The organism is Vreelandella neptunia (assembly GCF_022489065.1).
In the GTDB taxonomy this organism is placed as follows: domain Bacteria; phylum Pseudomonadota; class Gammaproteobacteria; order Pseudomonadales; family Halomonadaceae; genus Vreelandella; species Vreelandella neptunia_A.
Window position 1 is genome coordinate 115,343 of the sequence record NZ_JAKVTW010000008.1, and the last position, 57,671, is coordinate 173,013.

Sequence of the window (57,671 nt, forward strand, 5' to 3'; positions counted from 1 at the left end):
GCGTTGCTTTTCGCCGTGTGATTTTGCCGCACATTTGGCCTGCCTTAGTGACCGGTACGGGTCTGGCGTTCGTACGTTCGCTGGGTGAGTTCGGGGCGATTATTTTTATCGCTGGCAATATGCCTTACGAAACCGAGATCACCGCGCTGATGATTTTCGTCAAGCTGCAAGAGTATGACTATGCAGGTGCGTCGGCGATTGCGTCGGTCGTGCTGTTCGTATCGCTGGCGCTACTGTTGGCTATTAACATTTGGCAGGGACGGTTTGTGCGTCGTCTGCATGGAGGTAAGGGGTAATGCGTCGAATTGGTGATGCGCCGCTTATCCGGCGGCTGCTGATTGCTACCGCTCTGGTGCTGTCAGCGCTCTTTTTGTTACTGCCACTGGTCGCTATTTTTGCTCAGGCGTTCTCTCAAGGCGTGATGGTCTTTTGGACCAATGTCAGTAACACCTTCACGCTGCATGCCATTGGCTTAACGCTGATGATTGCGCTGTTAACTATCCCAGTATGCCTGGTATTTGGCGTTGCGCTGGCATGGCTGGTCACGCGTTTCAGCTTTCCAGGCCGACGCATTCTGCAGACACTGATCGATATCCCGTTTGCGGTCTCCCCCGTGGTGGCCGGCCTTATCTACCTGCTGCTGTATGGCCGCAATGGCTGGATAGGTAGTTGGCTGGATACATACGACATTCAACTGATGTTTGCCTGGCCGGGCATTCTGATGGTAACCATTTTTGTTACCTGCCCCTTTGTTGCCAGGGAGCTGATTCCGCTAATGCAGGCCCAAGGCTCGCGTGAAGAAGAAGCGGCCGTGACGCTAGGCGCATCAGGTTGGACGACCTTTCGTCGCGTCACGCTGCCCAACATTCGCTGGGCGCTGCTTTACGGCGTCATTCTCACTAACGCCCGCGCGGTGGGGGAATTCGGTGCCGTTTCAGTGGTGTCGGGCGCCATTCGTGGCCAAACTAATACGCTGCCACTGCACCTTGAGCAGTTGTATCAGGATTATAACGCCGTGGGGGCCTTTGCCTGCGCGGCCTTACTCGCATTGATTGCCCTACTGACACTTGCCGCCAAGGCGGGGCTGGAATGGCGCGCTTCACGCCGGGAGGCATTTGCATGAGCATTCGCTTGAACAACATCGCCAAACATTTCGGCAATACTCAGGCGTTAGAGCCAATTAACCTTGATATTCATGAAGGCGAGCTTGTGGGCCTACTCGGCCCTTCGGGCTCAGGCAAGACCACGCTGCTACGAATCATTGCTGGGCTGGAAAATGCCGACCGGACTGCCCAACCGGGCCAAATCCTGTTTGGCGATCGCGATGTCACCAACGTGCACGTGCGTGATCGCCGCATCGGCTTCGTGTTTCAGCACTATGCGCTGTTCCGCCATATGAGCGTTTACGACAACGTGGCGTTTGGGCTTACCGTGCTGTCACGCAAACGCCGACCCAGCAGCGGTGAGATTCGCGCACGAGTATTCCGACTGCTTGAAATGGTTAAATTAGAGCACTTGGCTGACCGCTACCCTGCCCAACTTTCAGGCGGCCAACAGCAGCGCGTATCGCTGGCCCGCGCCTTAGCGGTGGAGCCTGAAGTACTGCTCTTGGACGAACCGTTTGGCGCCTTGGATGCCAAAGTACGCCAGGAGCTGCGCCGCTGGCTGCGTCACCTGCACGACGAACTCAATTTCACCAGTGTCTTTGTAACCCACGACCAGGAAGAGGCGCTGGAGCTTTCCGACCGCGTCGTCGTCATGAGCAATGGCCGCATTGAGCAAATCGATACTCCCGATGAGCTCTACCGCACGCCAAAAAATCGCTTTGTGTTTGAGTTTTTAGGCGATGTAAATCATCTGGAAGGCAAAGTGAGCAATGGCGTGTTGACCTGTGGTGACGCCTACTGGCACGTTGATCTACCCGATGGCCATGAGGAGCTGTTGCTACGCCCTCATGAAGTACGCTTAACCGAGCAGCCGACCTCGGAAAGCCATCTGCCGGTCACTATCACGGCGATCTCGCCAGTAGGAGCCGAAGTGCGCGTGGAGCTGGAAGCGGACTGGCTCGCCCAGCCTTGGCTGGCCACCGTGCGCCACACTGACTTTGAACACTTGGCACTACGCCGGGGGCAACGCTTATTCGCTCACCCCCGCCACTGGCGCCGCTTTCCCAAAGTCACTGAGAAAACGACGGAGCAGACACGCGTCGCCTAACGTTTTAATAGCCGCCCCAACCCGGGGCGGCTTGCGTTAATAACTACTCGGACTATTTCAAAAGCGCATTTGCCTAAACGTTAGGCTCACCCGCGGCTCAATATTTTTCTTGGTTTTGGGCAGGCTGTGTAACCAGTTCTTTTGTGTGGCGCCTTTCATAATCAACAGACTACCGTGCTCTAACGTAAGCGAGACATTCTCGCCTGTTACCTTATGTTTAAATGAAAACTTCCTTTCGCCGCCAAGCGTAAGCGCGCCGATGGACCCATTTTCGACAAGATCCTTTTCGGCATCGCTGTGCCAACTCATACCCTCATCCCCTGAGCTATAAAAATTACACAGGCACGAGTTAAAGGCATCTCCACAGTGGCTTTCCACCAACTGATTCATATCACGCAAAAAATCCGGCCATACTAACGCCGTTTTGGTATATCCCGAGTAGGTATAGTTGACCGGATCATCTGCATACCATGCCATCTTTCGCTTTGTGACAATCTCTTTACCGTAAATAAGAGCGCGATCATGCTCCCAGCTCAATTCGTTAATGCACTTGTTTAAGTACATGTCAGCGGTAGAAGCATCCAGGATTTTGCCGTGGTAATAGGCTGCCCCGTCTTGTGGAAGCAGGTTAATTAACTTCATATCGTCATTTTCAAACAAGTCCACGCATATCATTGGCAATACCCTATATTTCATATTCGGGTGGAGTAACTTTCATTTCCTGCAAAATCAACATCCAAGACAAAGCCCCTTTTGTAAAACATTCATAATCAAACTTCTCATTAGCAGAATGAATATTATCATTCGAACGACTAAAACCTAGCAACATAGAGTCTAAACCTAGATATTTTTTGAAAGAACTAACAGCTGGTATTGATCCACCCATTCCAGCAAAAACGCATTTCCTACCCCATACTTCCCTAAGTTTTTCTTGAGCCAACACAAACTCAGAGCTCTGGCAATTCATTTTAACAGCTTTTACAGATCCATAAGATTCAAAAAAAACATTGCAATCACCCGGTATACTTTCTCGAATATGTTTTCGAAAAACAGCTCTTATATGATCAGGGTCTTGATCATCAACTAACCTAAAACTAATTTTGGCAGTGGCCGTAGAAGGAATAATTGTTTTAAATCCAGCCCCTTGATACCCTGAAAAGATAGAATTTATTTCAAAGCATGGGCGTGACCAAATTTTTTCAATTATATGCCTATCTTTTTCACCAGAAGCAGTAGAAAGGCCAACAGATTCTAAGTAAAAATTACCAAAAGCATCTAGTTTTAACCAATCTTTTAAAATTTCAAAGGGAATTTCATCAACTCCTTTATAAAAATCCTTAAGATTAATCGATCCATCATCTTCATATATTTTAGAAATAGCCCGAACTAATAATGCTGCTGGATTATGCGCAGCCCCACCATAATTTCCCGAATGAAGTTCATGAGACGGCCCTTTAATTGTGATGATTTCTCCCAAAAATCCCCGCAACTGGCATCCTATGGTAGGGGTGTTATCTTCAACCATTGAAGTATCACTAATGAACACGACATCTGCTTTTAATTCATTTTGATATTTATTAATTACATTTTCAATTGAGGGTGAGCCAATTTCCTCTTCACCTTCAATTAAAAAAGAAATATTAATTGGGATGCCTGTAGATTCATATAACGCTCTACAAGCTTCAATAAATGTGAGTAATTGCCCCTTGTCATCAGCAGCTCCTCTTCCATGAATAATTTTAACTTCATTTCTATAAACCACATCGGGCTGAAAGGGAGGAAGGATCCATGCATCTAAATCATTTGCAGGCTGAACATCGTAGTGACCATAAAATAAAACGTGAGGAGCTCCTTTGACAACGGGACCATGAGAAATAATAGCAGGTAAGCCACCTTCAACGACCTTTTTACTTCTAAACCCAATACTATTGAGTTCATTAAAAACCCAGTCTGCAGCAGCATGACAATCACTTAATTTGTTTATATCAGTTGAAATCGATTCAATCGACAAAAACTCTTTTAAGCGTAAAATCGCAGAATCAAAGTTAGATTCAAGTTTATTTATAGAACTTGTTTTCATCATCAACTCCCTAATCATAATTCATTTAAAGAAATCATTTTTTTGCATGCTTTTTTAAAAGCGAGGCAAGCAGCATCACTCATATATCTTGCCCTAATACTGCCATGCACTAAGCCTTTTTCAACTACAACCTCGGCTTTAATATTGACATTACATAGTTCATTAAAATAAATAAGAGAATCTTCTTTTAGGGAATCCATTTCAGCAGCCATGATATAAGCTGGCGGCAGTTTATTAAAATTTTTATTTATTAGAGGAGATATGTAATCGCTGTATACATCATTATCACTTACGTAGCATTTAGTATAAAACTCCATTTCTCCAGAGGTCAGCAATGGTGCATCATCACCACCGTTAACCCACCTTGAAAAATCTAATACTGGATTAAATAGAACTTGTGCCTTAAATTGTTTATAGTTACAGTCTCTTATCATCATACATAAAACCACTGCCATATTGGCTCCTGAACTATCGCCACTTATAATGTATTCATCACAGTTCAAGCCAAGAGTTTTATTATTAGCAATAACATATTTATATATATCTAAACAGTCGTTCAATGAAGCGGGATATGGATACTCAGGCGCCAAACGAAAATCAGGAGCGATAACAGTCATTCCTGTTTCAATACATATGTCTAACATTAAATAATCATGTGTATTTAGTGATCCAAGCACAAACCCTCCACCCCTAATGTAAAAAACTACACCATTATTTTTATGCTCAAAATTTTTATTTTTGTAAATGCGAAATTTTTTATTTTCATTATTTAACAAGCAATTAATATCAACAACTTCTACATCGTCTTTTTTATCTTTAGGTTCAAATCTCTTGGCTAAATTTTCATACATTTCTCTTTGTTTAGGTACAGAAAATTTGTGATACTCTCCAGGCATCAATTCATCGCAAATACTAATAAACTCTTGGATATGATCAGCATAATCAGACATTTCATTAACTCCTGGCAAAATTTTTATCAACGTATATTTCTTTTTCAAGCGATCTTACAATCAAATAGTCATTTTTAATAACTTCCGTATCGGTATGAGAAAGGACAACAAACCCAAGGTCTAAACTCGAAAACAAATCGCTAGTTGCATTCACTTCATCTCCTTCTTTAATATTTACACGCATATCAAAAAAACTATCTAACTTTTTCAATTTCTCCAATTTTTGCAATCCAAATATATAACAATCATTTTCACAAATAAAAAAAACAACTATCATCTGGCACTTTAAATCATATTTTTTATCTGATAATTCCCCATTAATATAAGATTGAACTATCCTCTCGATTTGGCTATCACCCACCGCTTTTTTTGAGTATTTTGGATGTCCTCCACCATGCGGTCTCGCACCAATTTCAATTAATTTAGGACCATCATCAGTCATCATTATTTCAATATGACTTACACCAAACATAATACCTAAAGCATCCAATACATTAGTTGCATAATTTATAATTATTTCACAATCTTTAAAATCAAGCGATAACCAACGCATTGATTCATATATACCGATCACACCATTTATTTGAACTTTATTATATAAACAAATACTACAAATTGAGTGTTTACCAGCATAAGTTATAACATCAACAGCATATTCTTTACCTGTTAAAAATTCTTGAATCATCAAACTAGTATTTTTTCTCCCCAGGCGATTATTAACACCAATCATTTTATTAAATATAGCTTCCCAGCCAACTCCATTTTTAACTAATGTAACACTATCGGTACTAGCACTTGCGGGCGGTTTTATTATTAAATCTTTACCTTGCAGTTTTTCGAAAACGATCCATTCATGTATTTCTGTTATTGAATTACTGCAAATCTGTTTCATATTAGGTAAATTTGCATTTGTTATAGCCTTATTCATTTCACCCTTGTGCCATCTCGACATTGCTAATTCAGCAGAATTAGAACGGTCTGGTAAAATTTTGGGTGCAATCAATTCAGCAATTTTAACCCCACTTTCGCAGCCAGTCAGAATCGCAATTGGGTCGAATTTCCTTAATAAATGTATTAATTCGATTTCACTGTAAGAATCAAAGTAATATGTAATGGCGTAATCATTTGGTATAAAAGATTTTGAATAAACATCAGGAGGTTTTTCAGAGCTCAAAACAGCTATAGGTTGTATATTATTTTTTTTTAGAATATCAGCATATAGCGCTCCGGAAGAGTAAGGGTCGACTATAATTATATATTTATCCTTCATGTTAAAAATCTCCAAATTTGCAGTAATTTAGGATAAAATTTTGACAGGCCAAGGCACATCAAAAACTTGGTTATTAACCATTTTTAATATGCCTGTACTTGAAATATATACCGCACAGATATAATCGATTTTTTTTCTATTTCTAATTTTATGATCATGCCATGGACACCGGTCAACATTTTGCTCATCTTTATAGCATAAGTGGATAGGCCCACCTCTGTGTTTGCATTTATCATTGAATATTTCTATGCCTATTAAACTAATATCAATAATAGCGCGTTTACTTTCCGACGGCATTGTGATCAAAATTTTTGCAGGTCTATTTAAATTTAAATATTTCACGTCCATTTTTTTATATCTCCAATACTGTATATTTCGTATTCGCAATTTTCAGAATTTATTAAAGCTCCATGAAGTCTATTGCGTTCAATAACAATACCATCACCTTCTTTAAGTATGGTTGATTGCTTAAATCCATTAAGGAACTCCATTTCCCCAGACACAATATGGCATAGTTCGTCACCATCATGGCTATGGGTAATAGATAATTCATTGATAGGCTCATCCAAAAATGCCATATCAATATTTCCTTTTTCAAACTGAGATTTTACTTTAGTAAAAATTTGATTATGTAATTCTTTATTATTATCAGATTTGTCTTTCCATTGAATTTGTTTAACAAAATCTTCTTCTGCAATATTTCCAATAAATTTAGCTTGCTCGAATCCCTTTACAATTTCGCAAGCAGCGAAATCTCCATACTTTCTTATTGCAGGTAAAACTAAGCTCTCTAAAACCATTCGACTATGGTCCACATCAATATGGCAATGTTCATTAAAATACTTAACATCTAAATTTGGAATGGCTTGTTTTAATACTTTTTTCCAAACCTCGCAGCTTTTTATAAAGCTTGTTTCTGCTAAAAATATTGCACCTAGGTACTTAAAAAAATTACATTTATTACGTGTGATACAATTATAGTAATTCGCTAACAATAGGCTACCATTTAAATAGTATTGCCAATATTTATGCGGCTCTGGATCTAGATTTGCCGATATCATTGTTTGCTGGTATAAACTTGAATGTTTTTTCTCGTGTTCTCCATAGCCCAACTCGTCTATAATAACTTTAAATAAAGAAGATGCTAACTCGCCATAATTACCAGAAGTGTATCGTGCCATTGGGCTTGATTCTATTAGAAAATCTGGAGCTAGTTGAACAAGCCAATCTTTAGCTGCAGCTTCAGGATTTTTAGAATTCCTTATCGCTTCCGCTGATGGTAAATCTTTAATTTCGCTTGCTTCTTGTATAAACGACATGAAATATTTATAAACCGAAACTTCTGACCAATTTTGGGAAATTAAAATCTCTTTATCTAAAAAATCAAATAAATATTTTTCTAAAAAGGGCATTGCTAAATAAGCTTGAGCAGATTTTTCGCCGCTATATCTTTCTTTAAAGTCTTCAGGGTTGAATTTTGTTGTTGGTAACATTAAAAAATCTACTTCATTCATCGCAAATAAAATTCTATTTGCAGCAAAAACCTTATATGTTTTAATTTCATCTAGATTCGCAGGAACTGAAAAATCTAAGAATTTAGCAATATGAGGCCTAATCCTTCTTCCATAAAAATCTTTTTCATATCTGAATTCATTATCTGCAAATAAATATGAGCTACAATAACTAAGTATTGCGTCACGGCAAAGGTCGGTATTTTGACATGAAAAATCTTCAGTAATTCTATTTTCTTTAATATTAAGTTTAGAGTTCATTTCGCTCTCCTTGTATAGTTAGATCAACATAACCTAGCTCATTAATTTCAATCTGATAATGATTACCGGCGACTAGTTCAATCGAGTGTAAAAATGGGTGAAATGCTTGATGCCAGTGACTATTATCTCTTACATCATTAGTTACAGAATGTTCACCAAATTTGGCATGGAAATAAGTAATTAATCCATGGCAAATTCCACTTCTATAGGCTTTTATTTTAATTTTTCTACTTTGCCTAAAATCATTTTTATAATCGTATGAACCTATTTCAACTATATCAGTTAAAGTTCTTGCTTTATAAGCATTATATTTAACCGGAAAATATGAAACAGTTGAGTATTGATTGATTAATTCTAAGTCTAAATTCGCACCCATTTTTTCGTTATTAGCTATATTTTGTTCTTTGATATCTTGTGAATCAATCAAAAATCCATACTGCTTTATTATATCGGGTAAAATAACAGTTTTCTCAGTCATGATTTTTTTGATATCTACTGATACTTGTTCGTAGCCTTCCCCTATTATTCCGCATTCTAAAGTTTCGGTAAAAATCACATCAGGTGTTATTTTTAAAATTTTGCTATCTATCAAATCAGTACTGCTCATATTGAAGACAGTTATTTTACTTTCTAAGTTATTTTTTTTTATATTTTGCTCAGCAATATCACATAATTGTTTATCCATTTCGCATGTATAAACATGTTCAGCTCCGCACTTAGCGAAATACATAGCAACTAAGCCCGCACCAGTACCAATTTCTAATACATTTTTGTTTTTTAAATTTAGTGATTTAATTGCGCTATAGATTGCTTCGTTCCTTGATTTATCATTCATCATAGCGTAATGCCATGCTGGGAATTTTCTTTTATTATTATAGAGTAATTTCTTTTCATTTAAGTTTGAAGAATACCAGTCACTGCAGTTTGCTAATTTCATAACAGACCTCACATTTAGCTTGCATCATGGAATATAATACCCAATGTGTACCTTTCTCCATCTTTAACTTCGCTTACGCCATGCCTCATTTTAACTTTGTAGCTTCCTTTCTTGCCATTAACAGGTCTTTCATTAACAGCGAAAACAATTGCATCCCCCTTTTGCATACTTATTACGTTTGCTTTGCTTTGCATTCTTGGTCTTTGTTCTGTTAATACAAGTTCTCCACCCTCATAGTCGTTGATGCTGTCTGCAAGCTGAATTACTACTTGAAAAGGAAAATAAATATCTCCATATAGATCTTGATGCAAACAATTAAAATCTCCTTTTTTATATTTCAAAATTAGGGGAGTCGGCCTCTTTTGTCCGTTTTTATGGCATATTTCTAAAAATTGAGGATATGCTTCTGGAAAAAGCTCCTCTTTCCTCATTTTAACTTGCCATACATTAGCTATATTCACGAGTTTTTCGTATAAATATTTTCTTGCTTTTTCAACTTCTTTCGGCAACGGATAATCTAAATATTTGTACTCGCCCTTTCCAAAATTATACCTTTCCATAACTATCTTATTTCTAAAATAAGAATCAACTTGGTATAGGTTTTTGATTTTATCGCATGTGTGTTTACTAAAAATATTTTTTATAACAAAAAAACCTTTCTCTTCCAGTCCAAGGTAAGCTTCATCCCAGTTTACTTCTATTTTTTTTTCTTTATTCATATTAAGTCTCTTCTGTAGTTAAATTATAAAGAGGTGTGCTTAAATATTTAAAACCTGTATCAGGAAATATAGTTACTACAATAGAATCTTCAGGCATTTTAGCAGCAATATTAAATGCAGCCGCTAAATTAGCGCCGGATGATGGTCCTGCAAATATGGATTCTGTTTCGGATAGTTGTCTTGCCATAGACATAGCTTCTATGGTTGAAACTTGTTCAATTGAATTAGCTAAGCTTTCATTCCAATGCTGTACTATATAGCCAGCTCCCATACCTTCTATAGAATGTGAACCTGGCTCTCCGCCTGATAGTACAGCTGACTCTTTTGGTTCTACGGCAACGACATTGACATTTTTATTATATTTCCGAATTTCCGTTGAAATTCCTTTTAAAGAACCACACGTCCCCACACAGTGTACTAGTGTATTTATACTTCCATTAGTTTGTTCCCATATTTCCTTACCTAAAATTTTATATCCTTCTAGCATATCGTAATTATTCATTTGATCTGGCCAGTATATATTTGGCTGCAGACTCATTTTTCTTGCCATTTCAATCATTTCCGTAAATAATTTTTTATTTATGCCTCCATCATGGCTTGGGATCATTATTAACTCTGCTCCCATTGCCCTCATGTGGTTTAGTTTTTCTAAACTAAATGCATTAGAAGTAACTATTTTAATTTTATAATTTTTGACAGCACATACTTGAGCTAGTGAAGTTCCTGTACTACCAGAGCTATACTCTATTAGCGTATCCCCCTTTTTTAACAGCCCTTTTTTTTCAGCTTCTTCTACAATTGCTAGCGCCATCCTGTCTTTCATACTTCCTGTTGGATTATATAACTCCATTTTAGCAAATACTCTTGCCCTTTTTTGAGGGCCAATTTTTCTACTAATTTCAACTAAAGGTGTATTTCCTATTTGGTTTAGCACTCCTTTTCTTTCCGTTATTTCTAAATTTCCATATCCCATATTTACATTATTTATTTCTGAATTCATTTTCTAAGTCCTAATTTTGTTTCCGGTTATTTATTTATAGCTACCCATACTCTTCTGATCAATATTTTTTTGCTCCCAATTTATACTTTGTAATTTTTATTAGTGAGAATTAATTAAATACAAACTTGTATTGTAAGATTTTTTTTATTTTCTTACTTTTGAATTATTTTTTTTATTCTTTTTAATTATAAAAAAATAATTGATGATTTCTCGAGCTGAAAATTCATTAAATTTCAATAGCATGATGTTATTTATCGAAAAAGCTAGTCAAATAAAGTACAACCAAATGGAATGAGGCCAACCATAATAATACTGCCGACGTCACCTCAGATTGAGTAGCGCTACACTTTAGAGTCCGATCCTATGTGTAAGGAGTTTGGACATGAAGAAGCGTTTCAGCGACGAACAGATCATTGGCTTCCTGGGCGAAGCAGAAGCGGGACTGCCCATCAATGAGCTATGCCGTCGGCACGGCTTCTCATAAGCCAGTTACTATCTATAGCGCAGCAAATTTTGTGGCTTGAGCGTCCCCGATGCCAAGCGACTCTACGAGCTCGAAGCTGAAAATGTACGCTTGAAAAAGCTGCTCGCGGAGTCGCTACTGGAGATGGAGCTCACTCGTGAGACGCTGAGAAAAAAGTGGTGAGTGCCGCTGCACGCCGCGACGTGGCGCGCTGCATGGTGTCACGTGCCTAAGCGAGCGCCGGGCGTTCCGTGTCATCCGCTTGAGTTCCATTGCATTACGCTATCAAGCGGCCCCTGACCGCAACAAGGCTCTGCGTGAACGCATTGTTGCCTTGGCTCACCGGCATCGCCGCTATGGCGCATGATCTACCTGAAACTGCGTCAAGCCGGTGAACAGGTCAATCATAAGCGCTTCGAACGTCTCTACAGCGCCGCTCGATTGCAGGTGAAGCGCCGCAAGCGTAAGAAGGTGCCTACGTCTGTGCGTAAGCCCCTTGGTCGCCCTTGTGCCGCCATCCAAGTCTGGTCGATGGATTTTGTTTTTGACTGTACGGCGGAAGGCCGCGTGATAAAGAACCTCACCGTTGTCGACGGCGCCACCCATGAAGCCATGGCTATCGTGCCTGAACGTGCCATTGGTGGGTTGTATTTAACACGGATACTTGACCATCTGGCTTTACAACGCGGGCTCCCTGACGCCATTCGTACGGATAATGGCAAGGAATTCTGTGGGCCGGCGATGCTGGCGTGGGCTCATCTACGTGGCGTTGCCCTGTTTTTAATCGAGCCTGGAAAACCCAATCAAAACGCCTGCATCGAATCATTTAACGGGCGCTTTCGAGATGAATGCCTGAATGAACACTGGTTCACCAGCCTGCATCACGCCAGAATCATCATCGAAGCATGGCGACGAGAATATAACGAGGAAAGACCGAAGAAAGGACTGGGCGGGTTAACCCATTCCGCCTATGCCGAGCAACTGGCATTAAAACACGATAAAGTAACTTCAGACTCTAAACCCGGATGCAACTGAGAAAGGGTGGCGTCGCCGCTAGGATCGAGTAAAAAAAACACATCTCCATACCTTTTAGTTACTTATCCTCAAATTAACATCATAAACTCGATCAGTTTTTCAGCCAGTTTTGGCTCACGGAAATCTCTCGCAGAAAAAGCATGCAAACCGAAGAACAGACCATTGTCGCTCTCAAAGCTCATGAGGCAGATGCCAAGGTAGAGGACCTGTGCCGCAAGAAAGGCGTTTCCTTTGGTACCTTCTACAACTGACTCAGCAAATATATCGAACTGAAAGGGAATGATGATAAGCGGTTTGGATCGCTTGAAACGGAGAACAATAAGTTACAAAAGCTTCTGGCTTAAAAGCTCCTAGATGTTGAGGTCTAGTAGGCTCCGAAACGCATGCCTAAACTGTCATTGGTTTAGAACTGTTGTTGAGATGAAAGCGATAAATGATACGTTATTAAACTATTATAATCACGCTCGCCCTCAGAGTTAAAGCAATCACCTACCGCCCGTTGAGTATGCTCAATGAGGTGACTCTCATTGATCGAGCTGACCTCATACAGAGTCAAGATCATCTTATTTCTGCCCATCAAGTACTTTATGTTACGACTGCATGAATAGCTTTAGCAATTTTACTTTGGATCAACCCATTAATTATTTTAAAAATAAATCTTTAAAAATCAATATGTTATTAAAATAAAAATATGATAGCAAGAAACGGGTTTTTTTCTTCATGGCCTTGCGTAAATACTATTGCTGGGAAGCAAGAAAATAGGAGCTATCATGGCAACTACTAAAAATGCAATTACTTTGTATTCCTCTGATGAATCAAAGTGGACTGCAGTTGTGACTCGCGACGCAAGAGCAGATGGCCATTTTGTATATGCTGTCAAAACCACTGGAGTTTTCGCGCACCCTAGCGCACCATTTAGGCTACCTAAAAGGGAAAATGTCGATTTTTTCAATACTTCAGAGGAGGCTGAATGTGCTGGTTACCGACTCCATCGGCGCACTGGATGTGATAAAAAACATTTAAACAGTCGACATTTAAAATTAGTGTTAAACGCTTGCAGAATTATTGAGTCATCAGACCAACAACCTAAGCTTGAAGCCCTGGCTGAACAGGTCGGTTTAAGTACTACTCATTTTCATAGAATTTTTAAAAAGCATACTGGACTTACTCCAAAAAAGTATGCCTCAGCTATAAGAGCAAAAAAACTTAGAAACAAGCTAAGAAACAAAGATACTAAAATAACTAATGACATATATGAATCAGGCTTTAGCTCAAGTAGCCGCTTTTATGAAAACGCTCAGAAATGCTTAGGCATGAGCGCTAATAATTTTAAAAAAGGAGGCAATGGAGCTCACATACTTTTTTCAATTGGCGAATGTTCCATAGGCTCAATACTAGTAGCAAAGAGCGAAAGAGGAATTTGCGCTATCTCTATTGGAGATAATCCAGAAAAATTAATTAAGGACTTCCAAGATCAATTTTCTTCTGCAGAGCTAACTACTAGAGACGATTTTGATCAAATCGTTTCTCAAGTTGTGGGATTTATTGAACACCCTAAAATAGGTCTTGACTTACCGTTAGATATTCAGGGAACAGCATTTCAAGAACGCGTTTGGAACACTCTAATGGAGATTAATCCGGGAGAAACTACCAGCTATTCTGAAATTGCAAAACGCATTGGCAGTCCCAATTCTACTAGAGCTGTTGCACAAGCATGTGGAGCTAATCGGCTTGCAGTTGCTATACCGTGCCATAGGGTAATTCGAACTAATGGTGATTTATCAGGGTATCGATGGGGAATTGAGCGAAAAAAGTGGCTTATCAATAATGAAGCAAATGACAAAACCTAATTATAATTAATTACTAAAATCTTATCATAGGTATTACCTTATGAAAAAATGGAAATTATTCGATGGCATCTCTTATTATCTAAGCGACGTTCCAGGTTTGTATGGCGGTCATTATAAAACAAAAATATATGGCACTTTAGAGTGCAGATCCGCTAATTCGGCCATACAGAGAGGAGGATACACTAGTTATCGCGTTTTTTTTTGAATAAAAATTCTGCACAAACCGCTGGATTCAGACCTTGCAGCATTTGTTTACCTTCTGAATATAAAATCTGGAAAGAAAAAATATCAATTGTTTAAAACAGGACTGGACAATGAGGATTTCAGACTACACCCGCCTCCTTACATTAGCTGCTATTTGGGGAGCTAGCTTTCTGTTTATGCGAATTTCTTCGCCAGCAATAGGGGCAATTAATACAGCTTTTTTCAGAGTTTTTTTTGGATTAATAGGATTAGCAGCAATTATTTTTTTTATCCGCAAAAGCTTAGATTATAAGGAAAAACTTGGAAAAACATTAATATTAGGCACCATCAACTCTGGCATTCCTTTTCTTATGTACAGCATAGCCGCCTCTTTTATCCCTGCGGGATATTCAGCTATTTTAAATGCTACAACGCCCTTAATGGGGGCTATGATCGGCTTCTTCATTTTTAGTGAGCATTTAACTATAAAAAAATGGTTAGGTGTAATGCTAGGAATTATCGGCATCACTGTCATCACTACTGTAGGTGAGTCACATGTTGTAGGTAATGTTATAATTGGAGTTATTGCCTGTATCATCGCCACTATTGGTTACGGGTTTGCGGGGTTTCTTACTAGAAAATGGATAACTCAACAGGGCGGATTGGATCCAACGCTAGTGGCGTTTGGCAGTCAAATAGGCGCGACCATTTTTCTAACCCCCTTTTTGCTTTGGAACCTTTCATCTAGCCCCAACATCGATTGGCTTCAAGGTGATGTGTGGATCAGTCTCCTAGCCGTTGGTTTTGTATGCACCTCCCTAGCGTATATCCTTTATTTTAGATTAATCGCGGATATTGGACCATTACGCTCGCTTACCGTTACATTCTTGGTGCCACCCTTCGCTGTGCTGTGGGGTTATTTAGTTCTCGACGAAACGATTTCTAGCGGATTTTTACTTGGCTCTTTGATCGTTTTACTTTCCGTTTGGCTAATCGTGAGTCCCGATTCTCAAAAAAAAGCCTAGCGCACTAGCTGACTTCACTTCTTTCGCAATAGCAGCGGCCGTGCCATTTCAATAAACAACGAGTCGTTAAAAGTAGCTGAACAAAGTCGCAACGCCAGAGCATACCGCAAACCCGCTACCCGCGTTATACTGGCCTTTTAGCCATAGCGGAGGAAGACCATGCTTCGGCGCCACTTTTTACGACTTTCAGGTGTTCTACTTGCCAGTGCTTGGCTTGCTGGCTGCACGAGCCCGCAATACTTACAGCTGACCCCCGAGCGAAATGCTGAAGTACCACAAGTTGGCTCAGGTCAGCAGGTGACTGTCATTGCCCAGGATGGCCGCGAGAGCGACATTATTGGCAACCGTGCTGGCGGCGATATGTCGACAGCCCACATCACCGTGAGTAGCCACGAGCTGATCCCGCGTCTGCAAGAAGAAGCTGAGCTCGCGGTACGCGATATGGGCTTCAACCCCACCACCGAGCAGGCCGAGGGACGCCCGAGCTTAACTCTGGAGCTTGCTAGCCTGAATTACGCACGTGGTGATAGCGGCCAGCCATTGGTAGACGAAGCGCGACTTGAAGGTGTTTTCCGCGCTATCGCTCAAAACAAGGGCACTACCTATACGGGCACGTACACCTCGCGCCGCACTCAGGGCTACGCCCTTAAGCCCGATGCCGACAGCAACGCACGGATGCTTAGCGATCTACTTAGCGATGGCATGAACCGCGCCTTCAGCGACCCAGAACTGGGCCGACTACTCGCACGCTAAAGCACCGCTTACTGCAAAAGCACTATCCACGCGGGCCGCCTCTTTACTCTTAAAGTCGCGGTCCGCGTCGTTCCAGCGCCCACACGCTCTCTATTCGGCCACGCTCATCAGCGTTGCCCTGTTCAAGAAATGTCAGCGTGAAGTTAGGCGTAAACAGACTTTCAATTTCACTGGCGGGAACACTATAAGGAGGCCCGGCCTCGCCCTCGCCATGCGCCAAACTAATAAGTAAACCCTTGGCACCGGGCGGCACCAACTGCGCAAGGTGAAACGCGTAGCGCTGGCGAGACGCCGGTAGCAGCGCAATTAAAGAGGCGCGATCATAGAACGCCCCAATCTCTGCAGCCTGCTGAATATGCAGATGGAAAAAATCCCCACACCAGAGCTCAACACTACCCTGGCGGGCGATATTGAACCCGGCCTGACGATACCGAGACACAGACGTGCTGCGCTGAGCCAGAAACTGCTCAATGGCTTCAGGGGCAAACTCAATGCCCAGCACCGGATACCCTTCATCTGCCAACCAGCGCATATCAAGGCTTTTACCGCATAGCGGCACCAGAACCTTGGTACGATGAGCGACGCCAAGCGAATCCCAATGGCGCAATAGCGCTGGGTGCGCCTGCTGCAAGTGAAAGCCAATACGCCCTTCTTGCCAACGCTTGCGCCACTGATCGCTCATGGTTTAACCACCTTGTTTTGAATACGCCATGCCTGCACGGGCGTTGCGCGCGATTAGAACCAACGGTCACGCTTTTTACGCCGACGCGGCAGGTGCGGCACAATTAAGCCGACCAGTAGACCAGCGCCAGCCACACCGCCCCCGTACATAAAGTAGCGCAATAAGAGGTCTTCCTCCTGAGTCTCTAAGCGCGCCTGCAGCCCTCTTACCTGTTGGCGAGACTCTTCAGCCTGACTATCCAGCTCTTGGTTACTCGCCTCAAGCTCGGCAATACGCTGCTCACGAACCTCAAGAGTTTCTGTCATTGAGGAAACACGCTGCTCCCAAGCTTCATTGATGCCATCAAGCTCGGTGGTTAGCTCCTCTACCTGCGCTTCTAACGCCGGTAGCTGCTCAACTGCACTCGGGGTCTGCTGAAGCTCGTCGCTCAACACCCAGACCGCATTGCCTTCGCTATTACGAACGCGTGTGTAATTCCCGCTGGTTTCAAGTACATCAACCTGCTCACCGGCATTTAACGTGCCAATAATGCGATAACCATCCGTTGGGCCACTACGCACGTAGGTACTCAGCTCGTCGGTCACCCACGCTTGGTTGTCGGATTGGGCGTTAGCATTAATGCTCGCCACACTTAGTAAAACGCCAGCCGCAGCGGCGTAATATCGAAAACGAATTTTATTTACGTGCATGAAATCATGTCCTAATTAAAAACGCTGCAAGGCGGACGAAGCCAACAGCGCTTATCGCCTAACTTAGCGGTGCGCTTGTCTCATACGCTTACCCTTCGCCGCGCGGTGGCAGCGGAAAGGGACGGGGAAACTCTGCTACACGGGCATCAGTTTTAACCGCTTTCAATGGGCCCTCACGCTCTACTTCATCAATGCGCACAATAGCATTTAATGGTAAGTAGCTACGTTTGACACCATCAAAGGTTCGCTGCAATTTTTCGGTCGCAGGGTCAACCACTACCCGTGAAGCATCATCAAAGACAAACTCCTCGACTTCAATAAAGCCCCAGAGTTCGCTCTGAAATATCTCTCGGACATATAAATCCCAAATTTCACCCTGTTGGTGAACCACCACACGGTAGATCGGCTTGGCCGCCATCTTGGCCTATCCCTCTTGCCATTTGTACATGAAGTTGAACCGCCTAGCTTACCATATTCCTACCGCTACGCCTTTAAGGTAAGCCGTTGGCAAGGTCTGCGTTAATGCTAAGAATAAAGCGCTCATTAGCCGCTCATGCCCCCCTCGTGTATGGTGGGACAGGTAATTTGGCAATTCTGTTTACTCACCAAGTAGGAGTCATCAACATGCAAAAGGATCCAAATAAGGGCTATATTGCTCTATTAGGCTGGAGCCTAAATGCGATTGAAGCGGCCGAAAATTTTGACCGTCGCTACATTGTCGTTGCACCTGATTGGGCGGAAGAGTATTGCCAAAAACATGACATTCCGTACGTGCCTTGGAATTTTGAGCGTCTCAATGATCGCTCAATGGAAATCGCCGAGACGCTTAAAGAAAAAGGTGTTGATGTCGCGATCCCCCTCTACGAAGAAACGGTAGAGTGGGCTGGAGCTATCAACTCTTTGCTACTTGATAATCCACGTATTTATGGCCAGTCACTGCTGTTACGCGACAAGGCGCTGATGAAGCGTCGCGCCCAGCTAGGCGGCATCCGCGTCGGTATCTTCGAAGAAGCCCACGATAAAGAAGACGTGGTGCGCTTCCTCAAGCGCGTTAACCAGACACTACTCAAGTTAGATGGCGACCCCAACGACCCAATTCACCTCAAAGCGTTTGATAAAGCGGGCTGTTTAGGCCACCGCGTTATTCGTACGCCTGATGAAGTGGATACCATCCCCGACGAAGAGTTCCCGGTGTTAATGGAATCTCACCTGGACGGTTGGGAATTTGCCGTTGAAGCGTGGATTCATGATGGCAAAATCGCCTTCTTGAATATCTCGGAGTACGTGACCCTGGGTTACTCGGTATTTGTGCCCGCGTCGCCTGAGCTTGAGATTTACCGCGAGCAGATCACTCAACAAATTGAAAAGTTGATCAAAGCATTCGACATTGAGTTTGGTTTGATCCACCCCGAATACTTTGTCACCAGCGATGGTGAGATGTACTTTGGTGAAGTGGCGTATCGTCCGCCCGGCTTCAAAGTTTTCGAACTGTTAGAGCGTGTTTATGGCTTCAATGCTTATCAAGCGTCTATGCTGGTGTTCGACCCAAAAACCACCAAACAAGAAGTGGCCAACTTTTTCCCGAAAGAAGTGGTCGATGCCGACGGCTTTGCCGGTTGCTTTGGCGTTTACCCACGCCGTCGTGTGGTCAGCCGCTTGGAAATTCCCGAAGAGACCGAAGATCACCCCTACTTTGAGTCTCATGAGCTAACCTCACCAGTAGAAGAAACCGTTACTAAACGCACCGCGTTTGGTACCCATTGGGGTCTGGTCTACTTTAAAGGCGAAGATGCGCATACGATTCGCGATCTGTTAAAACGCCAAGAAGACCTCGACTTCTATGTATAATCCCCGCTAATGCTGGGATAAGGAGTCACCGTGGAGACTGATCAAGTTACGTCTTCTCAGGAAGATAGCAAGCTCAATGGACTATTGAGCAAATTTGATGACGCCGTGCGCCTGCTTACGCAGGCGCCCGCCTTCTCAAAGCCCGCCAAGCTGCCGCGAGTCATGGATACTGCGCGGCGAATACTCCTTCAGGATGGCGGTTGTGAAGCACTGGAGTCCCGCGCGCAAGCGTTTGAGGACGCTGGTGTGTTTTTGGGCTCCGATTGGGAAACTCCCCAATATCTAGTGCCGACCCTGACGACTTTCTCGCTGAAAAGCGCGGATGCGAATGTGGTCGTCATCGAAGCATTAAGCGAGCTTCGGCTCCTCGCTGTCGCTAAAAGCGACTTTGCTCATCCCTTGATTTCTGCAGACCATGCGCACCATTACCTTACCCAGGTAATGGCGATTAATTTATGGCTGCTGTTCTTACCGCCCAGCGAAGCAGAGCGGGAAACCCAGGGGCGACTGGCGACCATTCCTCGCCATCTTTTCCAACATTTAGCCGATCGTATTGGCTACGAACATATTGTTGACCAACTGATTGATGAGATTTGGCGCATTTTAAAGCAGCGCCCTATCCAGGTTGATGCGATCAAACAGATGATCACTCAAATCGCGCTGTGCCAAGCCAACCCGGCAATTGATCTGGGCGCCAGCGGCCAGGGCGCCGACCGTTTGGTCAGCTCGCTTTACGGGCCTACTCAGGCCTGCCGGGAAGATCCTGGCGTCGATGTTTATCGCGATCGCTTGGAGCATATGGATCAGGCGGCGCTGCAGGCTGAGTCCACCGGCTTTGCCAGAGCAATGCACGATACCGGCCTAGTATCGCCCTATCACGCTGTACTGCTACGCCACCTGCTTGAAGAGGGGGATCACTTACTCTCTGAAGCACTGGGCTTATCGTCTACCGGGCGTGATTGCCTACTCTGCTATCGGGAGCTGGTTCAAGCGCTTATTCGTGGCGGTGTATATCCTGCCACTGCACAAGCGGTGTATGGCCTGGCGCTGATGCTTGAGCGCGGTATTCTCTACCAACCCCCGGTAGCGCCAGCGATGTGGCGCCAGCTCAACCTACCACTCTCCGAGTGGGCACAGTCGCGGTTAACTATCGCGTATGGTGACATCGTCTCCCCACGGGCTCGCCTTATTGAAGGCGTGCTGTGCATGCTGGGACTACCGCTTGGCGTGGGCCAGGGCAATAACCCAACCTGCCAATCGGCACGCGCCCTCTCCATGTGGGCCTATAATGACCCAGACTATCTGCTGCAGATGGTGGCGTGGGCGGCACGCGATGACGAAATCATTATGCACTTTGAGGGGCAGGCGATCTCATCAATGGAGAGCCTTTCCGGTGTTGCGACTGAACTACCGATGGATTTAGACCCTGTTTCGCTGATTGTGGTGCCACATCTGGATCGCATTTATGCCGAGATGGGCCGACGCTGCATTGGCCGGGAGGGCGACCCTCACCGCTGGGTGAATCCTGAATTTCATGGTTGGTGGTCTGGGCGTGGTTTCCGCATCAATGTTGATGTTGCCACCGGTCAGTTAAGCGATGTGGATGATTTCGTGCGCCACTTCTACGCCAGCTACCACCCCTATTACAACGGCAACCAACCGCTGATTCATCCTCAGCCAGCGGGCATTGCCGTCACCGATAGCGCAGCGCGCTTTATTGGCTGGCATGCGATTACCATATTGCGGGCATCTCTCGACCCTTCTGACGTCATGCGGGTCTATTTTTATAACCCCAACAATGATAGCGGACAGGATTGGGGCGACGGCGTCATTGTCAGCACATCGGGTAACGGTGAACGCTTTGGTGAAGCATCACTGCCATTCGAACGCTTTGCATCGCGGCTGTATATTTATCATTACGACCCACTCGAACGCGGTGAAATAATATCTGTCACCAATGAGGAGCTGGAGAATGTTAAATATTACCTGCACCGTAGCTGGGGGGCATCGCGCTTACCGCCTGTCGAACTACAGGCCGATCAAGGCCCTAATGCTCCTCCGGATGTAGAATAAGCAGCCCTTTTAACGACAGACTGATTCATGATGATGCGACTCGATCAACTATTGGTCAGCCAAGGGCTGGCCAATTCGCGTACCCGCGCCCAGCGGCTTATTCGGCATGGCCGGATTCGTCTCGCAGTTAATGGCAAAGCGTTAATTAAAGCGTCTGAAAAGTGGCCCGAAGATACTCGTTTTGAAGTGGAAGATGACCCAGAGGAGCGCTATGTATCCCGTGCCGGATTAAAGCTTGAGGCAGTGCTGGAGACGCTTGCACTACGCTTTGACGACCACGCAATTCTCGATGTTGGCCAATCAACCGGGGGCTTCACAGACTGCGCGCTGCGCTTTGGCGCCCGCCATGTCATTGGCGTCGAAGTTGGCCATGGGCAGTTGGCACCCGCACTGCGTAGCGACCCACGGGTGACCTGTTTGGAAGGGTTGAATGCGCGTTATATGAGCAGCGATGAAACACTAATAAGCGTACTTGCTGCCCACCCCGTCGATCGCGCCATTATGGATGTGTCGTTTATATCGCAAACGCTGATTCTGCCCGAAATTGCCGCTCTGCTACCGCCAGGGGGGCAATTGATCTCACTGGTTAAACCTCAATTTGAGCTGAATCCAGGGGCACTGGATAAACATGGTGTGGTGCGCGACGCTAAACGTTATGCCGACGTTGAGGCTAATATTCGCAGCACTTGTCACGCCTGCGGATTTACCATACGCCACTGGCAGGAGAGCCCGATTACCGGCGGCGATGGCAATCGGGAGTTTCTCCTTCACGCTGTAAGAGAACCGTAAAATACGAGGCTTAAAAGCGCATTAAGTCGAGGAAGGAGGCGTTAGATGATTAGCGGACTGCACTTTTATGGCCTCCCCCTGATCAGGGTGTAGCCATACATCCATTTGCTCAAATGCCACGCGCACTCCCGCTTCACGAAACAGTGAATCTACCCGACAGTTAATTTCATCAGCGGCAAAAAGGCGGTCAAGCAAGTCGTTGACGAAAATACGTAACTCAAAATTAAGGCTGTGCTGTCCGTAGCTTAGACAGAAAACCTGTGGCTCAGGATCCGTCAGAACGCGTGGATTTTCATCTGCCGCTTTGCGTAGCAGCTGGTGTACCGTAGGCATATCCGAGCCGTGAGCCACGCCGTAGGTAAGCACCACACGGGTGATATTATCTGACAGCGACCAGTTGATCAGTTGGTCGGTGACAAAGGTTTTATTGGGGATAATAATCTCTTTACGATCAAAGTCTGTAACTGTGGTCGCCCGGATGCGGATACGGCTGACGGTACCGTGCAAATTACCAATAGTGATCGTGTCGCCAATACGAATCGGCCGCTCGAACAGTATGATCAAACCGGATATAAAGTTGGCGAAAATCTCCTGCAAACCAAACCCTAAGCCCACACTTAGAGCGGCCACCAGCCACTGCAGCTTGTCCCAGGAAACGCCAAGGGTCGATAACCCCATCACAATCCCCGTGCCCACAATGGTGTAGGAGAGCAGCGAGCTAATCGCATAGGCGCTGCCTTGTTTCAGTGACAGCCGGGATAGCACCATTACTTCTAACAGGCCAGGTAAATTGCCCGCCATGATAAACGTAATAGCGACAATCAGCAGGGCAGCAAAGATGTCCGATATCGATAATGCGTTATCAACCAGATCCCCCTCTTGCGCCTCCCATAGTGACACGTTGTCCAGATAGCCAAGCACTGAAAGCAAGTCTGCCCAGACCAGATAAAGCAGAGCACTAAAGCCAATCAACACAATTAGCTTGGAAAGCCGTAGCGACTGGCTATTGATTTGCGCCATATCAAGCGGAGGTTCTTCTACGACTTCCAGCCCCCCTTCTGCACCTTCTTGCACCTGAGCTCGACGTCGCGCCAGCGCACGTCGATAGGCGAGTCGACGCGCGGCTACGGCAAGGCTTCTCACCAACGTTGCTTCCACAACCACCCATAGCCCTAACAGGTAAAGAGTAATGGCAAAGCGCCCTACTAATCGCAGCGCGGTGTATTCGTAACCCCAGACCACCAATCCCAGAAGAATCAGCGGCACCGATGCCATCGCCAGCCCCAAAAACAGGCGAAACAAATGAACGCCGAAAATGGGGATATGCGCCAGTATTAACTGCGCCAGCCACCAGCTCATCGCAATCAAACCTAGCGAGAGTAACGCTAAAGCAACGGGGCGCAGAGCTAACGGGGTTTCCATCTGGCCCGACATCGCCGCAATGGCAATAACAGGTACTAAAGCAACCCCTAAACCCCCTAGTAGTTGGCGTAAGCGAGCCGTGTATTGAGGTGACCAGGTAAAATGACGCTCAGCCACACCATCAGGAACCAATAGCCGGCGCACCCATGCCACTACGCCCCAACTCAGGGCTAACTGAAGCAGTGCCGGAGCAACACTAGTTGCCAACGGCCCCGCTGCGCTTAATAAACCAACCCCAATACCCGCTAACGCCATTGGGCCAGAAAGCGCTAGCAGCGCATTCATCAGTACCGCTTTAGGGGTATGTAACTGCGTATCGCTTTTCAAGCGGCCAATTTGTGAGTGCAAAGTGGCCAGACGAGCCTTGATTGTTCGACGCAGGCCCATCAATACCAGGCCCAACAATACTATCGGAGCCCCTTTGAGAACCTCCCAAGAGAGCCCTTGCCAACGGGTGGGCAAAATGGCGCGCCACTCTCCCTCTTGCCACTCTGAAAATAAATTACTGGGCAATTGACGCAGCCAGTTAAAGTCCAGAGGGCGACTGTTAGCGACCCAAAATAGCTGTTCATCAATGGTTTCGCGCAGCTCGCTAGTCGTCGTTAATAGCTGCTGTTGATTAAGCTGCAGCTCAATTGCCGCACTCAGCAAACTGCCGTAGGACTGCTCCAGTTGCTCGACCAGCTCACGACGTGATTGATAAAGACGAGAGAGTGAATCGACTAATCCAGGCGTTGCCTCTATGCCCGCCTCTGCCAGACGCTGCGTGGCAAACTGGTCACTTTGGCGTAACTGGTCGCGCTGGCGAACCAAATCAAACTGCTTCAAACGCAGGTCGGCAATTTCATCCTGCAAATCTCGACGTGCGACTAATGGGGGAAGGGATTGGCGCTGTTCGCGTAGAATTCGCGACAGCAGTTGACTACCGCGGATCGCTTCAATTTGCTCATTCAGGCTGCGCTGCAGTTGACGTACATGCTCCAACTGACGCTGGGCTTCGATATTCTCGCGTACAACGCTATTAGCGCGATCTGTTGCCCTCAGCAGTTCGAGGCTTAATGTTTGATTGGTTTGCTGAGCTTGCACCACCACTGGATGCCCTGCGGCAATTAACGGATTATCCCGGGCGGCATCGGCAATCGCTTGTTCAGAGGCCAATCGGCGCTGACGGTCTATCACGCCTTGCAACATATTAAGCTGCTGCTCTTGATAATCGATCTGCAGCATCAGCACATCGCGTCGCTCCTGGGCTAACTCACGAAGTCGGCTATTGGCACTTAGCTCGCGCTGGTAAAAGCTCACTTCACGATCGGCAAGGGCGCGTTCAAGGCGTAATTGGATAAGCCGTGCATCGCTGAGTGCAGAAAGTTGACGATCCGCTAGCAAAGCCTCGCGCTCATCGTGTTGTCGGCGTAAACTCTCCGCGCGCTGGAGAGTTTCAGCGATGGATTGTTGGGCGCGTTCTGGGAGTGTTTGCGCTGCCAGGAGTTGAGAGTTCACTTCTGCTAGCTGACTTTGCAACTGCTGAAGCTCGACCACTGCTTCCGTTTGCAGTGTTTCCAGCTCGTCGAGTGGGCGGTCGCTCAAGTCGGCAACGGAAAGCTGTTGCGAAGCTTCTTCAGCTTCGCTCAGCTCACGCTGCAGATCTGTTAGTAGTTCTGGAGCTTGCTCTACGCGCGTTTCCAGCGCCGCAAGTCGCTCGTCCACAGAGGCTAACCGCTCATAAGCTTCAAGCGCTGACTCTAAGGCTTCTTTATCGCTGGTCTGTTGAGCGGTCAAGGCACCCTCAAGCGCTTCCAGCTGGGCAAGCCTTGTGGCCAGCTCATCCTGTTCCGGCACGCGCTCAAGCATGTTGGCCTGAAGTGCGGCGTGGGCTGGATTATTCGCGGTACTGCTAATGACCAGCAGCAAGAATAAACACGTTACGATCCACTTACAGGCGCATCTAACCACGTTTCATATGCCTCGTTGACATCGATAGTTCCGCAGATACGGATAATAAGGTTATTGTCAGACGTTCTGATAGCCAGCGCAATCAGAGGTGTTGACTTCCGCAGGCGGCGTGATAGAAACAACCATGGCATTTGCCTATTCATTCATTTTGCGAGTCACCTTGATGGTCACCCGAAAACTGTCGTTAACAAAACTAATTGTTCTGCTGAGCCTTGCTACATTTAGTGCAAATGCCCTGGCTGAGTCTCAGCAGGAAATCGAAGCGCGTATCCGTGCGCTCAACGCTGAACTGTATGATTTGCGTCAACAGCTGCAGCAAGTAGAAAATCCTGCCGATGCCGCACAAGGCATGCCGTTCGAACCGTTACCCGTAGAAGCCGCGCGGGAAGACTTAAGCGAACGCCGTGAGCTTGAGCAAGAGTCGAGCCGAAACCCGTTTTCAATCACCACACACCGTACCAATTACCTGTTTCCGGTCAGCTATAACGCGAACCAGAACCGTGAAAGCTTCCGCAGTATTTCGGAAGATGCCTCGGCGGACAGCGTGGAGCTGAAATTTCAGTTCAGTGCCAAGGTGAATCTCGCCGAACAGGTGTTTGGTGAGTACGGCGATGTCTTTTTCGGTTACACCCAGCGGAGCTGGTGGCAGGCTTATAACACCGATGCCTCGTCGCCCTTCCGCGAGACTAACTACGAGCCCGAAATTTTTATCGATTTCGACAATGCTTGGGAGGCGCTGGGTTGGGTAAATACGCGTAATCGAGTGGCTATTAATCATCAATCCAATGGCCGCTCTTCACCGCTTTCGCGCAGTTGGAACCGTGTTTATCTAGAAAGTACCTTTCAGCGTGGTGACTGGGCGTTCACTCTGGCACCTCATTGGCGCGTACCAGAATCAGACGAGGACGATGACAACCCAGATATCGAACGCTACATGGGGTACGGCGATGTACGTCTTGCAAAGCGCCTGAACAATAATCATGAAGTGAGCGGTCAGTTACGCGGTAACCCTAGCGCTGGCAATATTGGCACACAGATAGATTACAGCTGGCCTGCTTTCAACAGTTTGCGAGCCCATGTACAGTACTATTATGGGTACGGTGAAAGCATGATCGATTATGATCATCGCGTGCATCGCCTTAGCCTAGGGTTTAGTTTAAATCCCTTGTTTAGCGCAACAGGGTTGAACCGATAGGTGCATTTGCTTGTCTGTTAGCGTGTGGCTGCTATGCTTGTAGCTGCCCTAAATTTCATTCGTCAAAGGAAGACTCCATGGCCAAACGTCAGCCCACTTATTCTACTCAAGCCGATCAACTTAAAGATGATCTGCGCCATTTAAGCGAAACCGTTGAAGAGCTGGTCAACGCGACAGCCAAAGATGCCAGCGGAGAAATGCACGATCTTCGTACCCGTGCAGAACGTCGCCTTAAAGATACCCGCGCGCGCCTTGAAGCACGTGGTGAGCGCATTTATGACGAAACGCGAGACTCACTAACTCATCAAGCTGATGCCTGTGACCGCTACGTTCATGAGAACCCCTGGACGAGTATTGGTATTGGTGCAGCAGCAGGTATGGTTGTGGGTATGCTGCTCGGTCGTCGCTAATGGCTTTGGGTCCAACCCAACGCGTCTTCTCTGCCGCCAAACGTTTGCTGAATTCGCTGATAGCTAATAGCGAAACCCGCCTGCGTTTGGCGGTGTTTGAGTTAGAAGAAGAGCGTGCCCGCTTAATGGTTCTTCTCCTGCTGGCAGGGGCAAGTTTATTGCTGCTGCTGTTAGGCGTTGCCACTCTGACGGCCCTAATCGTGGTTCTGTTTTGGGATAGTTATCGCCTTACAGCCATTGCGATCAGTGCGGGGGTGTTGATAGGCGCTAGCTTACTGCTTGCAATTATCGCTATCCGCCAGTCTAAGCGTCACTCGCTTTTAAAAGAAACACTCAAACAGCTTGCCGCTGATCGAGCTTTGCTTGAGGAGCCAAGTGATGAAACCATCCGCAGAAACCGTTAAACCCGGCACTAAACCATTGAGCCGCGCTGAGCGCAAAGCCCAGCTATTGGCGGAGTTGGAACAGCAACGTATTGATATTTTGGTCGATAGCGAATATTTGCAGCACGCTGCTTCGCCACTGGATCAAAGTTGGAAAAGTTTCAGGCTACCGCTTTACGCTGTTGGCGGATTTGCCGCGTTCAAAATGATGCGCCACCCTGGTGGCGCCATGGCGGCCGGTAGAAAAGCGCTCGCAGGTTATATGTTATTTAAGAAGCTTAAATTATTAGCCAAAGTGGCTACGTAAAGCTCAATGCGAATGCCCAGGATGAGTGGGGTTGCCTAACAGGATTGCCCGCAGGCTACCCCACTCGCCCACGCCCACTGAAAGTTATACCCCCCAAGTTCTCCCGTCACATCCAGAACCTCACCTATAAACCGCAGCTGTGGCAACGCTTTCACTTCAAACGTTTTGGAGGAGATAGCATCGGTATTTACGCCTCCCATGGTTACCTCTGCAGTTCGCCACCCTTCAGTTCCAGCTGGCTTCAGTTGCCAAGCGTTGAGCCTACCCGCCCACTCATCCAGCGATGCGTTAGCATATTGAGCCAGTGGTCGTGCAGGATCATGGTCGGGATACCACTGAAGCAACGCTTGTGCCAAGCGCTTTGGGAAGCGCTCACCAAGCCACGTCGACAGCTGGCGTTTTGGCGTCTCTTCCCGAGCCACACGTAACGACTGCGCCACATCTTCATCGGGCAGCAAGTCAACCGTTATGCTCCCACCCGGCTGCCAGACACTGGAGACCTGCAGCATCGCTGGCCCTGACAGGCCCCGGTGAGTAAACAGCATAGGGTCAACAAAGCGGCGGTTTTCAGCACTGACAGCGACCGGCACACTCAATCCTGAAAGCTCGGCAGCGCGCACTTTCCATGTGTCACTAAGCGTAAATGGCACCAGGCCGGGGCGTGTATCAAATACCTCCAGGCCAAATTGACGTGCGACGTCGTAGCCAAAACCTGTCGCGCCCATGCTTGGAATGGAGAGCCCACCGCTCGCCACCACCACCACACCCGCATCAATTTTACCTATCGAAGTCGCTAGCCGCATGGCACTACCCTGCCTTTCGACACGGGTGATCTGGGTGCTCAATTTTACCTCAGCCCCCGCCCACTCACACTCAGTAAGCAGCGTGCGGACAATCTCTTTGGCCGAGGTCGCACAAAACAGCTGCCCTGGGGTTTTCTCTACATGCTCAACGCCATGCCGTTCTACCAGCTCTACAAAGTGTTCTGGGCGATATCGCTTAAGCGCTGAGATACAAAAGTAAGGGTTTGATGAGTAAAAGTGCTGTGGCGTCGTGCCAAGATTGGTAAAGTTGCAGCGGCCACCACCGGACATCAAAATTTTCTTGCCCGCTTTATTAGCATGATCAAGGACTAGAACCCGCTTACCGGAGTAGCCCGCTTGCGCCGCACACATCAAGCCCGCCGCGCCAGCACCGATGATCACGACGTCATAGATCATAATAAATAGCTCGTAAAAGAAGGCTCATTGGGGCGACTCACGCGTTAAAAGGTAGGCATTCTAGCAGGGACAGACCCTTAAAAATTATTACATTGATAAATTACTCTATACAATAATTGTATAAATATTACTAACGCTGAGAACACTATGCATTTGCCCTTTCACAGACGACTGCTTACCCGCATCGCACTCATTCCCATCGCGCTGCTGTTATCTCATGTGACGTATGCTCAGACCGCCCCTTCAGTCATCGGTACGCGGGCGGTTATGACCACATGGTCCGACCCTTTGGAAGCCTTGGGTACACTCAGTGCCGATGAGAGCGTCACGCTATCTGCCACCGTCACGGAAATTGTGTCCGAAATCAATTTCCAGGACGGTGAGCAGGTCGAGGAGGGGCGACTGCTTATTCGCCTAGAAGATGCTGAAGAGCAGGCACTGCTGAGAGCATCCCAGGCGCTGCGTGAAGAGCGTCGGAATGCATCGGGTCGCGCTTCGCAGCTTCAACAGCGCAATTTAGCCGCTAGGGCTGATGTTGAAGATAGCCAATCTCGGTTGCGTCAGGCTGATGCTGACATTCAAGCCATTGAAGCACAGCTAGCGAATTACCAGATAAAAGCGCCCTTCAGTGGCCGCGTTGGTTTTCGTAACATCAGCGTCGGCGCTCTGGTCACCCCAGGAATGGACTTAGTGACCCTCGATAAGCTCGATGTGATGAAATTAGACTTCAGCGTACCCGAGGTGTTTCTGGGCCGCCTTTCACCCGGTTTGATGCTGAATGCCACCACCGCCGCCTTTCCTGATGACATCTTTAGCGGTGATATCGCTACCATTGGCACTCGCGTAGACCCGGTCACTCGCAGCGTCAACGTCCGCGCTGAACTCGATAACGCTGACGGTCGGTTGCGCCCAGGCATGTTAATGGAAGTCATCGTTCAGCAGCGAGTGCGTGACACCATCGTGATCCCTGAAGCAGCGATCGAACCTAGCGGTGATCGTCATTTTGTCATGCTTATCGAACAGCTTGATGGCAGCACGCGTCTGGCCCAGCGTGAAGTTAAGATCGGCGAGCGTCGCAATGGCGAGGTGGAAATTCTTGAGGGCTTGGCAGCCGACGATTTAATTGTCGTTCATGGCCTACAGCTTGCCCGCGATGGCCAAGAAGCGAGGGTAATCGGCATCGCCGATGACGAGACAGGTATTCGAGCGCTGCTGGAGGCCGACCGCTAATGCGTCTATCGGATATCTCCGTTCAGCGCCCAGTACTGGCGATGGTCATTGCAGCGCTGATTATCGCCTTTGGTCTGTTAGCGCTTAATCGCCTGCCGCTGCAAGAGTACCCCACTATCGACCCACCGGTCGTCACCATTGATACTCGCTATCCGGGCGCCTCGGCCAACGTCGTCGAAACACGTATCACCCAAGTGCTTGAAGACCGGATTGCCGGGGTGGAAGGCATAGAGTTAATCACCTCGCGTAGCGAGGATGGCCGCTCTCAGATTGAAATCGAATTTAACATTGATATGGATATCAATGCCGCCGCCAACGATATTCGCGACCGCATCTCTGGCGCGCTGCGCAACCTTCCCGATGATGCTGACAACCCTGAGGTCACCAAAGCCGATAGCAGCGAAGAGATTGTGGTGTGGCTAAGCCTTTCCGGCGAAGACTACTCCATTACCGAGCTGACCGATTACGCTAACCGTTTTCTGGTCGACAGCCTTTCGGTTCAGCCAGGCGTGGCACGGGTTCGTGTCGGTGGCGGCAGCGATTATGCCATGCGTGTCTGGCTAGACCGCAACGCCCTCGCCGCGCGAGGGCTTACCGTAAGCGATATCGAAGATTCGCTACGGGCCGAGAATGTGGAACTGCCCGCAGGCTCGATTGAATCCGAAGATCGCCAATTTATTGTCCGACTTCCGCGCAGCTTTGCTAGCGCCGAAGACTTTCAGCGCCTCGCCCTCACCTCTCCTCAAAACCAGGGCGAAAATGGCTATCTGGTTCGCCTGGCTGACGTTGCTAGGGTAGAAGTCGGCGCGGTGGAGGATCGCTCGGTATTCCGTTCTAACGGTGTCCCCATGGTGGGGCTTGGCATGATCATGCAGTCTACGGCCAACGTGATTGAGCTTTCTGAAGCGGTTCAGGTGGAGCTTGAGCGGCTACAGGGCACGCTGCCAGAAGGCATGTCACTGAGTTTGAACTACGATGCTTCGCTGTTCGTTTCAGGGGCTATTGAGCAGGTGGTAATGACACTGTTTATTGCCATGGGTCTTGTTGTCGTCGTGATCTTTATGTTTCTGGGTAACCTACGTACCACGCTGGTGCCAGCGGTCACTGTCCCGATTGCCGTTATTGGTGCGTTTACCGCCCTGGCCGCCATGAACTTCTCGATCAACCTGTTAACGCTGTTAGCGCTGGTGCTGGCGATTGGCCTGATTGTCGATGACGCGATAGTAGTGCTTGAGAACATTAATCGGCGCATGCACGACTATGGCGAAACCCCCTTGGTAGCGGCCTTTCGCGGCACCCGCCAAATTGCTTTTGCGGTTATCGCCACCACCCTTGTCCTGGTAGCGGTATTCGTGCCCCTGAGTATGCTGCAAGGCGATATCGGGCGACTGTTTTCAGAATTCGCGCTTACCATGGCCGCCGCGGTCGTGGTCTCTACCTTATTAGCACTGACGCTCACACCGATGATGGCGTCTAAAATTCTGAAGCCAGGCATGCACGACAGTCGCATTGGCAAAGCCGTTCAGTGGTTGCTAAGCGGTACCCAACGCCGCTATCAAACGGCGCTAGAGTGGATGCTCAAAATGCGCTGGCTGGTAGTGGCCATGTTTATACTGCTGATTGCAGCCACTGCATGGTTAGCCACGGCGTTACCGAATGAATATACCCCCCAGGAAGACCGCGGCAACTTTATCGTACTGGTGAATGGCCCTGAAGGGGCTACCTTCGACTACATGATGGACTATATGGATGAAATCGAGGCCCGCATGACGCCGCTGGTCGAGAGCGGCGAGTTAGAGCGTGTGGTGGTTCGCGCGCCACGCGGCTACGGCAATATCGAGAACTTTAATAGCGGCTTTATCATCGTCAACATGGCCGACTGGGGTAGTCGTCGTAGCGCCTGGGACATCATGGCAGAGGTGCGCCAAACCCTCAGCACGCTGCCGGGCGTACAAGCCTTCCCGGTGATGCGCCAAGGCTTTGGTCAGCGCACCGAAAAACCCGTTCAATTTGTGCTGGGTGGCGGCAACTACGAAGAGTTAGCGCTATGGCGCGATAGGCTCATGAATCACGTGCGTGAGAGCAATCCACGTTTAATGGCGCTTGAAAGTAACTATAACGAAACCCAACCCCAGCTGCGGGTAGACATTGACTACGAGCGCGCCGCTTCACTTGGCGTGACTGTCACGGAAATTGGCAGAACCCTGGAAGTGCTACTCGGCGGACGCAATGTCACCCGCTATGTGGATGACGGCGAAGAGTACGATGTGATTTTAGAGGGTGATCGCGGTAGCCAGAATAGCCCACGGGCGTTGGATAATATCCAGGTGCGCTCGGCTCGCACTGGTGAGCTGATCCCCTTGGCGAGTCTCGTCACCCTTTCCGACTTTGCTGGCGCCAGCACCTTGAACCGCTTTGACCGCATACGGGCGATTACTATCGAGGCCAATCTGGCGGATGGTTACCCGCTCGGGGAGGCGCTGGAGTATCTAGAGGAGAGCGCCGCTGAGCTGCTACCTGAAGAGGCCCAAACCAATGTCGCAGGGGCATCGCGCGACTTCCAGCAAGCCAGCGGTGCCACCGCTTTCCTACTGATACTAGGCGCTTTGGTGGTTTTCTTAGTGTTAGCGGCGCAGTTTGAAAGCTTGGTTCACCCCTTTGTGATCATGCTAACCGTGCCATTAGCCATGAGCGGTGCTTTGCTTGCGCTACTGCTAAGCGGCCAATCACTCAACATATACAGCCAAGTGGGTCTGGTGCTGCTAATTGGCCTAGCCGCCAAGAACGGCATTCTCATCGTCGAGTTTGCCAACCAGCTGCGCGATGAGGGTCAAGCGTTCAGAGCAGCATTGATTGAAGCCTCCGTTACGCGTTTAAGGCCGATCTTAATGACCGCCGTGACGACCATGGCCGGTGCTATCCCGTTGATTATCTCAACGGGTCCTGGCGCAGAATCGCGTTTGGTCATCGGTACCGTGATTATGGCGGGGGTCGGCTCAGCCACGCTGTTTACTCTGTTTGTTGTGCCTGTGGCTTACGACTTACTTGCCCGCCACACTGGTTCGCCAGGGGCAGTGAAGCGGCGGCTAGAGGAAGAAATTGCAAACGCACCTGGAGGTGGTGGTCCAGACACCTGACAGCGGCAAACACAAAGGGCGCCCAGTGGGGCGCCCTTTTGGTCAACGACCGCTCTGTTATCTCAGCGGCGGAGATTACTCACACTCGCCAAGATACTCGCCTTCAATCACGGTGTTCATGCTCAACTCACCCATGGGTGACTGAGTCAGGATGTCGACACTGCCTTCAATACGCTCACCCATAAAACGCATTTCGCCATCAATGGTCGCTTCGCCGCCTTCAGCACGACATACCATGCTATAGCTTAGGCCGTCCGCATTCAGCTCCTGATCGAGCAGCTCACAGCCCTCTTCCTCCTCGATGAAACCGAATTCGGCTCCCTCAAGCTCTTCCTGGGTAATACATTGACGCTCGGTTTCCGTTTGATCCGGAATCTCCATTTCGCCGCTGACGCTGGTTTTACTTACAAACTCCCATTCACCAGCGGTCACATTGGGGGTTTCAGCCAACGCGACCATCGGAAAGGCCACCAGGGCCGCTACTGCCATGTTACGTAACATCATCGCTACTCTCACTGCGTTGCTTTAGGAACCTGCCAATATCCTACCTGATTCAATCCAACGATGCCCTACCTCACGGACACACTGTTACACTCAATCGCTTAGAAATGCCTGATTACGCGCATCCGATTTAAAAGGTAGCCAAAAATGCAAGACGACGCTCTGGTCAATTATGACTTCCACTGCCCTTACTGCGACTCTCCCCTGACCTTCCTGATTGACACGTCCCAGGGCAGCCACGACACCTGGGAAGATTGCCACCAGTGCTGCGCGCCCATCCAGCTTCAGATTATCGTCTCACCGATAACAGGCGAACTCGATAGCGTAGTGGCTGGGCGCGACGACGACGTTCTGTAATGCTCATTAAACGTCTTTTAGAGCCGCCTTGCGCTTGGTTTCATTACGACGCATAAAGAACCATGCTAGCAGGGTTGCCAGGGATACGATCAATATAATCAATGTAGCCAGCGCATTGATCTTTGGTGATACGCCCATACGCACCGATGAAAATACCACCATGGGCAGTGTATTTGCCCCAGGGCCCGACACAAAGCTGGCAATCACTAAGTCATCCAGAGAGAGCGTAAAAGCCAGCAGCCAGCCTGCTGCCAGCGCTGGGGTGATAATCGGCAGCGTAATGGAAAAAAACGTTTTCACAGGGGGTGAGCCTAAATCCATGGCAGCCTCTTCAATGGAGTGATCCACTTCACGCAAACGCGCTGCAACCACCACCGCCACGTAGGCGCTACAAAACGTAGTATGAGCAATCCAGATCGTCGCCATACCGCGGTCGGCTGGCCAACCGGTAATCTGCGCCATTTGTACAAACAGCAGCAGTAGCGATAGCCCGGTGATCACCTCTGGCATGACCAGCGGCGCCGTTACCATGCTGGAGAGCGCTGTCTTGCCACGGAAATGGCCGTAGCGCGTCATCACGAAGGCTGCCACGGTACCCAAACAAACCGCCATACTGGCAGCGAAAAACGCGATTCTCAGACTCGTCCACACCGCCGACAAAATCTGCTGATCACGGAATAGCTCGCCGTACCACTGGGTGGAAAAGCCCGCCCATACCGTGACCAATTTTGAAGCGTTGAACGAATACACCACCAGCACAAACATAGGGAGATACAGAAACAGCAGGCCAAGCACCAGCATGACCGTTGAGAAGTTAGGCCGCCGTATGCTCATGATTCAAGCTCCCTGGACTGGTAACGATGAAACCAGACAATCGGCACCAGTAACAGCAGTAGCATTACCATGGCCAGCGCTGACGCCACGGGCCAGTCGCGGTTGAGGAAAAACTCTTCCCATAGCACTTTACCAATCATCAGTGTATCGGGACCGCCAAGCAATTCGGGAATGACAAACTCCCCTACCGCTGGAATAAATACCAACATCGACCCCGCTACGATACCGCCCATAGAGAGCGGCAAGGTGACTTTTATAAAAGTATTGAGTTTGCGGGATCCCAGATCTGAGGCAGCCTCCAACAAGGCATTATCCAGGCGCGTTAGATGGGCATACAGCGGCAACACCATAAATGGCAAGTAGGCGTAAACGATGCCAATGGTGACCGCAAACTGGGTATTCATCATCCGCAGCGGAGAATCAATTAGGCCCAACCCTATTAGCAGGTTATTGATTAAACCGCTGTTACTGAGTATCCCCATCCAGGCATAAACACGGATTAAAAACGAGGTCCAGGAAGGCAGCATGACCAGCAGCAATAACAACAACTGCCAGCGTGCCGGCGCCCGCGCCATCGCATACGCCATCGGGTAACCCATCAGCAAACAGACCAGCGTCGCTATAAAGGCAGTTTTCACCGAGCCCCAGTAGGCGGCGATATAGAGCGAATCCGTCAGCAGGTAAAGATAGTTGCCTAAATTGAGAAATACATGCAGCGTCTGGTCAGCATATTCAAGCAGCGGGCCATAAGGCGGAATCGCAATGGCCGCCTCGGATAAGCTGATTTTAAGTACCAGCGCGAAGGGCAGTAAAAAGAACAGCGTTAGCCATACGAGCGGAAACGCAATCACCGCCCGCCGCCCTAGTTGCAAGCGTTTGAGCATTGCTGAAGAGCGTGCTGAAGAACGAGATGGCTTCATTAAAGGCAGTTTCCTCGCGGTAAGAAAATGCGCCACTATTGCAATTCAAGACGTTAGCGGCGTAAAACGCTAGCGGTTCAAAACAATCGTGCTGTGATCTTCCCAGTAGACATACACGCTGTCTTCCCAGGTCGGCCGATCACCGCGACGCTCTGTATTGGCCATACTGACCTTGATCACCTGACCAGACTGCGTGCGCACGTAATACAGTGAGAAACCACCTAAGTAGGCGATATCATCTACCTTGCCTTCCGCCCAGTTGTATTCTGTAGTGGGCCTTTCTCGGGTTAACCAAATCTTCTCAGGGCGAAGCGCGACCCACACTCGACGATCCACTGCCTGGGTGGTAATACCATGGTCAATGTATATAGGCCGTTCAAGCGCGGGTGCAACGATGCGACAGTGGTCGGCAGCGTCTTCAATGATCTCTCCTTCAAACAGATTCACCGTGCCGACGAATTCCGCCACCATGCGACTCACAGGGCTCTCATATATATCGATAGGTGAACCTATCTGCTCGATCCAACCATCGGCCATGATCGCCACACGGTCAGCCATCGTCATGGCCTCTTCCTGATCGTGGGTCACCATAATGCAGGTAACGCCTACCTGCTCGATGATCTCGACCACTTCTAGCTGCATTTCGGTGCGCAGCTTTTTATCCAGTGCACCCATGGGTTCATCAAGCAGCAGCAGCTTTGGCCGCTTGGCCAGCGAACGCGCCAGCGCCACACGCTGGCGTTGGCCGCCAGAGAGCTGATGTGGCTTACGCTTGGCAAAGCGCTCCATATGCACCAGCTTAAGCATTTGCGCAACGCGAGCTTCAATATCTGTTTTGGGAAGTTTGTCCTGCTTTAAGCCAAAAGCAATGTTCTGCGCCACCGTCATATGCGGAAACAGTGCATATGACTGAAACATCATATTAATAGGCCGCTTGTGCGGCGGTATGGCGGTGATATTGACACCGTCCAATAAAATACGACCTTCGGTGGGCGTTTCAAACCCCGCCAGCATGCGCAGCAGGGTCGACTTACCCGAACCAGAACCACCTAGTAACGCGAAGATTTCGCCGCGTTTAACCTGCAAGTTGACATCATCTACCGCCAGCGCATCGTCAAATCGCTTACTTAAGCGTTTAACTTCCAGCACCACATCCTCAGCAAACCGCGGGGTTTTGCCCAGAGGACGTGACGCTGAAGAATTAGTTGGCGAAGCAGATGAAGGCTCGTTCGACAGGGGCGTAGTGACCATTCGCCACTCCCATCAAAAGGCCCGAAGTTCCGGGCAATAAAAAAGAGAAACAGCGAGCCGGAGTTTCAACGTCTAGTATCAACGTCCCGCTCGCTGTTCGATAAATGTCGCCTTAACGGCCTGATTTCACGCGATTCCAAATACGCGTACGGGCTCGCAGCACATCTTGGGGCTTTTCAGCCTGTACGTACAGATTTTGCATAACATCGGTTTGCGGGTAGATGGCCGGATCATTAATGATTTCTTCTGAAAGATACTCATCCGCTGCCGAGTTGGGATTGGCATAACGCACATACTCGGTTATCTCTGCAGCAATTTCCGGGTCAAGAATAAAGTTAATAAAGGCGTGGGCATTTTCGGTATTCGGCGCATCAGCGGGTACTGCCATCATGTCGAACCAAAGGGCTGCGCCTTCCTTGGGGATACTGTACGCAATCGAGAAATCTCGTCCGGCTTCTTCTGCCCGGTCGGCCGCTTGGAAGATGTCACCGGAGTAACCAGCAGCGACGCAGATATCACCGTTCGCTAGATCGGAGACATAACGCGACGAGTGGAAATAGGTCATATCGTCGCGAACCTCAGCAATCAGCTCGCCAGCAGCTTCTATGTCGTCAATATTTTCGCTTAATGGGTCTAAGCCTAAATACGCCATGGCAGGCGATAGCATCTCATCCGCGGAGTCCAGCATTGACAAACCACAGCCAGCCTCGCTCAACGCGGAGGTTATTTCAGGATCAAATAGCAGCGCCCAGCTATCCACCGGGGCGTCGTCACCTAAAATCTCTTTGACGCGTTCTACGTTATAACCGACCCCATTGGTACCCCACATGTACGGAACCGAGTATTCGCTACCGGCGTCAATGGTTTCCAGATTGGTCATTAGCTCTGGATTGAGGTTTTCTAAATTGGGGATTAGCTCATGGTTTAGCGGCTGAAAAACGCCGGCTTTTACCTGGCGAGTAAAATAGTACGTTGAGGGTACTACTACATCATAGCCAGAGCGCCCGGCAAGCAGTGCGGCATCAAGAATTTCATTACTGTCATACACGTCATAGGTCACCTCAATGCCGGTACGCTCGGTAAATTTTTCAAGCGTTTCTGGGGCAATATAGTCTGACCAATTAAACACCCGCACCTCTTCGGCGTGGGCAGCACTGGCCGCTGCGGCGAATGAGATGGCCGCAACGGCCGCGGAAAGTTTGTGGATGTTCCCCATTATCACTGCTCCTAATGTCTAAACTATTTAGCCACGTTTTTTTGCCGCACATTTTTAGCAACGCGCTTTTAATCGAGTCGCGCAAATATGTAACCATGCCAGCCCAAGCTTCACCTGCGACTGTTGCCAGCCGCCTACAGTTGCAACGACTTACAATAGCGTAGGCGATTATACTGACCGTGCGAATTTTGCGGTGCAGTGGCGCCTACCGCAAGCCAATGTGGAAAATTCTTGCATTCCGCACTAGTGACCCCATTTATCAGCCAGTGCAATGGCATTAGTCCATTGAGCAAATTGAACTCAAGCGATAGAGAAATACTATTGATGGCATGTTAATTCTTAATTTTAGCCTTTAGTCGTTAGCCGTTAGTATTATCATCACTTTCTAATTTTTCATTCAACAATCCTGGAGATTATCTGAATGTCGTTAATTAACACTGAAGTAAAGCCGTTTAAAGCCACTGCATACTTAAATGGTGAGTTCGTCGACATTACTGAAGCGGACATGCAGGGCCAGTGGTCGATCTTTTTCTTCTATCCGGCGGATTTCACCTTTGTTTGCCCAACAGAGCTTGGTGACCTTGCCGATAACTATGCCGAATTCAAAAAGCTGGGCGTTGAAATTTACAGCGTTTCAACCGACACCCACTTTACTCATAAAGCATGGCACGACAGCTCTGACACCATCGGTAAGCTGCAGTACCCAATGATTGCTGATCCGACGTTACGCATTTCACGCAACTTCGAAGTTTTGATTGAAGAAGCTGGCCTTGCCGAGCGCGGTACCTTTGTTGTCGACCCTGATGGCAAAATCCAGATTGTTGAAATCAACGCAGGCAACATCGGCCGTAACGCTGAAGAGCTGCTGCGTAAAGTGAAAGCCGCTCAGTACGTGCGCGCCAACCCGAACGAAGTGTGCCCGGCGAAATGGAAAGAAGGCGAAGAGACACTCGCTCCGTCTTTGGATCTCGTAGGCAAAATCTAAACCGCCTATCGATTTCACGCCCTTGCTCCTAGGTGTGTAGCGCAAGCACGTGCAGTTTCAACGCCCGGGTTTCTCCCGGGCGTTCTGTTTTAAAACTGTTTTTTTTAAAAGTATCAATGATTAGCACCGTCACACACGTGTGTTCAATACGTCTGTTACCTGCGAGGAAGCTACTGTCATGCTGGACGCCAATTTAAAATCTCAGTTGAAAGCGTATCTGGAAAAAGTGACTCAGCCGTTCGAGATCGTTGCCTCCCTCGATGACGGTGCCAAGTCACAAGAACTTCTCGGCTTGCTTGAGGACATCAGCAGTCTAAGCAATAAAATTACCCTACATAGCGACGGCCAGGACGCGCGCAAGCCCTCCTTTGCGATCAACCGTCCCGGTGAAGAGACGGGCGTGGTGTTTGCAGGCATTCCTATGGGCCACGAGTTCACCTCCTTGGTGCTCGCCCTGCTGCACGTTGGCGGCCATCCGCCTAAGACATCTGATGATTTGCTTGATCAAGTTCGCGCCTTAGATGGCGAGATGCTTTTCGAGACCTATTACTCGTTGTCGTGCCAGAACTGCCCGGACGTGGTTCAGGCGCTCAACTTGATGGCTATCTTCAACCCTAACGTGCGCCACGTCGCTATCGACGGCGCGCTGTTCCAGGATGAAGTCGAGTCTCGCGAAATCATGTCGGTGCCGAGCGTCTATTTGAACGGTAAGCCGTTCGATCAGGGCCGCATGACGCTCGAACAGATTCTGGCCAAGGTTGATACTGGTGCCGCCGAACGCGATGCTAAAAAACTAAGCGAAAAAGCCGCTTTCGATACGCTGGTAATTGGCGGTGGCCCGGCGGGCGCTGCGGCAGCCATTTACTCAGCGCGTAAAGGTATCAATACTGGCGTGGCCGCTGAGCGCTTCGGCGGCCAGGTGGCGGATACCATGGGCATTGAAAACTTCATTTCGGTGTCACACACCGAAGGCCCGAAAATGGTTAGCGCGCTTGAAGAGCATGTCAAAGATTACGAAGTTGACGTCATGAACCTGCAGCTTGCTACTTCCTTTAAAGCTGCCGAGACAGAAGGCGGTCTTCACGAAGTATCGTTTGAGTCCGGCGCTAAGCTGAAGAGCAAGACGCTTGTACTGGCGACAGGCGCCCGCTGGCGTGAGATGAACGTGCCCGGCGAGCAGCAGTATCGTAACAAAGGTGTTGCCTACTGCCCTCACTGTGACGGTCCGCTGTTCAAAGGCAAGCGGGTAGCGGTAATTGGGGGTGGTAACTCGGGTGTTGAAGCAGCGATTGATTTAGCGGGCATTGTCGGCCACGTCACGCTAGTTGAGTTTATGGGTGAGATGCGCGCTGATGCGGTGCTGCAAAAGAAGCTCAAGAGCCTGCCTAACGTTGATATCATTCTCAACGCACAATCGACCGAAGTCACCGGTGACGGCAGCCGTGTCAATGGCCTGAACTATAAAGACCGCACCACCGATGAGAGCAAATCCATCGCGTTAGAAGGTATTTTTGTTCAGATTGGCCTCGTGCCTAACACTGAGTGGCTGAAAGGCTCACCGATTGAAATGACACCCCGTGGTGAAATCATCGCCGATGCCCATGGTATGACCTCTGTACCCGGCGTATTTGCCGCGGGGGATGTGACCACCGTGCCCTACAAGCAGATCATCATTGCGATGGGCGAAGGCGCCAAGGCATCGCTCGGCGCTTTCGACTACTTAATTCGCAATTAAGCCTTCGTGGTTAAAGGTTGAGTAGTTAAGGGACGGGTAGTTAAAGACTTAGCAAAATCGATCCTTTTGACGTAAAAGACCGTGACGTCTAGCCCGCTGATTTTCAGCGGGCTTTTTTTTGAATTTCAGTATCAACTATGCCATTAAAACCCAGTTATATAACTAAGTCTTAGACGGGGTTTCCCCTAGCACTTCAGGGATAGTCGTTTTCACATAGCGCCCTGGCGCAGGCTCAATCACTTTGAGCTCTCCCTCCCCTGGTTGGCGCACGGGCACCATTTTTTCACTATCGGAATAGCCGTTTTGGGTCATCCACGACTGCCAATGAGGCCACCAGGAGCCCTCCTGCGCCGTAGCGCTTTCCAGCCACTCTTCGTGGCTTTCCGGTAGGGCGTCGTTTGTCCAGTAGCCGTACTTGTTCTTATGGGGAGGATTGACGATACCTGCGATATGCCCAGAGCCACCTAATACAAAGGTAACCGGCCCCTTGGGTAGCAATGCCCCATAGTAAGTGCTGTTCCACTTGGCGATGTGATCTTCTTTTGTGGACACAAAATAACTGGGCACTGACACCTTACGTAGATCAATTTTCACGCCATCCAGCTCAATGCCACCTGGCTCAACCAAGCGGTTTTCAAGATACATATGCCGAAGATACCAAGCGTGTGTTCCAGCCGTTAAGTTAGTGCCATCGGTATTCCAGTAGAGCAGATCAAAAGCGGCGGGCGTTTCACCTTTCAAGTAATTATTGATGTAGAACGACCAAAACAGGTCATTCTCACGCAGCAAGTTAAAGGTATAGGCCATTGAACGACCATCAAGATAGCCTTTCAAATGCAGCGTCTGCTCAATGCCATCCACCACTCGCTCATTGAGAAAGACGCCGATATCGCCAGGGTCGCGAAAATCCTGCAGTGTTGCCATGTAGGTCACTGACTTTACTTTGCGCCCACGCCGCGTGCTGGTGAGGTAGGCGACAGTAGATGCGGTTAACGTGCCGCCTACGCAGTAGCTAAGGAGGTTGACCGACTTTTCACCACAGGCCTGCTCAATGGCCTCTATGGCGCTAATCGGGCCCATCTGCATATAGTCGGCCCAAGTGATATCGCGCTGCTCTGGGCCGGGGTTACGCCATGAGATCAAGAAAACCGTATGGCCTTGATCCACCAGCCACTTAACCATTGAGTTATCTTCACGCAGATCAAGAATGTAGTACTTATTGATCCACGGCGGCACCATTAACAGTGGCGTTTTAAACGTCTTTTCTGTTGTTGGCGTGTACTGTATCAACTGAATCAATTCGTTTTCGTACACTACCGAGCCAGGGGTCACGGCGATATTTTCACCCACGCCAAAGGCGCCGCGATCTGTCATGCGAACGTTAATACCTTCCGCGGAATTACCTAAATCTTCGCGTAAGCGGGCTAAACCGTCTACCAAGTTCTGGCCACGGGTTTCAATGGTGCGGCGCATTACCTCAGGGTTGGTGGACATAAAATTAGTCGGCGCCATCGCATTCACCATTTGGCGCGCGTAAAACATCAAATTTCGCTGCTGAGTGGTGTCTAAACCACTTAAACTTTCAACCAGCTCCTCCACCATCTGCGAGAACAGTAAGTACTGCTGCATAATGGCCATGTAATGCGGATCTTGGGTCCATGCTTCGTCTTTAAAACGGCGATCACTTTTAGCCGGGGTTACTAGCGGCGTAACTTGTTCTCCAGCCATCCCACGCAAGGCCTGCTGCCACAGCAGCCACTGATCTTGTAACAACCGGGTCTGTGTTTCCAAAAGCAGAGTAGGATTTTGCATTAGGGATTGCGCGCCTGCTTCAAAGCTTTCACGCATATCACTGTAAATCGAGTCGGCAGCTTCGCTGGGCGCTATTCGGGAAAGGAGGTCCTGCATCAACCCTTGGTACTGTTCACCAATCTCTTTTAGTTGATTATTCCAGGCCTCGACCTCATCGGAAGATAATCCATCAGGTAGCCCTTGGGGCAGCCCTCCAGAAAGCCCTTGAGATATGGCCTGAAACGGATTGTGCCATGCTGACTGCATATTATTCTCCCTACGCCTATCTTCGGGCGCCCCGACTATTTTGGCTGTCGCTATGGTCAAAGGTATTAATGACAAGCTTATGAATGACCCGTTTATAGGTGAAACACATCATAAATGCATCGCGGCGCCCTAAGGCGCCGCGACGGTGTTACTAATCAGCTTTTACGCGAGGATTGGCTAGATGCCTTGGCAGGTTGTTCACCCTTAGCAGCCGCCTTCGCTTGCTCAGACATTTGCTGCCCGGCTTCACTGAACATCTTTTCCATTTCAGACTTAAACTGCAGGCTCATTTCGCTCATTACCCGCGCGTCTTCCTGCATCTGCTGGGAAAGCTCAGTCATCATTTCAGCTTGCTTCGTGCCGAAATCACGCAGGCTTTCTGCATCCTGAATTTCAGTAGCGCTACGAATGCGCTCGGTACCCATCTGGCTGTAGCGCTTCATGGCTTCCAGCTGATACTGGGTCATTTTTTCCATGTTATTGAGCATCAGCGAATTAATTTTACGCATGGGCTCAAACATTTGCTTAGTTTGGGCGTTAAAGGCGTCCATCATATTGTCTTGCATAGTGTCTGCTCCTGTTTCGTTCCTTGGCATGAGCCCTGGAGTGACTCACCGTGATGTAGCTTTGCTGCACTGCAAAAAGAGTAATCTTTGGCATGCTGCATTGCAACAGCAGCGTCGCCCTCAGCGACACTGTGCAAGCTTGAAACGCTTTACCATATTACTCTGCCCTACCCCAACAGGTGTCGAACTGCCTGTTAAGTTAATGCGCGATAACTGCTTGCTTCACTCTATGTGCCGCTGCGTTTGGAACTAGCGCGGGAACGCGATGATGCCGTTGGCTTTGCTTTACTGGCAGTAGCACTTTCCGAATTATTTTTAGCGCTAGTATCCGCCGCCTTTTCATCACCACTGCTTTGAGCCGACGAGGCGCTGCCCGCTTGACGCAGCATATCGAGCATCATTTGCTGGTATGTTCCGAAATTAGCCAGCCCCTGAGAAAGCCCCTGCTGCATCATTGGTTGCTGCAGGAAAGGCCGCATTAAGCTCATAGGGTCGTAGCCTTCCACGCCAGACTCCATCTGCCGTTGGATATTCTCCAGCAGATTTTTCTGAAACGCTTCGACATCAGGCAGCCCCAGTGATTGGCGAAACTCATCCGGGGTAAGATCAAACTCAACGTTAATCTTCATAGGCGGCTCCTGCACTGTTTTTCATGACTGATTCTCATGCATTTGTTTTGTTTGAGTGTAGCAGCGAACTGGCAATATCACCGTATCCTGTTAGCGCTGAGTTAAACGCGGTGTATCAACGCTAACGTCACCATTTTGACCGCGTTGACGAAGCCAATGATCCAACAGCGTAATGGCCATCATTGCTTCGGCAATGGGCGTTGCACGAATACCCACGCATGGGTCGTGCCGACCTTTAGTTATGACATCGACCGCTTGGCCATAAATGTCAATTGAGCGACCTGGTGTGGTAATGCTGGACGTTGGCTTAAGCGCTAAGCGAGCCACAATGGGCTGGCCACTGGAGATACCCCCAAGCACGCCGCCAGCATGATTGGATAAAAAGCCCTCGGGCGTCATCTCGTCACGGTGCTCGCTGCCCCGTTGGGATACACAGCCAAAACCTGCGCCAATCTCAACACCTTTGACTGCATTGATGCTCATCAAACCATGCGCCAGATCAGCATCCAGACGGTCAAATACGGGCTCACCCAACCCTACCGGCACGCCGTCAGCAATCACGGTAATCTCAGCACCTACTGAGTCCTGATCACGGCGCAGTTGATCCATATAGGCTTCTAGCTCAGCGACGCGCTCAGGATCGGGGCAGAAAAACGCATTTTCACCCACCGATTCCCACTGTTTGAACTCGATTTTGATGGGACCTAGCTGGCTCATATAGCCGCGAATCTGTACGCCTTGGGCGGCCAGATACTTCTTGGCAATCGCACCGGCGGCTACCCGCATAGCGGTTTCACGGGCGCTGGAACGACCTCCACCACGATAGTCCCGGTGACCATACTTATGATGGTAGGTGTAATCCGCATGGGCAGGCCGAAACTGCTCTTTGATTTTTGAATAATCGTTTGAGCGCTGATCGGTATTCTCGATCAACAGCCCGATTGAGGTGCCGGTGGTTTTGCCTTCAAACACCCCGGATAGGATACGCACCTGATCAGGCTCTTTACGCTGCGTGGTATGCCGCGAACTGCCCGGCCTGCGGCGATCCAGATCATGCTGCAAATCGGCTTCACACAACGACAGCCCGGGTGGGCAGCCATCAACGATCGCGCCAAGTGCAGGGCCGTGGCTCTCACCGAAGGTGGTGACGGTAAATAGTTTGCCAAACGTGTTGCCAGACATGGCGGTTAGTTCCTCACACAAAAGACGCCGCATGGGCGTCGAGTTCAGCGGCGCTCAGAGCGAATACGCCCTGGCCGCCACGCTCGAATTCAAGCCACAGGAAAGGAACGTCGGGAAACGTCGCTTCCACATGGCGATCAGAGTTACCGACTTCTACAATCAGCCAGCCCTCTTCCGTTAAGTGATCCCGCGCCTCGCGCAAAATGTGTCGCACTATATCCAACCCATCGTTGCCGGCTCCCAGGGCCAGCGAAGGCTCGTGGCGAAACTCGGCAGGCATGGTGGCAAGGTCGCGGGCATCGACATAGGGCGGGTTAGAGACGATCAAATCAAAGCGTCGACCTTCTAAACCGCTGAACACGTCTGATTCGACGGCGCGAACCCGGTCGCCCACATCATGGCGGGTAATATTTTGACGCGCGACGGCCAAGGCATCCTGACTGATATCGGCAAGCGCCACTTCACAGGTCGGCAAATAAAGCGCCGTCGCAATGCCGATACAGCCAGAACCGGTGCATAAATCCAGCACGCTGGCCGGCGGCTCTTCCGGAAACCAGGCGGCAAACCCATCTTCAATCAGCTCGGCAATCGGCGAACGCGGAATCAGCACGCGCTCATCGACGCTAAACGGATGGCCGGCAAAAAAGCTCTCTCCCAATAAATAGGGAAGCGGACGGCGGGTGGTAACACGCTCACGGGCTAGGGCAATAATGCGCTGTCGTTCAACAGGCAGCAGCCGTGCCTCTAGTACTCCAGGATCGATGTTCCACGGCAAGTGCAGCGCGCCTAAGCAGAGCGCTACCGCCTCATCCCAGGCAGAATCGGTCCCATGGCCATAGTGCAGGCCCGCCAGATAAAACTCGCTGGAGACCCAGCGCAGATAGTCGCGTAGGGTAAACAGCTGGCTCACCAGCGACGACTCCGACAGGGATAGAGTTGAGTGAGAATGCTCAACGTTTAGATGCGTGGTCACAGCGGCTCCTGGATAACGATAATGATGAATACAGCCGATAACGCTTTATTCATGCAACGAATAAAAAGATTGTACCTTTCACGCCGCCCGGTTCACAGCAACGCTGAGCCCGCTATACTGTGCTTCTTTAACTGCTCTACTTTTTTCTGCCATCTTTTCGACCACCAGAGCCTGATATGACGCAACGCCGCCACCTGCCCAATGATGACGATATTAGTGCCTTCCGCGATGCGTTAAAGGCTGCGGGCGTGCGCCGTATTGCTACCAATCAGGCCGATCCTGGCAAGCCCAAACTGGACGGCAAAGCCCATGAGGCTAGACGACATGCGGCTGTCGAGAGCAGTACTCCACAGTCAAGTGGGCGCACTTCAGACGGCAGAGTCGAGGCCGTTCGCCCCTCTGAGTATTTAGAGTTTTGTGTGCCAGATTTACCCTGGCGTACTTTTAGCCAACTAAAACGCGGCCAAACAGCGTGGCAAGCGGGTCTTGATCTGCATGGACATACGTTGGAGGAGGCACGAGCAGAGCTAGAGAGCTTTCTTCGCGATTCGGCCGGGCAAGGTTTACGCTGCGTATTGGTCGTCCATGGTAAGGCATGGGGCTCTACGTCGGACTTTCCAGTGCTCAAAAGCCATACCAACACCTGGCTGCGGGAGTGGCCCGGTGTGCTGGCGTTCTGCTCGGCAATCGATCTAGACGGCGGCACCGGGGCGGTTTACATCCTTCTGCGCAAGCGGGGTTATTAGGTGTTACTCGGTAGCATCGGAAGCGATGCTTGGCATGCGCCGCTCTAGCGCTTCGTCAGCTAAGTGCCTACCCAATCGAATCAAATCTCGACCGCGGTGGAATTCATAGGTGCTACACACCGTTTTAGGTATTTCGATCAGCACATCGGGTGGATAGCCGGCGACTTTGTACTTGGCCAGCGCCGCCTGAGTAATATCAAACGACTCTAAAATCATATCGAGCTTACTCCACTCGCGCTTACCTCGCGCTTCGGTGGTTTCTTCTAGCTCGTCGCCCTCTTCGCTTGGCCCTTCCCCATTGGCACCAAGCCCTGACCACAGTTTGCGAGTGGCGGTTCGCACATCGCCAAACCAATTGCCCATATTCTGGTCCCGCTCGCGCTCCTTTTCACTGCGACTATCGGTCGTTTCTTCCGCCTTGGGGAGTAACTCTTCCAAGGTTACCGGTAAGGGGCTATGAGCAGTCACGTTAACCGCCACCACAAAGTCCGCCTGATGCGCTGCCACCACGGGCATGATCGGCAGTGGGTTCAAAAGCCCGCCATCCACCAATACCTGCTCACCCAAATGCACCGGTGTGATTACCCCGGGCACAGCAATCGAGGCGCGAATTGCCTGAAGTAAGGGACCATTTTGAAACCACACTTCCCGCTGACGCACTAGGTCAGTCGCCACCGTGGTGACGGGGATCGCAAGGTCTTCAATTAAAATATCGCCCACCAGCGCTTCTAGCTTGCTCATGACTTTACTGGCGCGCATCGCACCCATAGGGCTCCAAGTCACATCGACCAACCTGAGCACATCCAAATAGTCGAGTTGGCACACCCAATCACGATATTCCGGCAGCTTGCCTGCCGCATAAATACCCCCTATAAGCGCGCCCATCGAGCAACCTGACACGGCAATAATCTCGAACCCTCTCGCCTCAAGCGCTTCAATGACACCAATATGCGCGTAGCCGCGCGCACCACCGCTACCCAGCACCAGGGCAACTTTATTACCACTGCTCAAATGAGCCAATTCATTCATGCTACTGTCCTTCCTAGGCGCTAACGCTCTTACCCCAGTGTTCACCAATCACCAAGGCGACTTGTGCCACCGCACGCGGCTCCAAGTGTAAGTGATGGCCCCCATGGAGCACGTGGCGGGTTAACTCTTTGACCGCTTGGCGGGCCTGAACGGCCCAGGCGCGCTTACCCAGAATCCCCTGTTCGCCCTCTATCAATAGCACCGGGGCGTTAATTTCTGCCAGCAGTGAAATGACCTGTTCTGGGGTAAAGCGTACTAAAGAGGGCTTCAATAAACGGCTGTCGGTGCGCATCTGCACATGACCATCGGCGGTAGACTGAGTATTGCGCTCCACCAACGGTGTTGCCGTTATGCTATCCACTGGTGTGACGCCCCCCGCCACACGGGCGGCAACGGCGCTCTCGATATCGGGGTAGCGCGGCGCCCGCGAAATTGGCCGACGATAAGCGATTAGCCCCTTACGCAGTTGGCTAGCGGCCTCTTCGACAGGGGTATTAAGCGCACCAAGACCGTCAATCAGCGTTAACCGCTCGACACGCTCGGGCAGCGAAGCGGCGAGCAAGCAGGATACTGCCGCGCCCATTGAGTGGGCCAGCAAGCTGGTTTGCTCCAAACCCAAGGACTCCATGGCATCCAGTACATCGTGGCAATAGTCCCAAAGCGCATAGTCGGCACCTACGGGTACGTGCGCCGAATGGCCATGGCCGCGAAAATCGAGCGCCACAATACGAATATCCAATGCTTCTACCAACAGCGGGGCTAACCGGGTAAAGCTGGCGGCATTATCGAGCCAGCCGTGCAGGGCCAGCCATGTTGGGGCGTCAACACGCCCCCAACTCAGTGCCGCTAGGCGGCCATTAGCAAGAGACAGCGGCTGCGGCGCCACCGAGCGCGCCGCTGTAGGAGTAGATTGAGGCACAATTAAAAATCCTGAATAACAGCTAACAAACCTACGGATTGCCGCATCAGTAGGCAGGCAAGATGACGGCATAAGCGACAAACGTTACCATGCTGGGCATATTTTACCTCAACAGAGTGTTGGTACCGTTATGAAACCACGTCGCGATACCCGCGCCCGTAATCTGGTCTTTTTTGTTGCCGTCATCAGCGCCACCGTCGTCGGCTTCTGGCTAGCAAGGTAACGATTACGCTTCACCGAGCAGTCCCAGGCTGGCGGCTGGGGCTTGGCGACGCAACCCACGGGAAAGCACATGACCAATCACGCCAATCAATAGCGCCCCGCCGATGGGCAGTAAGAGCCATACCCCAAGGTGAAGTCGCGGGGTTAGATCCAGTAGATACAGGTACAGCGCGGCCGTGGTCAGCTCTGCAAGCACCGCGCCCATCAAACCACTGGCGAAGCCCAGCAGCGCGTACTCAGCCCCCTGAATTCGTGAAATCATTTTGCTGCCTGCGCCAAATACGCGTAGCAGGCCGCTTTCATGAGCACGTACCGGTAGGCTTGCGGTAAGCGCGGCATACAGCACGCTAACGCCTGCTAACAGCACCAATGCGAGCACTAACTCCACCGCACGGGTGACTTGGGCCAGTACATCGCGCACCTGGCCTAAAATGGCGTCCACGTTGAGCAACGAAACACCGGGGAAGTCGGTAATAAGTTCACGAATCAACCCCTGCTCTGCTTCTGGCAGGTGGAAGGCAGTGATGTAACTATGGCCAAACTGCTCCAACACCCCTGGCGGAAAAATAACGAAGAAATTAGGCTGAAAGCTGTCCCAATTTAGGCTGCGTAAGCTGGTAATTTGGGTCGTAATTTCATCACTACCCACAGAGAACGTCATCTCATCACCTATGCCCAGGCCAAGCCTTTCGGCCAGCCCATCTTCTACAGAAATGGGGACTGGTGTTGCCCGCTGCGTCGCATCGACAGCGCTCATCCAACCTTGGCTCTCACCCCCCTCTTCACTGCCCGGTTGAGGCGCTGAGAACCATTCACCCGCAACTACCTCGTTGCCTTCCGGTAACTCAGACTGCCAGGTAAGATTCAGTTCGCGGCGCAGCGAATTGTCACCACGCGCATCTGGCGGAACGGCATCGGTAGGTGACTGGTCATTAATCGCAATGACACGGCCTCGCACCATCGGGTAGAGGGTGCTTTGGGTTTCTACCCGCGGCGATACGGCCGCATCAAAGGGGTCCCGCTCAGAAGGCTGAATATTGATGGCAAAGTAGTTAGGGGTATTTTCAGGCAGTTGATCTTGCCATGTGCTTAGCAAGTCGCCGCGAACCAGCACAATCATTGCCATAGCAAAAAACGTAACTGAAAACGCTAGCAGTTGCCCCAAGCCCGCTTGACGCCGCCGCGCCAACTGGCGGCCGCCTAAACGCAGCGCCTGCGACCACTCACTACGCCCGGAAAACCGATGCACTAAACGCAGTAAGCCGCTCAACAGCAGCGCGCTAATCATCCACAGCACGCCTAGTAGTAGCGCACCGCCGAGTAATAGCCCGACCGCTAGGGGCAGGCTGCCCGAATAGAGCCATAGCAACCCACCAAATACGATACTGGCAACTCCAACCACCAACCAAGCCGAGGGCGGCAGTGGGTCTAGCTCGCGACGCAGCACTTTTAACGCGCTGACCCGTTTGATACGCAGAAGCGTTGGACCAGCAAACCCGACTAGCACGGCAAGTGCCGTAAATACGCCTAACCCCAGAGGCATAAGGCCAGGTGGCGGTAGCGTCATGGGTAGAAAGCTTACTAATAGCCAAATCAGTATCGCTTGACCCATCAGCCCAAGCAGCGCGCCGATGGCTGCGGCGACTAACGCAAGCCCCATTAATTGAAGGGTAAAGATGGTCACTAATTGGCGTTGACTGGCCCCAAAACAGCGCAGCAGTGCAGCGGTATCCAAATGACGCTCCACATAGCGACGAGTCGACATCGCCACCGCCACGCCCGCTAGTAATACCGCGGCTAAACCGGCTAATCCAAGATAGCTTTCAGCTCGCTGCAGCGCATTACCTAGCTGTGGGCGATCCACCCTTACATCACGCACCTCTACGCCGTCCCGGCGTAATTCAGCGAGTAGGCCCTGCACTTGATCAAGCGCTGCAGGCGACCCTGCCGCTAAGATTTCAAACTCAATCCGCGAGCCTTCCTGCACTAGGCCAGTGGCTTCGACATCTGCCGTATTGAGCATCAAGCGCGGATTGAAATTACCAAAACCGCCGGACTGATCCGCTTCACGTTCAATAATCCCCGTTACGACCAGTTCGGTTTGCCCCACTTGAACCCGGTCACCGAGCTCGATTTCAACCAGCTCAACCAAACGGGGGTCAGCCCATGCTTCCCCAGGCGGCGGACCGGAGGCGATTTGCTCGGTGCCATCGCCAAAATCCACATAAGAGACGCCGTAGTGAGGGTAAACATCATCCACGGCCTTTAAGCTAGCGGGTTGAAAACGCCCATTGCGGCTAATCATCGATACTAGATCGACTTGGTCACTAAGGACGAACCCGGCACTTTCGAGGCGTTCTCGCAACTCTGCTGAAAACGGATCGCGCTGCTCTAAGACTAAATCACCGCCCAGCATTTGCCCTGCCTGACGCTCCAAGCCGCGCTCTAGACGATCCAGAAAAAACGCGATCATGGTGGAAGCCGCGACGGCCAATACCAGGGCAATAAAGAGCGCGCGCACATCGGCTGCACGCAGGTCTCGCTTAAGGCTGCGCATGGCCAATCGCCAGTTTACATCGCTCATTGCGCCCCCTCGTCAATCGAAGCGGCGGTGGGTACGATGTTGTCAGGTACGGCTTCTAACTTGCCATGGTCCAATCGCAGGCAGCGATCACAGCGCCGCGCCAGAGCATGGTCATGGGTGACCAAAATAAGCGTGGTGCCCGCTTCCCTGTTTAGCGTGAAGAGTAGATCGATGATTTGCGCACCGGTGTCCGGATCTAGATTACCGGTGGGCTCATCGGCAAATACCAACTCTGGGTCGGTTACGAAAGCACGGGCAACGGCCACCCGCTGCTGCTCACCACCGGAAAGCTGTTTCGGTAAGTGCTCTACACGCTCGCCAAGCCCCACACGCGCTAACCACTGGGCAGCGGTTTGTGTCTCCCCGGCGCGCGGTGACAACTCAAGCGGCAACATGACATTTTCAAGGGCACTCAAGGTAGGCAGTAACTGAAAGTTTTGGAATACAAAACCCACTCTTCCAGCCCGTAGCGCTGCACGGCCATCTTCATCTAAACGGCTAAGCGCGTGCCCAAATAGCGTTAGTTCACCATCGCTTGGCGTATCAAGACCTGCCAGCAACCCTAACAGCGTTGATTTTCCGGCACCGCTTTTGCCTAAAATCGCAACACTCTCACCCGCCGCTACGCTGAGCGATAGGTCGTGTAAGATAGTCAGCGAGCGCTCTCCGCTGGTGACTTTTTTAGACAGCTTATCCGCGTGCAGCACCGGCTGCCCGGCAGCTTTGGGGGCAGACCCCACTGAGGATTGAGGAACATCGCTTGTTGTTTGATTGTCTGAAGTGGGCTGGCGCCCTCCTTGGGGCGACACGCTTGCAATCGATTTATCAGTAGATGAATGTGCGGTTTTATCTGAGGAGCTTGAACTTGAGGAATAAGACATGAAGCGTGGCATCCCTATGGCATGGCATGGACTGAACCGCATGGTAACCGGATGGCTGGTAGTGCTGATAGTCACCTTTGCCTCATCATCTATCAACGCAGAGCCTGTTAACGCAGATTCTGGCCCCACCCTATTGGTGATGGGTGATAGTTTGAGCGCCGCTTACGGCATAGAGCGTGAAGAGGGCTGGGTTAGCCTCCTAACACAGCGTTTAGAAGGCAAAGCACACGTTATTAACGCCAGTATTAGCGGTGAAACAACATCCGGGGGACTACAAAGGTTCGCTGACATTATCGGACAGCGGCAGCCGGATATTGTTCTACTGGAATTAGGCGGCAATGATGGTTTGCGTGGCCTGCCACCCAATCAGATGCAGGCAAACCTAGCCAGCATGATTGAGCAGAGCCAAGAGGCAGGCGCACAAGTACTGCTATTGGGGATCGATATTCCGCCCAACTATGGTCAAGCGTACCGTGATGCGTTTACCGGTGTCTTTTACTCCCTGGCAGAAGAGTACGATGTATCGTTAGTGCCTTTTTTACTTGAGGATATTGCTCTCGATAATGCCCTAATGCAGAGCGACGGCATTCACCCTACCGCCGATGCTCAGCCGATTATCCTCGACAATATATGGCCCGAGCTTGAGCCGCTGATTGACCCCCTATTAGAAACAACGCATCAGGCGGCAGTTCAATAAGCCCACCCTTTTGACTGAGAGGTATAGCACTTCCACTCGCCAGCTTGTAATCTTAAGCCCTATTTGGCAGTTACTAACGGCGACTCATGCCTGCACCCTCGCATAACACTCCTGCATTTTCGCGTCGCCAGTTCTTAGCAACTGTCGGCGCGCTTTGGTTAGGCGCCGGTCTTGGCATTCATCCAACGCCTGCCGCAGCGTTTGACCCGCAACGCTTACGCCAAAGCATGCAACAACAGTATGGGCAGCCTGGTTTATCAGTATTAGAAGAGTGGTTTGATCTGCTTCGACAGCTGCAGAGCCAAGACGTACAAACCAAACTGCGTGGAGTTAATGACTTCTTTAATCGCCGCATCCGATGGGTTGACGACATCCAGGTATGGGGGCAAGAGGATTACTGGGCGACGCCATTGGAAGCGATAGGTAAAGGCCAGGGCGATTGCGAGGATTACTCCATTGCCAAGTACATTACCCTTAAACAATTGGGCGTTACTAGCCAGTATCTACGTATGATTTATGTTCGCGCGCGCATAGGGCGTAGTCAGATCACCCAAGCCCATATGGTGCTGGGTTATTACTCGACACCTGATGCAGAGCCATTGGTGTTAGACAATATTGTACCTTCTATCACTCCTGCTTCTCAGCGCACTGATCTTGATCCACTGTTTAGTTTTAACAGCGAAGGGCTTTGGGCTGGCGGCTCATCTGAATCACGCGCCGACCCACTTGCTCGACTATCACGTTGGCGCAGCGTCATCGAACGTATGCAAACCCAGGGTTTCATTTAAAAGGAATTGGCACGATGTCACTTATTAAACAACTTTGGCTTGCCATTATTACCCTGCTATTGCTGTCGTTCATTGGCAGCCTCGCCATTAGTATTACCACCAGTCGCGACTATATCGAGCAGGAGGTGCGTATTAAGAATGAAGACAATGCCACTGCCCTAGCCCTCTCTATGAGCCAGCTGGATAAAGACCTGGTGACGTTGGAGCTTTTAATAGCCGCTCAATTCGATACCGGCTATTACCGCCAAATTACGCTGCGTGACACAGACGATAGTGTGCTGATTGAGCGCACAGCCGAAGAGTATAGCGGCGATGTGCCTGCCTGGTTTCGTCAGCTCGTTGAGTTTGATGTGCCCAGCGGCATAGCGACGATTCAAGATGGTTGGCGTCAATACGGCACGTTGGAGCTTGAGAGCCAGCACAGTTTTGCCTACACCTCTTTATGGCGCAGCATGCTGGAGCTCGCCGCCTGGTTTTTACTCGCTGGAGTGATCAGTTTAGCGATTGCCACCGTGATCGTTCGTGGTATTAAGCACCCTCTTTCCCGCGTAGTCTCTCAGGCCCAAGATATCAGCGCCCGACGCTTTACCACCATTAAAGAGCCACGCACACTAGAACTTCGCCAAGTCACCCAAGCGATGAACGTGCTATCTGCCAACGTTCATCAAATGCTAAGTCACGAAAGTCATAAATTAGATGAGTTACGTCGCCATTTACAGCATGACCGAGTTACCGGCGCGCTTAATCGTGATGTATTTATGGGCAAACTTTCATCCCAATTGAGCAGTGATGATGCTCGAGCATCGGGCATGCTGGTCATGGTCCGGGTACAGGATTTAGAAACGCTCAACGAGCAGTTAGGTTACGCCGACACCGATCAGCTATTAGCGACGCTAGTGTCTCAACTGGGACAGCTGGATAGCGCGTCAGCTGAGCCGATAATTGGCCGCCTGAACGGCAGTGATTTTATCTTTATGCTGCCGCTTATGGATGATGTAGAGGAACTTAGAATCCAGGTGATGGCAGCACTGGCCGAGGTAGCCGCCACAGCGCCCAATGTGGAGATATACCTACCGACGGCGATTGTGCCTTATGCCCCCCATGATGAGCGTGGCACGCTTTTAGCCACTCTGGATGATGCCTTAGCTCAAGCTGAAAGCTTGACCTCCTTTGAACAGGTGGTGGTGCGTCAGCGTGAACGCGTTTCCCTTTATAGTACTCATGCAGAATGGCGTACAGCGTTGGAAACAGCGATCCTGGTAGGTCCAGAACTCGCTTACTTCCCGGTGATTAACACCAAAGGCGACATACTGCACTACGAGTGCCCGGCACGGTTAAATCTTGCCGGAGAGTGGCAAACCGCGGGTGTGTTCATTCCTTGGATAACCCGCTTTGATATGGAGCCAGCGCTTGACTTAGCGGTTGTCAAAAAAGCCTTAAGCAACCTCCAAACCGATCCAAAGCCGGTTGGCATTAACCTTTCCGCCGCCTCTATCACTAATACTCAATTTGTTAATGACCTGCGTGCACTATTAGCAACCCAACCACTGTTGGCCAAACAGCTCTGTTTTGAAGTACCCGCCACACTGAGCACACATGCCATTGGCAGCTTGCGCGGTCTATGCACCGCCTTACGTCCGCTTGGATGCACCTTTGGTATTGAGCATGTCGGCGCTGAATTCACCAAGCTCGCCGACCTGCACGATGTGGGACTTAGTTATTTAAAAATGGATAGCAGCCTTATTCACGCCCTGCATGCATCAACCGAGCAGCAAACCATCGTGCGCGGCATGGCCACGTTATGTCACTCATTAGGCATTGAGGTGATAGGGGAAGGGGTTGCAGACGATGAGGAACTCGTTTGCTTGTTCCGGGTGGGGGTCGATGGCGCAACCGGGCCAGGCGTGCATCACGCATAAGCCCCACTGTGGGATAATGAGGCCTGAGCTACCCAGTCTCGTAGCGGCACTGTTGCAGTAAGTTCGACTAAATAGTGTCGCTGTCCCCCCCCAGTAAGTCGACGTTATTTTTTACTCGTAAAGACTTACGCTCCATCACTTTCGCCTGCGCAGCTTCCGGTAGGTCAGTGAAGGTGATGATCCCCTTCTCTAACAGCACTTCCAATATATCCTCTACGACCCTTACAAATGCCAAGTCAGACGCTAGAAAATGGGCCGATGGCTCGGGCTGATCAGCGAGAAAAGCCAATACTTCAGGCGAGTCTGGAGCGATAGTTTCACTGCACTCAGAGGTTGGCTCCTTACTGAGCATGATTATCTCGTTGGATGAATTGCGTTTGGTGTAGAGCATGGGCCTTTCCTTTGTGGGTAAAAGCAATACAGGATTATCTACTAGCATACCTAACTAGATACAGAAAGGCCGCCCTGGGGCGGCCTTGTTATTGCTTTTACTTATTGATCTATTTTTAGCTGATCGTTGTCTAGCATGCCTTGAATAAAGTCTGAAGAGTTGCCACCCTGCGGCATTTCCACTCCTTTCAAAACAATATGTTGATCAGCGTTGCTACCATCCGCCGCCAAGCCACCGTCAGACTTAACATGAAGCACAGTGTCTTCACCCTGCTGCTCGGCGAAGATGTATTCATCAATACTACCGCTGCTTTCATCTTGAAGCAGGTCTGCTAAATCCAGACGGTCTGCTTCACTATCCACACCAAACTCACCTACGTGGAAATCCATTACTTGATCTTCAGCCGGCTCATTAGCCGTGCCTTGATCGCCAAACTCCCATGCAAAGGTATCGGCTCCTGCCCCACCATAAAGGAGGTCGTTGCCTTCACCACCGATTAGAGAGTCATTGCCTGCACCACCAATGAGAATATCATCACCAGCTCCACCGTCTAGATTGTCGTTTCCACCATCGGTGCGCGTCTCATTAATCAGCGTTTGCCAGTTATCTCGTACATAGCTAATGGTCTGCTCGTCATTGGGGGCGACACCATCATTTACTTCCCACTTCAAGTAATCGCGGAGACCTTCATAACCAAGG

The 57,671-nt window shown here is 49.6% G+C and carries 52 protein-coding genes and 1 pseudogene (2 of these 53 running past the window's edge); 23 read left to right on the plus strand and 30 right to left on the minus strand.

Translation table 11 applies throughout. The annotated features are described in order from the left end of the window. The 3 genes in view from cysT to MLE19_RS12440 are tightly spaced (each overlapping or abutting the next) and all read left to right on the plus strand, a layout consistent with a single transcriptional unit that may run on beyond the window. On the plus strand, window positions 1-296 hold the 3' end of the coding sequence (gene cysT, locus MLE19_RS12430; protein ID WP_240718498.1) for a sulfate ABC transporter permease subunit CysT. 559 nt of this gene lie to the left of the window's left edge; 296 of the gene's 855 nt are visible here — the last part of the coding sequence; its start codon lies off the left edge, out of view; its stop codon occupies window positions 294-296. After that, window positions 296-1,123 carry a sulfate ABC transporter permease subunit CysW gene (cysW, locus tag MLE19_RS12435; protein ID WP_240718499.1) on the plus strand — a complete coding sequence of 276 codons (828 nt, stop codon included), beginning with the start codon at window positions 296-298 and terminating at the stop codon, window positions 1,121-1,123. The genes cysT and cysW overlap by 1 nt, the downstream gene beginning before the upstream one ends. Beyond that, window positions 1,120-2,214, plus strand: coding sequence for a sulfate/molybdate ABC transporter ATP-binding protein (locus MLE19_RS12440; RefSeq protein ID WP_240718500.1), 1,095 nt, complete (start codon window positions 1,120-1,122; stop codon window positions 2,212-2,214). The genes cysW and MLE19_RS12440 overlap by 4 nt, the downstream gene beginning before the upstream one ends. A gap of 57 nt (window positions 2,215-2,271) precedes the next feature. Here the strand turns inward: MLE19_RS12440 and MLE19_RS12445 are convergent, their stop codons facing one another. The 9 genes from MLE19_RS12445 to MLE19_RS12485 are packed head-to-tail and all read right to left on the minus strand — an operon-like array spanning window position 2,272 to window position 10,942. Continuing rightward, a complete protein-coding gene (locus MLE19_RS12445; RefSeq protein WP_240718552.1) occupies window positions 2,272-2,889 on the minus strand; it encodes an alpha-ketoglutarate-dependent dioxygenase AlkB family protein in 618 nt (205 codons plus the stop codon). Between the two features lie 10 nt (window positions 2,890-2,899). Beyond that, on the minus strand, window positions 2,900-4,294 hold the full coding sequence (locus MLE19_RS12450; protein WP_240718501.1) for a M20/M25/M40 family metallo-hydrolase: 1,395 nt from the start codon (window positions 4,292-4,294) through the stop codon (window positions 2,900-2,902). 14 nt (window positions 4,295-4,308) lie between these two features. After that, window positions 4,309-5,244 carry an alpha/beta hydrolase gene (locus MLE19_RS12455; RefSeq protein ID WP_240718502.1) on the minus strand — a complete coding sequence of 312 codons (936 nt, stop codon included), beginning with the start codon at window positions 5,242-5,244 and terminating at the stop codon, window positions 4,309-4,311. A gap of 4 nt (window positions 5,245-5,248) precedes the next feature. After that, window positions 5,249-6,514 (minus strand): ATP-grasp domain-containing protein, encoded by a 1,266-nt coding sequence (locus MLE19_RS12460; protein WP_240718503.1) that lies wholly within the window; start codon window positions 6,512-6,514, stop codon window positions 5,249-5,251. Window positions 6,515-6,541: 27 nt separating this feature from the next. After that, window positions 6,542-6,862, minus strand: a complete 321-nt coding sequence (locus tag MLE19_RS12465; protein ID WP_240718504.1) for a hypothetical protein — start codon at window positions 6,860-6,862, stop codon at window positions 6,542-6,544. Then, a complete protein-coding gene (locus tag MLE19_RS12470) occupies window positions 6,853-8,286 on the minus strand; it encodes an iron-containing redox enzyme family protein (protein WP_240718505.1) in 1,434 nt (477 codons plus the stop codon). The genes MLE19_RS12465 and MLE19_RS12470 overlap by 10 nt, the downstream gene beginning before the upstream one ends. Beyond that, window positions 8,276-9,223, minus strand: coding sequence for a 50S ribosomal protein L11 methyltransferase (locus tag MLE19_RS12475; protein WP_240718506.1), 948 nt, complete (start codon window positions 9,221-9,223; stop codon window positions 8,276-8,278). Before MLE19_RS12475 ends, MLE19_RS12470 begins: the two co-directional genes overlap by 11 nt. Window positions 9,224-9,237: 14 nt before the next feature. Continuing rightward, complete coding sequence (locus MLE19_RS12480; protein WP_240718507.1) at window positions 9,238-9,942, minus strand: 2OG-Fe(II) oxygenase; 705 nt, start codon at window positions 9,940-9,942, stop codon at window positions 9,238-9,240. 1 nt (window position 9,943) lies between these two features. Continuing rightward, window positions 9,944-10,942: a PLP-dependent cysteine synthase family protein gene (locus MLE19_RS12485; protein ID WP_240718508.1), complete on the minus strand. Its 999-nt coding sequence runs from the start codon at window positions 10,940-10,942 to the stop codon at window positions 9,944-9,946. Window positions 10,943-11,324: 382 nt separating this feature from the next. Here MLE19_RS12485 and MLE19_RS12490 point away from each other — a divergent pair. The 4 genes and pseudogenes from MLE19_RS12490 (at window position 11,325) to MLE19_RS12515 (ending at window position 16,251) form a co-directional block, all read left to right on the plus strand. After that, window positions 11,325-12,440: pseudogene (locus tag MLE19_RS12490) on the plus strand (IS3 family transposase). Window positions 12,441-13,210: 770 nt separating this feature from the next. Next, a complete protein-coding gene (gene ada, locus MLE19_RS12500; protein ID WP_240718510.1) occupies window positions 13,211-14,290 on the plus strand; it encodes a bifunctional DNA-binding transcriptional regulator/O6-methylguanine-DNA methyltransferase Ada in 1,080 nt (359 codons plus the stop codon). Between the two features lie 314 nt (window positions 14,291-14,604). Further along, a complete protein-coding gene (locus MLE19_RS12510) occupies window positions 14,605-15,498 on the plus strand; it encodes a DMT family transporter (protein ID WP_240718512.1) in 894 nt (297 codons plus the stop codon). Between the two features lie 159 nt (window positions 15,499-15,657). Beyond that, window positions 15,658-16,251, plus strand: a complete 594-nt coding sequence (locus MLE19_RS12515; protein WP_240718513.1) for a YajG family lipoprotein — start codon at window positions 15,658-15,660, stop codon at window positions 16,249-16,251. A gap of 49 nt (window positions 16,252-16,300) precedes the next feature. Here the strand turns inward: MLE19_RS12515 and MLE19_RS12520 are convergent, their stop codons facing one another. The 3 genes from MLE19_RS12520 to MLE19_RS12530 form a co-directional block, all read right to left on the minus strand. Beyond that, complete coding sequence (locus MLE19_RS12520) at window positions 16,301-16,933, minus strand: thiopurine S-methyltransferase (RefSeq protein ID WP_240718514.1); 633 nt, start codon at window positions 16,931-16,933, stop codon at window positions 16,301-16,303. A 53-nt stretch (window positions 16,934-16,986) separates the two neighbouring features. Beyond that, on the minus strand, window positions 16,987-17,622 hold the full coding sequence (locus MLE19_RS12525; RefSeq protein ID WP_240718515.1) for a TIGR04211 family SH3 domain-containing protein: 636 nt from the start codon (window positions 17,620-17,622) through the stop codon (window positions 16,987-16,989). An 88-nt stretch (window positions 17,623-17,710) separates the two neighbouring features. Then, window positions 17,711-18,040, minus strand: coding sequence for a DUF1820 family protein (locus tag MLE19_RS12530; protein WP_007113264.1), 330 nt, complete (start codon window positions 18,038-18,040; stop codon window positions 17,711-17,713). 206 nt (window positions 18,041-18,246) lie between these two features. Here MLE19_RS12530 and MLE19_RS12535 point away from each other — a divergent pair, with 206 nt between their 5' ends. The 3 genes from MLE19_RS12535 to MLE19_RS12545 are packed head-to-tail and all read left to right on the plus strand — an operon-like array spanning window position 18,247 to window position 22,332. Beyond that, window positions 18,247-19,470, plus strand: coding sequence for an ATP-grasp domain-containing protein (locus MLE19_RS12535; protein ID WP_240718516.1), 1,224 nt, complete (start codon window positions 18,247-18,249; stop codon window positions 19,468-19,470). A 30-nt stretch (window positions 19,471-19,500) separates the two neighbouring features. Beyond that, window positions 19,501-21,543: a hypothetical protein gene (locus tag MLE19_RS12540; protein ID WP_240718517.1), complete on the plus strand. Its 2,043-nt coding sequence runs from the start codon at window positions 19,501-19,503 to the stop codon at window positions 21,541-21,543. 30 nt (window positions 21,544-21,573) lie between these two features. Next, window positions 21,574-22,332: a TlyA family RNA methyltransferase gene (locus MLE19_RS12545; protein WP_240718553.1), complete on the plus strand. Its 759-nt coding sequence runs from the start codon at window positions 21,574-21,576 to the stop codon at window positions 22,330-22,332. A 21-nt stretch (window positions 22,333-22,353) separates the two neighbouring features. Here MLE19_RS12545 and mscK read toward each other — a convergent pair whose 3' ends face one another. Then, window positions 22,354-25,665, minus strand: coding sequence for a mechanosensitive channel MscK (gene mscK, locus MLE19_RS12550; RefSeq protein ID WP_240718518.1), 3,312 nt, complete (start codon window positions 25,663-25,665; stop codon window positions 22,354-22,356). Between the two features lie 205 nt (window positions 25,666-25,870). Between mscK and MLE19_RS12555 the strand changes: the two genes are divergently transcribed. The 4 genes from MLE19_RS12555 to MLE19_RS12570 all read left to right on the plus strand — a co-directional run bounded on the left by MLE19_RS12555 (window position 25,871) and on the right by MLE19_RS12570 (window position 28,002). Beyond that, window positions 25,871-26,902: a phospholipase A gene (locus MLE19_RS12555; RefSeq protein WP_240718554.1), complete on the plus strand. Its 1,032-nt coding sequence runs from the start codon at window positions 25,871-25,873 to the stop codon at window positions 26,900-26,902. Between the two features lie 77 nt (window positions 26,903-26,979). Next, window positions 26,980-27,312, plus strand: coding sequence for a DUF883 family protein (locus MLE19_RS12560; protein WP_240718519.1), 333 nt, complete (start codon window positions 26,980-26,982; stop codon window positions 27,310-27,312). Then, window positions 27,312-27,716 (plus strand): phage holin family protein, encoded by a 405-nt coding sequence (locus MLE19_RS12565; protein WP_240718520.1) that lies wholly within the window; start codon window positions 27,312-27,314, stop codon window positions 27,714-27,716. Before MLE19_RS12560 ends, MLE19_RS12565 begins: the two co-directional genes overlap by 1 nt. After that, window positions 27,691-28,002 carry a YqjK family protein gene (locus MLE19_RS12570; protein WP_240718521.1) on the plus strand — a complete coding sequence of 104 codons (312 nt, stop codon included), beginning with the start codon at window positions 27,691-27,693 and terminating at the stop codon, window positions 28,000-28,002. Before MLE19_RS12565 ends, MLE19_RS12570 begins: the two co-directional genes overlap by 26 nt. Before the next feature lie 35 nt (window positions 28,003-28,037). On the opposite strand, the gene MLE19_RS12575 is transcribed toward MLE19_RS12570, so the two are convergent. Continuing rightward, the gene (locus MLE19_RS12575) at window positions 28,038-29,222 is read right to left on the minus strand and encodes an NAD(P)/FAD-dependent oxidoreductase (protein WP_240718522.1); all 1,185 of its coding nucleotides are present in this window, start codon (window positions 29,220-29,222) and stop codon (window positions 28,038-28,040) included. A 147-nt stretch (window positions 29,223-29,369) separates the two neighbouring features. Between MLE19_RS12575 and MLE19_RS12580 the strand changes: the two genes are divergently transcribed. Further along, on the plus strand, window positions 29,370-30,452 hold the full coding sequence (locus MLE19_RS12580) for an efflux RND transporter periplasmic adaptor subunit (protein ID WP_240718523.1): 1,083 nt from the start codon (window positions 29,370-29,372) through the stop codon (window positions 30,450-30,452). Beyond that, on the plus strand, window positions 30,452-33,589 hold the full coding sequence (locus MLE19_RS12585) for an efflux RND transporter permease subunit (RefSeq protein WP_240718524.1): 3,138 nt from the start codon (window positions 30,452-30,454) through the stop codon (window positions 33,587-33,589). Before MLE19_RS12580 ends, MLE19_RS12585 begins: the two co-directional genes overlap by 1 nt. Window positions 33,590-33,664: 75 nt before the next feature. Here MLE19_RS12585 and MLE19_RS12590 read toward each other — a convergent pair whose 3' ends face one another. Further along, complete coding sequence (locus MLE19_RS12590; RefSeq protein ID WP_240718525.1) at window positions 33,665-34,093, minus strand: DUF3617 domain-containing protein; 429 nt, start codon at window positions 34,091-34,093, stop codon at window positions 33,665-33,667. Window positions 34,094-34,237: 144 nt separating this feature from the next. Here MLE19_RS12590 and MLE19_RS12595 point away from each other — a divergent pair, with 144 nt between their 5' ends. After that, complete coding sequence (locus MLE19_RS12595) at window positions 34,238-34,447, plus strand: CPXCG motif-containing cysteine-rich protein (protein ID WP_240718526.1); 210 nt, start codon at window positions 34,238-34,240, stop codon at window positions 34,445-34,447. Window positions 34,448-34,453: 6 nt separating this feature from the next. Here MLE19_RS12595 and MLE19_RS12600 read toward each other — a convergent pair whose 3' ends face one another. The 4 genes from MLE19_RS12600 to MLE19_RS12615 form a co-directional block, all read right to left on the minus strand. Next, window positions 34,454-35,281, minus strand: coding sequence for an ABC transporter permease subunit (locus MLE19_RS12600; protein WP_240718527.1), 828 nt, complete (start codon window positions 35,279-35,281; stop codon window positions 34,454-34,456). Then, window positions 35,278-36,201 carry an ABC transporter permease subunit gene (locus MLE19_RS12605; protein WP_240718528.1) on the minus strand — a complete coding sequence of 308 codons (924 nt, stop codon included), beginning with the start codon at window positions 36,199-36,201 and terminating at the stop codon, window positions 35,278-35,280. Before MLE19_RS12605 ends, MLE19_RS12600 begins: the two co-directional genes overlap by 4 nt. Before the next feature lie 69 nt (window positions 36,202-36,270). Beyond that, window positions 36,271-37,452: an ABC transporter ATP-binding protein gene (locus tag MLE19_RS12610; RefSeq protein ID WP_240718529.1), complete on the minus strand. Its 1,182-nt coding sequence runs from the start codon at window positions 37,450-37,452 to the stop codon at window positions 36,271-36,273. A 112-nt stretch (window positions 37,453-37,564) separates the two neighbouring features. Then, a complete protein-coding gene (locus MLE19_RS12615; RefSeq protein WP_240718530.1) occupies window positions 37,565-38,668 on the minus strand; it encodes a polyamine ABC transporter substrate-binding protein in 1,104 nt (367 codons plus the stop codon). 421 nt (window positions 38,669-39,089) lie between these two features. Between MLE19_RS12615 and ahpC the strand changes: the two genes are divergently transcribed. Together ahpC and ahpF are read left to right on the plus strand one after the other, a co-directional pair. Next, window positions 39,090-39,653 carry an alkyl hydroperoxide reductase subunit C gene (ahpC, locus tag MLE19_RS12620; protein WP_240718531.1) on the plus strand — a complete coding sequence of 188 codons (564 nt, stop codon included), beginning with the start codon at window positions 39,090-39,092 and terminating at the stop codon, window positions 39,651-39,653. A gap of 178 nt (window positions 39,654-39,831) precedes the next feature. Continuing rightward, a complete protein-coding gene (gene ahpF / locus MLE19_RS12625; protein ID WP_240718532.1) occupies window positions 39,832-41,388 on the plus strand; it encodes an alkyl hydroperoxide reductase subunit F in 1,557 nt (518 codons plus the stop codon). A gap of 162 nt (window positions 41,389-41,550) precedes the next feature. On the opposite strand, the gene phaC is transcribed toward ahpF, so the two are convergent. The 5 genes from phaC to prmB form a co-directional block, all read right to left on the minus strand. Continuing rightward, a complete protein-coding gene (gene phaC / locus MLE19_RS12630; RefSeq protein ID WP_240718533.1) occupies window positions 41,551-43,446 on the minus strand; it encodes a class I poly(R)-hydroxyalkanoic acid synthase in 1,896 nt (631 codons plus the stop codon). 155 nt (window positions 43,447-43,601) lie between these two features. Continuing rightward, a complete protein-coding gene (locus MLE19_RS12635) occupies window positions 43,602-44,012 on the minus strand; it encodes a phasin family protein (protein WP_240718534.1) in 411 nt (136 codons plus the stop codon). A gap of 227 nt (window positions 44,013-44,239) precedes the next feature. Further along, window positions 44,240-44,641: a hypothetical protein gene (locus MLE19_RS12640; protein ID WP_240718535.1), complete on the minus strand. Its 402-nt coding sequence runs from the start codon at window positions 44,639-44,641 to the stop codon at window positions 44,240-44,242. A 90-nt stretch (window positions 44,642-44,731) separates the two neighbouring features. Continuing rightward, complete coding sequence (aroC, locus tag MLE19_RS12645) at window positions 44,732-45,823, minus strand: chorismate synthase (protein ID WP_240718536.1); 1,092 nt, start codon at window positions 45,821-45,823, stop codon at window positions 44,732-44,734. Between the two features lie 13 nt (window positions 45,824-45,836). Further along, window positions 45,837-46,796 carry a 50S ribosomal protein L3 N(5)-glutamine methyltransferase gene (gene prmB, locus MLE19_RS12650; protein WP_240718537.1) on the minus strand — a complete coding sequence of 320 codons (960 nt, stop codon included), beginning with the start codon at window positions 46,794-46,796 and terminating at the stop codon, window positions 45,837-45,839. A gap of 176 nt (window positions 46,797-46,972) precedes the next feature. Here prmB and MLE19_RS12655 point away from each other — a divergent pair, with 176 nt between their 5' ends. Further along, entirely contained in the window at window positions 46,973-47,542 is a 570-nt protein-coding gene (locus MLE19_RS12655) for a Smr/MutS family protein (protein ID WP_240718538.1), read from the plus strand. A 3-nt stretch (window positions 47,543-47,545) separates the two neighbouring features. Here the strand turns inward: MLE19_RS12655 and MLE19_RS12660 are convergent, their stop codons facing one another. The 4 genes from MLE19_RS12660 to MLE19_RS12675 form a co-directional block, all read right to left on the minus strand. Continuing rightward, on the minus strand, window positions 47,546-48,571 hold the full coding sequence (locus MLE19_RS12660; protein ID WP_240718539.1) for a patatin-like phospholipase family protein: 1,026 nt from the start codon (window positions 48,569-48,571) through the stop codon (window positions 47,546-47,548). Window positions 48,572-48,584: 13 nt separating this feature from the next. Then, window positions 48,585-49,490 (minus strand): alpha/beta fold hydrolase, encoded by a 906-nt coding sequence (locus tag MLE19_RS12665; RefSeq protein ID WP_240718540.1) that lies wholly within the window; start codon window positions 49,488-49,490, stop codon window positions 48,585-48,587. A gap of 226 nt (window positions 49,491-49,716) precedes the next feature. Next, a complete protein-coding gene (locus tag MLE19_RS12670) occupies window positions 49,717-52,296 on the minus strand; it encodes an ABC transporter permease (protein WP_240718541.1) in 2,580 nt (859 codons plus the stop codon). Then, a complete protein-coding gene (locus MLE19_RS12675) occupies window positions 52,293-53,114 on the minus strand; it encodes an ABC transporter ATP-binding protein (protein ID WP_240718555.1) in 822 nt (273 codons plus the stop codon). Before MLE19_RS12675 ends, MLE19_RS12670 begins: the two co-directional genes overlap by 4 nt. Window positions 53,115-53,175: 61 nt before the next feature. Between MLE19_RS12675 and MLE19_RS12680 the strand changes: the two genes are divergently transcribed. The 3 genes from MLE19_RS12680 (at window position 53,176) to MLE19_RS12690 (ending at window position 56,581) form a co-directional block, all read left to right on the plus strand. Further along, entirely contained in the window at window positions 53,176-53,874 is a 699-nt protein-coding gene (locus tag MLE19_RS12680; protein WP_240718542.1) for an arylesterase, read from the plus strand. An 86-nt stretch (window positions 53,875-53,960) separates the two neighbouring features. Beyond that, window positions 53,961-54,662, plus strand: a complete 702-nt coding sequence (locus tag MLE19_RS12685; protein ID WP_240718543.1) for a transglutaminase-like cysteine peptidase — start codon at window positions 53,961-53,963, stop codon at window positions 54,660-54,662. Between the two features lie 14 nt (window positions 54,663-54,676). After that, window positions 54,677-56,581: a bifunctional diguanylate cyclase/phosphodiesterase gene (locus tag MLE19_RS12690; protein WP_240718544.1), complete on the plus strand. Its 1,905-nt coding sequence runs from the start codon at window positions 54,677-54,679 to the stop codon at window positions 56,579-56,581. 67 nt (window positions 56,582-56,648) lie between these two features. Here the strand turns inward: MLE19_RS12690 and MLE19_RS12695 are convergent, their stop codons facing one another. Both MLE19_RS12695 and MLE19_RS12700 read right to left on the minus strand, forming a co-directional pair. Further along, on the minus strand, window positions 56,649-56,972 hold the full coding sequence (locus MLE19_RS12695; protein ID WP_240718545.1) for a tryptophan synthase subunit beta like protein: 324 nt from the start codon (window positions 56,970-56,972) through the stop codon (window positions 56,649-56,651). Between the two features lie 101 nt (window positions 56,973-57,073). Then, window positions 57,074-57,671 carry part of the coding region annotated (locus MLE19_RS12700; protein ID WP_240718546.1) for a type I secretion C-terminal target domain-containing protein on the minus strand (this coding region is incomplete at its 5' end). The annotated region continues 2,616 nt past the right edge of the window, so 598 of the 3,214 annotated nt are shown.

Coding starts and splice junctions, on each gene's coding strand:
- MLE19_RS12580 (WP_240718523.1), top strand. CDS start 29,370: ATGCATTTGCCCTTTCACAGACGACTGCTTACCCGCATCGCACTCATT.
- MLE19_RS12445 (WP_240718552.1), bottom strand. CDS start 2,889: ATGATATGCGTGGACTTGTTTGAAAATGACGATATGAAGTTAATTAAC.
- MLE19_RS12450 (WP_240718501.1), bottom strand. CDS start 4,294: ATGAAAACAAGTTCTATAAATAAACTTGAATCTAACTTTGATTCTGCG.
- MLE19_RS12685 (WP_240718543.1), top strand. CDS start 53,961: ATGCCTGCACCCTCGCATAACACTCCTGCATTTTCGCGTCGCCAGTTC.
- MLE19_RS12480 (WP_240718507.1), bottom strand. CDS start 9,942: ATGAATAAAGAAAAAAAAATAGAAGTAAACTGGGATGAAGCTTACCTT.
- MLE19_RS12640 (WP_240718535.1), bottom strand. CDS start 44,641: ATGAAGATTAACGTTGAGTTTGATCTTACCCCGGATGAGTTTCGCCAA.
- MLE19_RS12535 (WP_240718516.1), top strand. CDS start 18,247: ATGCAAAAGGATCCAAATAAGGGCTATATTGCTCTATTAGGCTGGAGC.
- MLE19_RS12460 (WP_240718503.1), bottom strand. CDS start 6,514: ATGAAGGATAAATATATAATTATAGTCGACCCTTACTCTTCCGGAGCG.
- MLE19_RS12670 (WP_240718541.1), bottom strand. CDS start 52,296: ATGAGCGATGTAAACTGGCGATTGGCCATGCGCAGCCTTAAGCGAGAC.
- MLE19_RS12590 (WP_240718525.1), bottom strand. CDS start 34,093: ATGATGTTACGTAACATGGCAGTAGCGGCCCTGGTGGCCTTTCCGATG.
- MLE19_RS12585 (WP_240718524.1), top strand. CDS start 30,452: ATGCGTCTATCGGATATCTCCGTTCAGCGCCCAGTACTGGCGATGGTC.
- MLE19_RS12680 (WP_240718542.1), top strand. CDS start 53,176: ATGAAGCGTGGCATCCCTATGGCATGGCATGGACTGAACCGCATGGTA.
- MLE19_RS12545 (WP_240718553.1), top strand. CDS start 21,574: ATGATGCGACTCGATCAACTATTGGTCAGCCAAGGGCTGGCCAATTCG.
- ada (WP_240718510.1), top strand. CDS start 13,211: ATGGCAACTACTAAAAATGCAATTACTTTGTATTCCTCTGATGAATCA.
- MLE19_RS12570 (WP_240718521.1), top strand. CDS start 27,691: ATGAAACCATCCGCAGAAACCGTTAAACCCGGCACTAAACCATTGAGC.
- ahpC (WP_240718531.1), top strand. CDS start 39,090: ATGTCGTTAATTAACACTGAAGTAAAGCCGTTTAAAGCCACTGCATAC.
- MLE19_RS12610 (WP_240718529.1), bottom strand. CDS start 37,452: ATGGTCACTACGCCCCTGTCGAACGAGCCTTCATCTGCTTCGCCAACT.
- MLE19_RS12555 (WP_240718554.1), top strand. CDS start 25,871: ATGGTCACCCGAAAACTGTCGTTAACAAAACTAATTGTTCTGCTGAGC.
- cysW (WP_240718499.1), top strand. CDS start 296: ATGCGTCGAATTGGTGATGCGCCGCTTATCCGGCGGCTGCTGATTGCT.
- MLE19_RS12455 (WP_240718502.1), bottom strand. CDS start 5,244: ATGTCTGATTATGCTGATCATATCCAAGAGTTTATTAGTATTTGCGAT.
- phaC (WP_240718533.1), bottom strand. CDS start 43,446: ATGCAGTCAGCATGGCACAATCCGTTTCAGGCCATATCTCAAGGGCTT.
- MLE19_RS12595 (WP_240718526.1), top strand. CDS start 34,238: ATGCAAGACGACGCTCTGGTCAATTATGACTTCCACTGCCCTTACTGC.
- MLE19_RS12660 (WP_240718539.1), bottom strand. CDS start 48,571: ATGAATGAATTGGCTCATTTGAGCAGTGGTAATAAAGTTGCCCTGGTG.
- aroC (WP_240718536.1), bottom strand. CDS start 45,823: ATGTCTGGCAACACGTTTGGCAAACTATTTACCGTCACCACCTTCGGT.
- MLE19_RS12615 (WP_240718530.1), bottom strand. CDS start 38,668: ATGGGGAACATCCACAAACTTTCCGCGGCCGTTGCGGCCATCTCATTC.
- MLE19_RS12440 (WP_240718500.1), top strand. CDS start 1,120: ATGAGCATTCGCTTGAACAACATCGCCAAACATTTCGGCAATACTCAG.
- MLE19_RS12600 (WP_240718527.1), bottom strand. CDS start 35,281: ATGAGCATACGGCGGCCTAACTTCTCAACGGTCATGCTGGTGCTTGGC.
- MLE19_RS12470 (WP_240718505.1), bottom strand. CDS start 8,286: ATGAACTCTAAACTTAATATTAAAGAAAATAGAATTACTGAAGATTTT.
- MLE19_RS12510 (WP_240718512.1), top strand. CDS start 14,605: ATGAGGATTTCAGACTACACCCGCCTCCTTACATTAGCTGCTATTTGG.
- MLE19_RS12515 (WP_240718513.1), top strand. CDS start 15,658: ATGCTTCGGCGCCACTTTTTACGACTTTCAGGTGTTCTACTTGCCAGT.
- MLE19_RS12605 (WP_240718528.1), bottom strand. CDS start 36,201: ATGAAGCCATCTCGTTCTTCAGCACGCTCTTCAGCAATGCTCAAACGC.
- MLE19_RS12655 (WP_240718538.1), top strand. CDS start 46,973: ATGACGCAACGCCGCCACCTGCCCAATGATGACGATATTAGTGCCTTC.
- MLE19_RS12485 (WP_240718508.1), bottom strand. CDS start 10,942: ATGAATTCAGAAATAAATAATGTAAATATGGGATATGGAAATTTAGAA.
- MLE19_RS12635 (WP_240718534.1), bottom strand. CDS start 44,012: ATGCAAGACAATATGATGGACGCCTTTAACGCCCAAACTAAGCAAATG.
- MLE19_RS12575 (WP_240718522.1), bottom strand. CDS start 29,222: ATGATCTATGACGTCGTGATCATCGGTGCTGGCGCGGCGGGCTTGATG.
- MLE19_RS12690 (WP_240718544.1), top strand. CDS start 54,677: ATGTCACTTATTAAACAACTTTGGCTTGCCATTATTACCCTGCTATTG.
- MLE19_RS12695 (WP_240718545.1), bottom strand. CDS start 56,972: ATGCTCTACACCAAACGCAATTCATCCAACGAGATAATCATGCTCAGT.
- ahpF (WP_240718532.1), top strand. CDS start 39,832: ATGCTGGACGCCAATTTAAAATCTCAGTTGAAAGCGTATCTGGAAAAA.
- MLE19_RS12560 (WP_240718519.1), top strand. CDS start 26,980: ATGGCCAAACGTCAGCCCACTTATTCTACTCAAGCCGATCAACTTAAA.
- MLE19_RS12475 (WP_240718506.1), bottom strand. CDS start 9,223: ATGAAATTAGCAAACTGCAGTGACTGGTATTCTTCAAACTTAAATGAA.
- MLE19_RS12530 (WP_007113264.1), bottom strand. CDS start 18,040: ATGGCGGCCAAGCCGATCTACCGTGTGGTGGTTCACCAACAGGGTGAA.
- MLE19_RS12525 (WP_240718515.1), bottom strand. CDS start 17,622: ATGCACGTAAATAAAATTCGTTTTCGATATTACGCCGCTGCGGCTGGC.
- MLE19_RS12465 (WP_240718504.1), bottom strand. CDS start 6,862: ATGGACGTGAAATATTTAAATTTAAATAGACCTGCAAAAATTTTGATC.
- MLE19_RS12565 (WP_240718520.1), top strand. CDS start 27,312: ATGGCTTTGGGTCCAACCCAACGCGTCTTCTCTGCCGCCAAACGTTTG.
- MLE19_RS12520 (WP_240718514.1), bottom strand. CDS start 16,933: ATGAGCGATCAGTGGCGCAAGCGTTGGCAAGAAGGGCGTATTGGCTTT.